The organism is Pseudomonas sp. NPDC098740 (genome assembly GCF_044760065.1).
GTDB classification, from domain to species: Bacteria; Pseudomonadota; Gammaproteobacteria; order Pseudomonadales; family Pseudomonadaceae; genus Aquipseudomonas; species Aquipseudomonas rossensis.
Map to the genome: position 1 here is coordinate 397,112 of NZ_JBIWAM010000001.1, position 56,523 is coordinate 453,634.

Genomic DNA, 56,523 nt, shown 5'->3' on the forward strand with positions numbered 1-56,523 from the left:
AACTGATCGCAATGCCGAACTGACCGGTTTCGGGGCAACGGGCGGCGATGGAGAAGGTCATGGTTTTTGCTCCTTGGTTTGCCTTGGCAAATGAGGTGTCTGTGCGGGCCTCATCGCGGGCAAGCCCGCTCCCACAAGGGATCTTCAGTGGCCACAGTTTTGTGTACGACGCAGATCAAATGTGGGAGCTGGCTTGCCTGCGATGGCCGCGACTCGGTCTTACCTGCTTACTCAGGAATCACCGCAATCACATCAATCTCCATCAACCACTGCGGCTGCCCCAGCGCTGAAACCACCAACCCGGTCGAAATCGGAAACACCCCTTTGAGCCACTTGCCCACTTCCTGATACACCGGCTCGCGGTAACGCGGATCGATCAGGTAAGTGGTGGTTTTCACGATGTGGTTGAGGTCGCTGCCGGCCTCTTCCAGCAACTGTTTGACGTTGCGCATGGCTTGCTCGGTTTGCGCTCGCGGGTCACCGAGGCCCACCAGGTTGCCTTCGAAGTCAGTGCCGACCTGACCGCGAACATAAACGGTGTTGCCGGCCCGGACCGCTTGGCACAAGTCATTGTCCAGGCTCTGGTTCGGGTAGGTTTCCTTGGTGTTGAACATGCGAATACGGGTATGAGTTGGCGTGGACATTTGAGGCTCCTAAAGAAAAATGGCTCAAGCGCTGACAGTTGCTTTATGGGCGACCGGGACAGTTTCAGCCTCGCGTTGCGCCGCATCGTGGTAGTCGAGGTAGGAACGCTGGATGGCGATGTGATCAGCCACGTATTTGGCGTCATGCCAAACGCCCCAGATGAACGAAGACCCGCGACGGGACTGCCACGGCAGGCCGAGGAAATACACGCCCGGCTCGCTCGACACGCCGCGCTGATGCGCCGGTTTGCCGTTGTCGTCGAAGGCATCAACCTTGAGCCAGCTGTAATCCGTGGCAAAACCGGTGGCCCAAATGATCGAGGTCACGCCGGCCTTGGTCAGGTCGAGCTCAAGAATAGGGTGAGTCACGCACTCCGGATCCGCGAAGGTGTGGCGGGCTTCAGGCTCTTCCGGCAGGTCCAGGCCATTGCGTTCGATATAGGCGTCAGCGGCATTGAGCAGCGCCAGATAATTCTCATCGCCGCGTGCCAGGTTGTCGGCAAGGTTCGGTTGAAAAGTCGCTACGCCGTCATTGAACGATTGGGTCAAACCCACGAGTGTCATGCCGCGATGGGCCAGCCCACGGAAGTCCACCGTCCGACCGCCATGCGCACCGCTGACAGCGATGGTGACGTGTTCCCGGCCGGGTTTCATGGCCGCCTGATCCCATTCGCCCAGCACACCCAGCCACCAGCAGAAGTCACGGTTGCGATAGGCGCGAGGAGGACGATCGTGGGCGCCGACCGAGAGGTAAACCTTCTTGCCGGCACGCTGCAGTTCATCAGCGATTTGCACGCCCGACGAACCGGCGCCGACGACCAGAACAGCGCCCTCGGGGAGTTGCGCCGGGTTGCGGTACTCGGCCGAGTGGATCTGCAGAAATTGTTCATCTTTCGGCGCGATCGGCGGGATAACCGGACGCTGGAAAGGCCCAGTGGCAGCCACCACGCGATTGGCCTCAATCACGCCTTCAGAGGTTTCAATGGTGAAGCCCGGGCGACCGACATTGCGCTCAACCTTCAGCACGTCCACGCCGGTGCGGATCGGGGCGTTGAATTTCTTGGCGTAGGCTTCGAAATAGGCGGCGACGCGTTCTTTCGGGGCAAAGTCGTCGGGGCTGAGGTCGTCGAAATCGAGACCGGGAAAACGGTCATGCCAGGCCGGACCGTTGGCCACCAGCGAATCCCAGCGCCCGGTGCGCCAGCGTTCGGCGATACGGTTGCGCTCCAGCACCAGGTGCGGCACCCCGAGTTTGCTCAGGTGTTCACTCATGGCCACGCCAGCCTGACCGGCGCCAACAATCAGCGTATCTGTTTTTATTTTGTCAGTGGTCATCTCTATACCCTTCGAAGTTGGATTTAGGTCGGTAACGGCCTGCCATTTCTTGGGGTCAAGACTAGGGATCACCCTGGTATCGGTAAAATATTATTAAGCTGGCATTTGAGTATAAATAACTGATGCAGAGGCTCAGGGAAGGTCGAGTCTGCCCGCAAGGCTAGAGAGATTGTCTTCTGCAGCGTCTTTTCAGCCATCGGTGATGCTCCAGGACTTGCCTAAACATCGAAGGTTGATGGTCGTTCCGGGTTATGCATATGCAGGCCACGGCACCGGTGCGTAGTGACGAGCTTTATTTATACGCAAGATCGGGATGGAATGAGAAAGACTAAATTTGTATCAACTATGTCAATACCAGCCTGTGAAAGCAGCGTAGTAACCTGGCCACGGTGATGGGTTTGATGGTTAAAAAATGCATGACCAGGCTGTAAAAATCCTTATCGGACAGCGACGAGACATGTGGTGAATGTTTAAAGGCGATCAAGCCGCACTCGCCTAACTTTTGCAAGTTGGGGCTGGACGTTCAGACAGGTCGAATGCTGCCGGTGCTGAAGCTAAGCGCTGGACTGGACTGGAACGGTAGCCGGCAGCGGGGAGATAAGCCCGGGAAGACATATGGTCACTCACCCTTCAGCAACTGCAGCCGATAGCTTGAGATGCAGCCGAATGCCTCAACGTCCAGCGGGAATATATGTCGAACAATCTCCCTTCTATCGCCCGCACATCGATCGATCGTTCCAGCGTATCGCTGGCACGCGCTTCTCTGTTCATGTTTGCGGGTCTATTGGCGGGCGTTTTTTTCCTTGCCAGCTATTCACTTGTTTATCTTGCGCATGATTTAGACCGAACGGAGGAGGTCGAAAGTGCTTTCTACACGAAGAAGGCCATGCAATCGCTGGAAAAATCGCTGCGGTCGACCGTCAAGGATTACGCATTTTGGGGCGATGCTTACAAGCACCTGCATGTTGAAATGGACGCTGACTGGGCGTACGTACGACAAAACGTCGGGACAACGCTTTACACGGATTTTGGATTTCCGGGCGTGTTTGTCGTCAACGACGTCAATCGCACTGTTTACTCTGTGGTCAAGGGTGAATTGAAGTCGGTTGAAGTCTCGGAATGGCTCGAGCAGTCCATTGACGCAACTCTCGAAACGGCTCGTGAAGGCGCGGAAACAGAGACGCCGACAACCGCCTTCATTGTCGTTGGAGGCGTACCCGCCTTGGTCGCGGCCGCGGCGATTACGCCGGGAACTGACCCGACCGTGGTGCCTGATGACAGGTCGCCGTCGGTGTTGATGTTCGTCGACATTCTGGACAGTGCCAAACTCGAGACGATAGGCCGGGATTACGGGGTGAATGGCCTGCGCGTCGCCACTTCCGACGAAATCGGCAAAACGTCTGTCTTTCCATTGGGCGAGGACGGTACTGCCGGCAGTTTGCACTGGAGTCCGTCCAGGCCAGGTCTGCGGTTATTGGGGCTAGGATTGCCATTGATCGGCATCGCCGCGCTTTTGGTGTGCCTGATGACCTGGGCCATCTTGCGTCGCACGACCGCGGGTGCGCAGGCGCTTGACGCCAGCTACACATCACTGCAAAGCAGTCAGGCTGCCCTCGCCACCAGCGAAGCGCGCTTTCGCGATGTCGTTGAAGCCAGCTCGGACTGGGTATGGGAAATAGACGCTGATTGGCATTTCACCTATCTATCCGAGCGATTTGAGGATGTAACAGGGCTCTTCAGGGACGCTTGGATTGGTGCAGCGATGGATGATCTGCTGAACACCGAATCAGGCACGTTATCTCAGTGGCTCAGCATCCCGAACCGTCGCCCGAATATCAGTGTTCAGTGCCGCTACGTCGATACTAGAGGCCAAGAGAGAATCACGCGTCTTTCGGCGCGAGAAATGGCCGGTGGAGGATTCCGGGGTACTGCAACTGATGTCACCGAGGAAGTCGAAGCCCGTCGAAGAATCGAATTTCTCTCACAGCATGACGCGCTTACCGGGTTGCCTAACAGGACACGGCTTCAGGAGTTTCTTGATGGTAAACTCAAGGCTTTGCCAACGGTAAAACAACCTCTGGTCATGCTCAGTCTGGACCTGGATCGATTCAAGCCGGTGAATGACCTGTTGGGGCATGCGGCAGGTGATCGGGTACTTAACGAAGTATCGAGCCGCCTGGCTGACTGCGTGCGCCACGGGGACCTTGTCGCCCGGGTCGGGGGTGATGAGTTTGTACTGATCCTGATCGATGTGAGCTCCCAGGAAGAAGTCGAGGCGCTATGTCGCCGCCTGATCGAGTCCATCGAGCGACCTATAGAGATCGATGAGCAGGAAGTGTTCGTCAGCGCCAGTATTGGCATCGCAATGGCGCCAAATGACGCGCGTGAGGCTACTGAGCTGCTTCGTTATGCGGATATCGCGTTGTACGAAGCCAAGGCCGGAGGACGTAATACCTGGCGCTTTTACGCGGGCGATATGAACGCGAAGATCATTGAGCGCCGCCGTTTGGAAAGTGACCTGCGTTTTGCGATCAAACACGGAGAGCTGCGGCTGCATTTCCAACCGCGCTATCGCATCGTTGACGGTCAGATGGTCGGTGCCGAGGCGTTGGTACGGTGGCAACATCCTGAGCTTGGCTTGATATCACCCGACACGTTCATCCCCATTGCCGAAGAAAGCGGGCTGATTCTTTCATTGAGCAACTGGGTCATCGATACCGCCTGCAGGTACGCCGCGCGGTGGCCGGAAAGTCTGTTCGTATCGATTAACCTTTCGCCCATCGAATTCAAGCGAGGCAATTTGGTAGAGCGCCTGCAGAAAATACTCTTCGACTCTGGCATCGATCCTGCCCGAGTAGAGCTGGAAATTACCGAAAACGTCATGCTCGAAGATGCTGAAGGTGCGCTTGAGATAATGCGTACGCTCAAACGCCTTGGCGTGCGCATATCCATGGACGACTTCGGAACGGGATATTCTTCGCTGAGCTACCTGCGCGCCTTCCCATTCGATGGCCTGAAAATAGACCGCAGCTTTTTAAACAGGCTGGGTGAAAGCGAGGGTGACAAGTCGATCATCCAGGCCATCGTGGGCTTGGGCCGCGCGTTGTCGCTCACCGTTACCGCAGAGGGCATTGAAACAGCCGAGCATCTGAAGTTACTGAAAGCGGTGTCGTGTGACGAAGGTCAAGGCTATTTCTTGAGCCGGCCGCTCGATACGTGCGCGTTCAACGCTTTGGTGGGGAGCTTAAATGATCGCTTGGTGTTTTCTACCTCCGCTTCAAATTTGACAAGCCAGCCCTCCACCAACACTATCTGCCCATGACCTACACACCCCGCACGCACATGATGCATTTCTCCATGCCCGCTTCTGGCGGGCCATGAGGTCATGCGTGCTTAGAATCTGACGTATTACCCAAGGCCCCGCCAGAAATGGACGGGGCTTTTTAGTTCTCCGTCCGCCACTGGCTAACGGAGATTGAAATGTTAGAGATTAAACGAGCCCGTCACGGCGATTGCCGGACGGCATTCGACATTCGCCTTCAAGCGATACGGTATCAATGCATCGGCGCCTATACCCCACAGCAACTGGACGTCTGGACGTCAGGGGCAGCCGAGGACGGATATTGCGGCCTGATGGAAAAACACTTTTATCTGGGGTGTATTCAGGGAGAACCGGTGGCGACAGGAATGCTTGATCTGGAGAGGCGCGAAATCGGCGCGATCTTTGTCCTGCCTGGCTTTATGCAGCGAGGCATTGGCAAGCGCATTCTGGATTACCTTGAGTGCCTGGCACGGGATTTGGGGCTGGAGGAAGTTCAACTGGACGCCACGTCGAACGCCGCTCACTTCTACCGGCGATGCGGTTTCGTCGGTGAGCAGACGGCTATTTACCAGTCGCCCTCCGGCCTGCAACTCGCTTGCATTCCGATGGTGAAGAGGCTGTTACGGACTTGAACAGCTACTTCGCTTTCCAGTGTCCACCGCCCGACTCGCAATCAATCTTCGCCTGACTCAAATGCTCAGCGCCGTAGTAATACGTAGTGACCTGAGCATTGTTCGGAATACTCAGCGACGTGCTGTTCTTGTCCTTGCTGGTGGCGTGAGGATTGGCCAGCGATTCTTGCGTCAACGTGGCGATGCAAGTGGCCTGAGAATGATCGGCGCACTGTTCGACTTTTTTCTTGGTGCTGGTCAGCATCTCCTTGCTCTCGTTGCTGCATGACCAATCGATGGCGTTCACCGGCATGCCTTCGTACTCATAGCAACTATGCGTTTCGACCACCGGAACGGATGGGCTTTGGGAGCGGGTCAGCACGTCACAGCCTTCAGCCATGACCAGGGCGGGACTCAGGCTGGCAAGCAAAAACAGCAGTCTACTGTTCATCGGGATTTCCTCTCCAATGGCGCCTTGTTTGATCAAAGATCAGCGCTGATAGGGTTTCGAAAGCGCGATGAGGCGCGGGGTTCCATTGTTTTTTAGATCCGCTGTGGGAGGGGGCGCAATAAGCGCAGGCCCGATGGTATGCTCGCCGCGCCACGCGCTGGCAATCCAGGGAACACTCTTTAAGGAAGGGGATGGCGGATGATCGATTTCAACAACAAAGGCTTTTTCAAACTCAAGCAAAACAACGAGTACGCGGAGCGAGTCACCGCGCTGCTGCTGGACGGTGAGCAGGTCATTGATGCCTATAAATCCATGCGCGACGGCGTGGTGTTTACCAACAAACGAATCATCGCGGTGAACGTGCAAGGCATCACCGGCAGCAAAAAAGACTTCACTTCGTTGCCCTACAAAAACATCGTCGCTTACTCCGTGGAAACCTCGGGCACCTTCGACCTGGATTCTGAGCTGGAAATCTACTTCTCGGCGCTGGGCAGAGTGAAGTTTGAATTCACTGGGAGGACGTCGATGGTCGAGATTTCCAAACTCATCTCACAGCATCTGCTGGGCTGAGTTTTCAGGCTTCGTGACAGTTTTTCAGAGGTAACAATGGACGCATGGACACTGCATTGGCTGGAAGCCTCGGGGAGCCTTGCCGAACTTCGCTCCGATTTGACCGGCGAATTTGACGCTGCTTACAAGACGATCTCCCGTTTGATGACGCCTGCGCGACTTGATGTGTTGATCCAGCGGCTCCCTGGCGAGACCATTCCTGAAATGGGCCTCTTGGGGCGGGCTTATCGAAGCACCATGTTCACGATGACCATCGACCCGGACAACCCGAATTTGTTGCCCAGCCTGCGCACGGGCACGCTGCATCGACAAATCGTCCATGAGGTTCATCATTGCTTGCGCATGGCGGGGCCTGGCTACGGTTGGACGTTAGGTGAAGCCTTGGTCAGCGAAGGACTTGCCGGACAGTTTGTCCGGCACTTGCTCGGCAACGATCCAGAGCCTTGGGAGTGTGCCGTTACCGACGCTGATCTGCTTCGCTCACCGGTCGACCGGAATACCCTTGAGTCCACGCACTACAATCACAGCGAGTGGTTTTTCGGATTGGGTGCTCACCCGAAATGGCTTGGCTATACGCTCGGTTATCAGATGGTTGGGCGCTGGCTTGCGTCAGTGGGCGAAATCGATGCTGCAACCTGGATCAACGCGCCTGCTCAAGATGTTGTCGCCTCAGCGCTTGAGGAAGGCATTGTGGTGCTCTGACCCAACGACCATCGTGGGAAGACCTGGAACGCGTTGAAAAATACCGGCGGGCGATTGGCGTGTTGCGTTCCTGACGAGCCGAACAAACAGATCAATTGCGCCCCGAACCGGGTAGCAGCAGGCTCCGCCAGCTGCTACACAGTACAAGTTGCATTCGACCGGGATGTCCTGAATTCGAAAGGCAGCAGGGAATGGCGTCACCCCGGCCTGCGCCGGGATGGCGAGCGCTAGCAGCATAAAAGCGCTTAACAGGATGCGGATCATGACGGTGCCCTCCATCAGTGCGCGGGGAAGGAACCCCGACGCAATGTGGATGAGCGTAGACCGTTTGATCGTCTCTGGATTGCCCTCTCCCTGGCAGGAGAGGGCGGGTGCCAGCCTTATGTGTGATGAATTTCCCGATCCTTGGTTTCCGGCAGGAAGAACGTGCCAAGAATAGCCGTCATCACGGCGATGACGATGGGGTACCAAAGCCCGTAGTAGATATCACCCGTGGCCGCGACCATGGCAAACGCTACCGTGGGCAGAAAGCCGCCGAACCAGCCGTTGCCGATGTGGTAGGGCAGCGACATCGAGGTGTAGCGGATGCGCGCCGGGAACAGTTCCACCAGCCAGGCGGCGATCGGGCCGTAGACCATGGTCACGTAGATCACCAGGATGGTCAGGAGCAGCAGCACCATTGGGTAGTTGGTCTTGGCCGGGTCGGCTTTCTCGGGGTAGCCGGCGTCCTTGAGCGCGGTGCCGAGGGTGGCGGCGAAGGCGTCGTTCTTGGCCTTGAAGTCGGCGCCCGGCATGCCGGTGCCCTCGAAGCTCTGGATCACCTTGTCACCGATGCGGACCTGCGCGACGGCGCCCGGTTCGGCCTTCTCGTTCTTGTAGGGTATGGCCCTCTTCGCCAGCACAGTCTTGGCGAGGTCGCAGGAGCTGGTGAATTTGGCCTTGCCTACCGGGTCGAACTGGAACGAGCACTGGTCGGGATCGGCGACCACAGTGACCGGGTTCTTCTCCTGCGCGATGAACACGTCGGGGTTACCGTATTGGGTCAACGCATGGAAGATCGGGAAGTAGGTCAGCGCCGCGAGGATGCAGCCGGCCATGATGATCCCTTTGCGGCCGATGCGGTCGGACAGGCTGCCGAATATGACGAAGAACGGCGTGCCGATCAGCAAAGAGCCGGCAATCAGCAAGTTGGCGGTCTGCGGTTCGATCTTCAGCGTCTGCAGCAGGAAGAACAGCGCGTAGAACTGCCCGGTGTACCAGACGACGGCCTGGCCGGCAGTGCCGCCGAGCAGGGCCATGATCACGATTTTGAGGTTGTCCCAGCGGGCGAAGGATTCGGTCAGCGGCGCCTTGGAGGACTTGCCTTCGGCTTTCATCTTCAAGAACACCGGCGACTCGCTGAGTTGCAGGCGGATATACACCGAGATGATCAGCAGCAGGATCGACAGCAGGAACGGAATCCGCCAGCCCCAGGCCTCGAAGGCTTCTGTGCCGAGGACCGTGCGGCAGGCGAGGATCACCAGCAGCGAGAGAAACAGCCCAAGGGTTGCAGTGGTTTGAATCCACGAGGTGAAGTAGCCGCGTTTGCCTTTCGGTGCATGCTCGGCGACGTAGGTCGCCGCGCCGCCGTACTCACCGCCCAGGGCCAGGCCTTGCAGCAGGCGCAGGGTGATCAGGATGATCGGCGCTGCCACGCCGATGGTCGCGTAGCCGGGCAAAAAACCCACGACGGCGGTAGAGATACCCATGATCACGATGGTGATGAGAAAGGTGTGTTTGCGCCCGATCATGTCGCCCAGGCGGCCGAACACGATGGCGCCGAAGGGGCGTACCGCGAAGCCCGCGGCGAACGCGAGCAGCGCGAAGATGAAGGATGTTGTCTCATTGACGCCGGCGAAGAAGTGCTTGGCAATGATCGCGGCGAGAGACCCATAAAGGTAGAAGTCGTACCACTCGAACACGGTGCCCAGGGACGAGGCGAAAATGACCTTGCGCTCCTCCTTGGTCATCCCGTGGTGGGGCGCGCTGCCCGTGGATGTGTTGTCGATTGCGGCCATGAGTCTTCTCCGTCGTTCTTGTTATAGGCCGGAGTACCTCACTTTCATTTGCCGCACCCAGGCCCTGGGGCTGATGTCGTCGGATTACTGATTGCGCGAAGCATGCACACAGGCTGACGGCCTCGCATCGCTGCAAGGTTTCCTGAAGCATAATCGGCTTCGCGCAGATATCCACTCGCCATCACGCTCAACCTCGGGCTGATTCCCCAATGTGAGCTGCATAGCGACCCGTCGCATCAATGGTTTCGGGCGTTTAATGTGGGGGCGGTGTGAAGACTCAAGCCTTGATCACGTACCCATAGGCTCGAATGCGACCACCTTCCTGTTTCAAGTACACGCCCTGGAGTTCCGGCGTGAAGCCAGGCAGTGAGTTGATACCTTCCTCCAGCGCCAGGAAGTATTTGAGCACCGCACCGCCCCATATTTCCCCGGGCACCAGGCAGAGCACGCCGGGTGGATAGGGAAGCGCACCTTCGGCAGCGATGCGACCCTCCGCGTCAGCCAGCGCCACCAGTTCGACGTTGCCACGGATGAATTCGAACTGCGCTGCTTGCGGGTTCATGGCTTTTTTCGGGAAGTGTTCCTTGCGGAACATCGCCTTCTGCAGCTGCTGGACGTTGTGGGTGCGGTAGAGGTCGTGCATCTCCTGGCAGAGTTGGCGAATGGTGTAGTTGCGATAGCGCTCCTGGTGCTGCGCATAGATGGCCGGCAACACCCGGCTCATCGGCGCGTCATCACTGATGAAGCGTTCAAAACGCGCGATCTGTGCGGCGAGATGAGTCATCTTCGCCCAGTCTTCGGCAGGGGTGAGCAGGAACAGAATCGAGTTCAGGTCGCACTTTTCCGGAACGATGCCATTCTCCCGCAGGAAGTTGGCAAGGATGCCGGCATGGATACCGAAGTCGGTGTAACTGCCATCGACGGGATCGATACCGGGCGTTGTGAACAGCAACTTGCAGGGGTCGATGAAGTATTGCTTGTCGGCGTAACCGCTGAAGGCATGCCAGCGATCCTTCGGATGGAATTCGAAAAACCGGATGTCGTTGGCGATGTCCTCAGTCGGATGGTCCTGCCAGGGGCGACCGTCAATGGTGTCCGGCACGAAAGGGCGAACCATGGTGCACGCTTCCAGAATCAATTTGCGCGCGTCGATGCCGAACTTCACACAGTCTTCCCACAGGCGCAGGCCACTGCGGCCGGAATGGATGCGCGCGTTCACATCCAGTGAGGCGAACAGCGGGTAAAACGGGCTGGTAGAGGCTTGGGCCATGAAGGCGTTGTTCAGCCGTGCATGGTTGCAATAACGGGCCTGGCCTTTGATATGGCGATCTTTCTTGTGGATCTGCGACGCCTGGGAAAACCCCGCCTGCTGTTTGTGCACCGATTGAGTGACAAAGATACCGGGGTCGTTCTCGTGCAGGTCGAGCAGCAGCGGCGAGCATTCCTTCATCATCGGGATGAACTGTTCGTAGCCCACCCACGCCGAGTCAAACAGGATGTAGTCGCACAGTTTGCCGATGCGATCGACGACTTGTCTGGCGTTGTAAATGGTGCCGTCATAGGTGCCCAGCTGAATGATCGCCAGGCGAAACGGCCGTGGCAGTTGGGCCTTGTCCGGTGCGACTTCGCTGATGAGTTCGCGCAGGTAATTTTCTTCGAAACAATGGGCGTCAATCCCGCCGATGAACCCATAAGGGTTGCGCGCGGTTTCCAGGTAAACCGGGGTCGCCCCCGCCTGGATCAACGCACCTTGATGATTGGATTTGTGGTTGTTTCGATCAAACAGCACCAGATCGCCAGGCGTGAGCAACGCGTTGGTGACCACCTTGTTTGAGGCCGATGTGCCATTGAGTACGAAGTAGGTCTTGTCGGCGTTGAACACCTGCGCCGCGTGTTTTTGCGCCAGAAGTGCCGGGCCTTCGTGGATCAGCAAATCGCCGAGTTTGACGTCGGCGTTGCACATGTCGGCGCGAAACAGGGTCTCGCCGAAGAAGTCGAAGAACTGCCGGCCAGCCGGGTGTTTGCGGAAAAACTGGCCGCCCTGGTGGCCAGGGCAGGCGAACGTAGCGTTGGCCGATTCGGTGTAGTGCTTGAGCGCGTCGAAGAACGGCGGCAGGAGACTTTCTTCATAGGCTTTTGCCGCTGTTTCCAGTTGGTTGCCATGGTATTCGGCGTTGTTGCGCGAGGGGTCAAAAATGCCATTCACCTGAAGCAGAACATCTTGCAGGTGCTTGTAGACGTCCCGGACGCGGTTGCCGGAACCAGGGGAGGCGACGAGAAAAATGGGGATATCGAAACCGGTACGCTGCAGGGCGTCCAGGGCGCCCGCCATCACATCCTCCACAGAGAACACCGCAACCGCGACGTCGGTGTAGTCGGTTTGATTGAGCGCAATCACTTCTCGGGAGGTCTGGAAACAATCGAACGCGGAATCACTGGCGGCTATTTTCAGGGCTTTCATGCGAGGAATCTCCTAGCGGACAGTCACTTGTCGGCTGTTTTTCAAGAGATCAATTTAGCGAGGGAGCCTTCAAGGTTCCCTGATCCAAATCATGTCGCCACTGGTTATAGACCATGCTGGGAAGGGTTACGGCTTTTCTACCGGCTTTTCCCAAGGACTGCCGACAGGCGCTCGACCACTTCTGCTTCGGCAACCCCTTCGTTGGCGCCTTCATGAAAGACAGCGCAACTCGCCGTGTCGTCCCCATCAACGCAGCGATAGACCGCCACTACGCTGCCTGGACCGGCGCCAGTGTGTCCGCTCAACGTCAGATCACCCATGACCAAACCCTGCATCAGGCCGAGAGCGTAGCCCGGGGAAGTCCACGGGCGACCGGGAATCGGGCCGCCGAGGACGCGTGCCGCTTGCATCGCTTGCAGCAGCGGGTTTGGCAGAAGGTGCCCGGCCAGCAGGCCGTCCAGACAAAGCGCGGCTTCCTCTAACGGGCCGACAAGTAAACCGTGATAGACCCAGCCGGGGTCGTAGGTTGGCGCGCTTCCCATGTTCACGCCCTCTAGATCGGCTCGCGTTTTGGCGAGGTGTACGCGGGATAAACCGAGGGGGGCGAACACACGCTCCGTGAGCGCTGCTTCAAGCGTGCGCCCAGTCACGCGTTCAATCAGTCGCACGACAAACAGATAGCCGACGTTCGAATAGCGCCAACCGTCCCCGGGTGCGTAGCGCAACCGGCTGGCATCAAGGCGTTGCAGCATGTCATCGGCCGACCAGGGCGTCTCATGGCGAGCCACGGCGTTGTGGTAGTCGGCGAGCTCGCCATAATCCGCCAGTCCGGCCTCGTGCCGCAGCAGTTGGCGCAGCGTGAAGGGGCCTTCAGCAACGGTGTCGTCCAGGTTGATCAACCCGTCACGCACCAGTGACAGCGCGGCAGCAGCGAGCACGGTTTTGGTAAAGCTCCACCAGGGCACCGTTGTATCCGGCATTTCAGGCGTGACGAGAGCGCCGTTCGATACAAGGGAACACAGCATGAGTCGACTCTGGATGGAGGAGGGAGCGAATGGCCCTTGGCTTCTGCTGATCAGGCATGACCCAACGCAATCGCGAACGAGACCACGATCATGCAGGCAAAGGCAAAATTTAGATTCATGAAGTTTTCATCCAAAACATTTGTGATGGCGCCATCTTGAATAGGTCACAAACAAATAAAAAATTCGGCTTCATGATTTGAATCATCGAAAGAATTGATGTCCGGGTGGTTTGTGTTTATCCCGCGCTTTGGCTAGTCTCGCACAAACACGCAATTACGCGCAAAAACGGGCGAAAGCATGCACGACTCACACTCAGCCGCCGAGCTCCCTTATCTGCGCCGGCAAAAAATACTATTGATTCTCGAACGTGACGGCAAGGTCATGGCTAGTGAGCTTAGCCAGCATTTCGCGGTGTCCGAAGATACCGTTCGCCGGGATCTGACGGAGCTGGCCACCGCCGGGCTGGTGCAGCGGGTGCACGGCGGGGCGCTGCCGCGGCCCAAGGACACCGGCAAGGATTTTTTCACCCGCGTCAGCGAAACCGATGAGGTGAAAACACACCTGGCGCAACTCGCCGCACGCCAGGTACACAACGGCCAGATTGTGATTTTCGATTCGGGGAGCACGACGCTGCAGATCGCCCGTTCTCTACCGTCGGACATTGCCATTACGGCCGTCACCGCCTCGCCGATGATCGCGATCACCCTGGCCGAATACAAAGGCATCACGGTGATTCTGGCCGGCGGACAACTCAATCCCGCGACCCTGTCGGCCAGCGGACATGAAACCCTGCGGCTGATCGAGGGCATCAAGGCTGATCTGCTGTTCACCGGCGTCTGTGCGATTCACCCGGAAGTCGGCATCAGCTCCCTGCATTTCGACGAGGTGCCGGTCAAACAGGCGATGCTCGCCAGCGCCTCCCACGTCGTTGCCGTCACCACCGCCGACAAACTGGGGGCGGTGGAGCCGTTCGTTGTCGCGCCGTGTCAGCGCATTCATACCCTGATCACCGAGCGCCACGTGGCGTCGGGCAATGTCGAGGATTATCAGAAGCTCGGGATTGAGGTGGTGCAGGTGGAGGCGTGAAGCGCGTTGGGCGTCGATCAGTCGGCCGATGTCGGACCGTCATGCTTCAGCCCCCGGTCACCGGCGGAAAAAAGGTGATCTCGTCAAAGTCCTCGATCGCCTGATCCGGGTGGCACAGCCCCTGGTTCAGGGGCATGCGCACCCAGGCTTGTGCCTGGGCCTCACGCTGGGTCGAAGTTTTTTCACCCACATCGACCATGTTCGCGAGGCCCTGGCTGTCGAGGTGGGTCAAGCGGTTGGGGGCGGTATTCACGTTTTCCGGTATGAGCAACCACTGACGGTCGCTGAAAAAAAGAAACCCGGAGCCCCATGACAGGGCTCCGGTTTTTTTTCTATCGGTCGTCCCGAACTCACTGCGCCCCGAACATCGCCGTCCAGTAAATCCCCGAATCACTCTTCGGATCTACCGCATACGCCGCGCCCAACTCCTGGTACTTTGGGTTCATCAGGTTCGCGCAGTGACCGGCGCTGGACACCCAGCCATCGACCACCTTGCGCACGGTGTCTTGTCCGGCAGCGATGGTCTCGCCGATCTGCCCGCCGCCATAACCTGCCAATTCAGCCCGGTCACCCGGCATGCGGCCATCGCGGTCCTTGTGGTCGAAGTAATTGTTGTTGGCCATCGACCGGGCGTGTTCCTCGGCCGCCGTCGCCAGCGTGGCGTTCCAGGCCAGTGGCGAGGTGGCGGCAAAGGATTGCGTGCCGCACTGGCGCGGCTGGCTGCGTGCGATGTTGAGCTCGGCCAGCAACTTCTGACCTTCCGCCTGCCAGTCGCCCAGGCGAGCGCTCAACAGTGGACGCGCCAGCACGATGCGCCACTCGCGGTCTTGGTGGCTGACGCCGACATCGACGAATTGCGGGTCCAGCACGATCTGGCAAAAACTCTCCTGAATCGCTTTCATCGCCGATGGCGCATCGCGCGGCCCGGACAGGCTGATCGCCTGTACGTTCTTCATCGGATAACCCGCGCTGGCCATCGCCTGCTGCAGATTGCCGATGTTGGTGGCGTCTAGCGCCAGCCGTGGATCGCCTGCCAGCGGCGGCAGTTCCTGCGATACCTGACCTGCGCAGCGCTGCACCTGGCTGCGGTAGAGGTTGATCGAATCAATCAGTTGTTTCTCGTCGGCCGCCAACGCATTCACGGCGACCAACATCCCCAGTGACAACGTGGCAAGACGCATAGCAGATGATTTGAAGCGCATGGAAATCCCCTTGAGCTGACTGCGCCCATGATGCGCGATTTCACCCCCGCGAGCGCAATGACTTTTCACGCCCCACGACAGTTTTTTTGTCCGTCTGTTGGAATGAATTTTGGCAACTACAATCAAGCAAAGTCGCCAGTGCGGCGTGCTTCCGGTTCCGTCCGAAGGGTCGATCATGCGAGTTATCTGGATAGCCACCGGCTTGGCAATAACTCTTCTCACCGACCATGCCATCGCGTCTGAGCAGGAGCAAAAAAAGGAAGTCGCCGAGGACAAGGCCGAGGTCCTTGAGCATAAAGCTGCGGAGAAGGGCGCCGATGTACCGGTGCCCAGGTCAGAAGCCATCACCACCTCCGAAGTTCAGGCAGTCGATCCCGTCGGTGCGTCGCCGCTGGACGATGCAATCACCTGTCTGGCCCGCTCCACGTATTGGGAATCCAAAGGCAAATCGTCCGCCGACATGGAAGCCGTCGCCAGCGTCGTCATGAACCGCCTGGGCCATGAGGGCTTTCCGGACACGGTATGCGCCGTGGTCAAGCAGGGTTCTAAAACCAAAAATTGTCAGTTCTCGTGGTGGTGTGACGGACGCTCGGATCAGGTCCAGGAAGAAACCCAATACGCGATTGCCAAGGAAATCGCGCGCAAGGCGCTCAACAAGCAACTGAAAGACCGAACCCACGGCGCGATGTATTTCCACGACAGAAAGGTGAAACCCGCTTGGGCCAGGAAATACATCAAGACCACCGAGACCTCGATGTTTCTTTTTTATAAGCCGCGTGGTGGGTCGTCGAAGTAGGGATTTCGCATGAGCGAGGTCCACGCCATCCTCAAAGCCTATGGCTTCAAACTCGGTCGACTGGGGGGGGAGTTACATCGACACCGATCTTTCCAAGTGCGAGTGCGTGAGCTATTACGGTTACACCGATGTTTGCACGGCGACCGTGGTGGCTTGCGAGTGATCCGCAAGGTCGGTTCCTTTCGGGAAGTACTGCCTTAACAACCTGTTGGTGTTCTCATTCGTTCCCCGTTCCCCGTTCCCCGTTGCCAAGGACGATGAGGATCACAAAGCCATACCCAACGGTCGCATTCGACCGATGCTGTTGAAAAAGTCGACCCGGCCAAGTGGGGGATTGATGGAATCCAGGCGTATATTGATAGTGTCGATCCAGATAGTTGAGGCGATAGTAAATCGTCGGTGGTGTGACAGGCGAGAGCGCTGGGGGGGAGCTAGATATCCCGGAACGTTTGGAGGTGTTACATGAGCCAATATCAACGACTCTTTCTGATAGCCGGTCCAGGCATGCGTCATACCCCGGCGTTGGAGCGAGCTGTCGCCATTGCCGAAGCCACTGGCGCAGCGCTGCACATCACGGTGTTTATCGAAGACTCCAACCTCTTGGGTTTGAAGAGCGCTGGTGCACGTTTTCGTGAGGCCTGTCAGCAAGAGAACGAAAAATGGTTGAAGGATGAGGCCGATCTAATACGCGCGCGCGGGGTCATGGTGAGTACCGAAGTGCTTGTCACGCGAACCGCGCTGCAAGAAATACTTCGGCATGTGGCAGAAATGCAGCCGGATCTGGTTATCAAGGACGTGCAACACGAGTCAGCGCTCAAACGCGTTTTCATTACGCCTCTGGATTGGCACCTGTTGCGCGAATGTCCGGTGGCGGTGCATCTGGTCAGCGAAATCAGGTGTCCACTTCCGCGGGTGGTAGTGGCGGCAGTCGATCCGTCACAACCTGAGACTCAGATCACTGGCATCAACGATCGCATCATCCAGGCGGCGAACGGATTGTCAATGCAATGCAGCGCGGAACTGCATCTGCTGCATGCCTACGATCTATCGCGGACACATATATCTGACGCAGGCGCTGGTGCAGTGACGATGCCAGGTTTCAGCAGCGAGGTGCGCAAGTCTCTGCAAAAGACATTTATCGCATTGGCCGACCACTATGGTGTGCCCACTGAGCGACAACACTTCGTTGAAGGGCCACCTGGCAAAGCGCTGGCGGACTTTGCAGCGCATCACCGGGCCGATGTGATCGTCATGGGAAATGCGCATCGCAAGGGACTGGGCAAATGGGTGGGCAGTACGACGGAGCATGTTCTGTATCAAGTACCCTGCAACATTTTCGCCGTAACGGGGTCTGCGGATCAGTGAATGGATTCGCTATTAAAAGACTCGCAAAGAGCGCCTCAGCGACTGGGGCGGGATTGTTTGAGGGCGCGTGTTGAGATATCCCGGTAGGTATCACCATTGGTTGCCGCGAAAAGCTCAAATCAAACAGCGTACGCCGACATGCCAGCAGCATGTCCGCTGGTCGCTCCTCGCCGACTCCGGCCATCCGCGACCAGTTGCAATCGACCCTTTGCAGACGCTCGCTAAGTTGCAGGATGTCTAAGGATTTTAGCGACCAATCCAACCCACCGCCGGAAGCGGGGAGACTGCAGCTAGGCATGAGCGAGTACGCGAAGCTTTAGGCGATCGGGTGCAGCATCTTATGGGCTGCGTTGTTACGCCGTGGTGCATTGCCGTTCGACGTAACGGGCGAAGCGGTCAAGGACGATTTGCCATTCTGTGCGCTGCTGATCTTCTGGTTGCGTTGATTCGGCGTCGAAGGTCTGACGAATAGTGACGCCCTTGTCAGTTTCGACAAAATCCAATCGAACCACGCGGCCCTCGTCGTCCCGAAACTCAATCAGTCTATTTAGCTCTATCTGCATGTAGGTGGCAGCGAAGTCGAATCCCATGCCGCCGTCATTGGCTTTAATGCGCAACAACAGCTTCCCGCCAACCTTCAGATCATTCGATGCCCTGGTGGTGTGCCAATCGTCAGAGGCGTCCCATTGCACGATGTCGTCGGGATTATTGAAAGCTCGCCAAGTGTCAGCGATGGGAGCGGCAATACTCGTTTCGATGTTGATCTTCATAATGTAATGACCATTTTCTAGTTCAGCGAATGGAAGCACTGAATGACGATTTAATCCATCGGTGAAGCACAACATCGGCGCTTTGCCGGTGTTGGGTTAGTACTGTACGGTGGTAGATCGCTCTTCCCGAAATGGCGGCAATTGGCCGATTGCTGCCTGTCGCGATGGGCAACAATCGATCAACACCCCTTGCCTAACGCCCAATGCTGTGGCGCAAAGCTGGGTATCGGTGCCGACGCTTTCACAGCGATTGGAGGCTGGTTTTGATGGTAGTGACCACACGGTTACGGCCTTCGTGTTTAGCGTGATACAGGCGTTGATCGGCTGTACGCAGAATGGCCTCGATGGTGTCGCCGTCGCGGCCAGATTGCGATACACCGATGCTCACGGTGACCACGGTTAACCGCTGCAGGCCATGAAAAGAATTATTTGCAACGGTGCTTCGCAGACGCTCAGCGATTACGTGCGCGCCTTCAAGTGAAGTCTGAGGTAGCAGTATCATGAATTCTTCCCCGCCCACTCGGGCTACGCCGTCATACGGCCGGATCGAATCGAGGCATTTCTCCACGAAGCTCTTCAGGATGTCATCGCCAACCTGATGCCCGAAGCGATCGTTGATGGACTTGAAATTATCCAGATCGAGTGCCAACACGGAGAACGGCTCACCGCCGCGCTTCGTCCGGCCAATTTCGACTTCGACCCGCTCCATGAACCGACGCCGATTATCAGCGCCAGTCAGTGGATCGGTCGCCGCAAGATGCCCGAGTTCTTGATTGGTGCGCTGGAGTTCCTGCAGGGCGCTCTCGGTATACGCCATCGCTTCGGCAAGACGCACCATCAACTCCTCTTGGCTGTAAATCTTCGAGAACGACCGCGTGGTGAGGAACGCTTGCACGACCCCATAGCTCAACATGAAGAATCCACCGGCGAAGATCGCATGAGCGAGCCACCACATGTGGTTCCACGGACGTGCAAGGATGAAGGCAAGCGATGACAGCGCGAACGCGGTGACCGAGATGACAAAAATCATCATCAGCGGCGAACGGATACGGCGCAGCAGGAGTATTGCCACGGTCAATGCGGAAAGAATGAGCGCACCACCTTCCATCGAGAGGCGCACCGCGAGATTGCCGGCGATCGATGAATTCGCGACGTACGCCACTGCCACATCAACCAGCAGGAACAGTCCTATCCAAGTCAACCACGGGCGGGCCTTCATTCGTTGGTCCGCAGCATCAGGTGGGCGGTGGTACGACAGCATTCCGACTAACAGCAGAATCGACATGACCAGTCGAGAGGCCGGTCCATAAAGCAGGAAGAGCCAGATATTGTGGTGTGCTTGCCCGGTGAACGCACCATGCAACGCGTAGATCAGTACAAAACCGAGAAAACCAAGCGTCATCCATCGCAGCAGCGGATCTCCCGATGACTGATAGCAGCGCCAGGTTACGTAAGTAACAAACAGGCCCGCCAATGTGGCTGCCGTGATCGCAATGATATGGAACAGGTGGTGTTCGAAAATAAGGGTGGGGTCTTGAAAGACGTATAAGTAGCCAATCAGATAGGCCGGAACAAACGCAAATCCTGCGAGCAGCAAGTAGGCATAAACCTTGACCATGAGGCGGACGGCTTCAGGTGGCTCGCCGCTGGCGATGAGATTGCTCATGGTTCCCTCCAAGTTGAAATCTATTTAGCCAACACCGGTCCGGTGTTGGCTCCAAAGCCGCCTACATGCCAACGGTCCCTCGCATCATTACGCAGATAGGGGATGGACCGACCTATGGCATTTCAATATTAGACTCCTTGCCGATTTCTGCTGCACAAGCAGGTAAAAATGTTCACGCGAACGCAAGGGGCGCGCTAATTGATCTGCACAATGACCGGGCCTTCCGTTACGACCGGCGGGGTCGCGTGGATGTGCGAGGCGTTTTTCTGAATCCAGTCGCGAGCGACTTTCATGCTCTCATCGGTGCCGGCCTTGTCCGTGCAAACAGTCACCGACATACCGCCATCACCGAGAGGTAGCAGTGTGTAGCTTGCGAGGCCAGCCACTTTTCTGAGGGCAGCTTCGACGTCGGCCTTTTGCTTTTCTAAAACATCGAAAAGCTGCTTTGCACCAGGACCTGAGTAGGTTCTTATGACCGCATACATAGTCGTCTCCCCACTTGAGTTTCAGTTCGTACCGATTTGTTGAGCTTAGTCAAACGCCGGTGACAAGCGAAATGCAACGACCACCGGCAGCTCCTGGCCGATTGCTGCCTATCGCTCTTGGCTGCTACTAGCCAAGAGCTGCCGCGCGCACATATCTACTAAAGCGGGGGATTCGCGGGAAAGGTGGTCTGTCGCTGCCTGCGATATCTTGGTGACGCTGAGTTCGGGACTACGCTAAAGCTTTGCGGGTCATTGATCAATTGTGACCCACTGTTTGCGCTGCATCCGTCCCTGGATCGCTTGTTCACCCTATTCTTATGCGGGGTTGGCGGGAGCAGTATCCGCTCGCTGACAGGTTTAAGGGACAGCCGGTATTGCCGCCGGCAATCAATTCGAACGCATCACTCGTCCTGACGACGGGTGTAATGCAACAGCCGATCGGTTTCGGTCTTGACCACCTGGTAGCACTCGCAGCTGAGCCGTTCCAGGCGCGCTCTATCCAGTACCGTGATCTGGCCTCGGCTGTACTCGATGACGCCTTGACGCTGCAGTTTGCCGGCCGCTTCCGTGACGCCTTCGCGGCGCACGCCCAGCATGTTGGCGATCAGCTCCTGGGTCATGTTCAGGCGATTGCCGTGCAGGCGATCCAGCGACAACAGCAGCCATCGACACAATTGCTGATCGATCGAATGATGGCGATTGCACAGGGCGGTCTGTGACATCTGCGTGATCAGCGCCTGGGTGTAACGGAGCATCAGCAGGAGCAGATCGCCATGACGGTTGAACTCTTTCTTGAGCTTTTGCCCAGGCAGGCGAAATGCACCACCGGCACTTTGCACCACCGCCCGACTGGATGTGCTTTCGCCGCCCATGAACAGCGCTATGCCGATCAAACCCTCGTTTCCGACCACGGCGATTTCGGCTGACGAGCCGTTTTCCGTGACATGAAGCAGGGAAACGATGGCGTCGGTCGGAAAGTAAACGTGCCGCAAGGTGTCCCCCGGTTCATACAGCACATCGCCCAGCGCCAGACTGACCTGCTCCAGATGCGGAACAAGGCGCTGGAGGTCGACGGCCGGTAGCGCCGCAAGTAGATGATTGTGGCTTGGATTGGGGGAGGCATGCATGACAGAGTATCCGTGGCGGAACAGGGACGTGCCCACTCAGGGTACTCCCATGCACGCCATGGCTGGTGATCAATGTCTATTCATCGGCGGCATGCTCGTATTCCAGCGCCTGAGGCCTGGGTGACCGGGCGCGACAATCTACCCGAACCCAATGCTCCAGAACGCCGTCATCCAGTGTCAGCGCAGAGTCACTCAATGGCTGGCCATCGAGGGTAATGGAGGTGATGTTCGAACTGCCCTGACGCACATCAAAGTGGTAGAGGGTTCTGCCGAAGCGGTAGTGCAAGATGAAGCCCGGCCAGTCGACGGGTATCAGCGGTTCGATTCTGAGCGTGCGGCCGCTGCGTTGAACGCCCAACAATGACTCGACAATCAGCCGGTACATCCAGCCGGCAGAACCGGTATACCAGGTCCAGCCCCCTCGCCCGGCATGGGGCGCGGCGCCGTAGACATCCGCGGCCATGACATAGGGTTCGACCTTATAAGTATCGATTTGAGCGTTGTTGGCAGGGGCAGCGGGGTTGATCAGATTCAGCAGTTCCCATGCTTTGCCGGCTTCACCCAACTGCGCAAACGCCATGCCCGCCCAAACGGCAGCATGCGTGTACTGACCTCCGTTCTCGCGCACGCCAGGCACGTAGCCCTTGATGTAGCCGGGGTCCAGGGCGCCCTTGTCAAATGGTGGGTCAAGCAGCAACACGGCGCGGATGTCACGTTTGATCAGATGCTCATCCAATGACTGCATGGCCTTAATCTGGCGGACGGCAGAGCCGGCCCCTGACAGCACTGACCAGCTTTGAGCAATAGAATCGATACGACATTCCTCATTGCTCGCCGAGCCGAGCATTTGTCCGTCATCGAACCAGGCACGGCGATACCAGGCGCCGTCCCAGGCAGCTTGATCGAGGTTGCGTTGCAGTGTCACCGCGCTGTCGCTGCAGCGTTTGGCAAATGCGTGATCACCGTGCAGGCGAGCGGTCACCGCAAATTGCTCCAGCACCTGATAGCTGAAGAAGCCCAGCCAGACACTTTCACCTGCACCCAGATGGCCGACGCGATTCATGCCGTCGTTCCAGTCACCAGAGCCCATCAGCGGCAACCCGTGATGACCGCGGCGCAGGCTGTGTTCGATGGCGCGCACGCAGTGTTGATACAGGGACTCTCGCAGGGGCGATACCCCGGGGAGGTCATAGTAGGACTCTTCGCCGGTCCCCAGTTCTCGTCCTTCCAGGTACCCGGCGGCCTCTTCCAGTACACCCACGTCTGCGGTCATTTCGACATAGCGGTTGGTGGCGGCCACCAGCCACAAAAAGTCATCGGAGCAGGTGGTGCGAACCCCTCGATTCATCGGCGGGTGCCACCAGTGTTGCACGTCGCCTTCCACATACTGATGGCCGGCGCACAGCAACAGGTGCGCTCGCACGGCTGCCGGATCGGCATGGATCATCGCCATGCTGTCCTGCAGCTGATCGCGAAAACCGATGGCGCCACCTGACTGGTAGTAGCCGCTTCGGGCCAGGAAACGGCACGCGATGACCTGATACATCAACCAGCCATTCACCATGACGTCGACCGCAGGCGCGCCTGTTTCGATACGAATGGCCCCGAGCAATGAGCGCCAGTGTTCCCGTACTTTCTGCAACTCCTCGGCGGCCACCAGGCTGCCCCGATAACGTTGCACCAGCTGGGTGGCGGCGTTACTGGAAGACGCCGCCCCCAGGCGCAGAATGACTTCCCTGGTATCACCATCGCCGAGTTCGATCGACACTTGCAGGGCGGCACAAGGGTCCAGACCGCCCCCCATGCGCCCGGACAGACCGGCGTGCTGCATCGCTGCCGGTGAGGCCAGGGTGCCACTGCGGCCAATGAATTCAGTACGGTCACCGCTGACACCGTGATCGATCGTGTCGGTGTCAAAGAACGCCACCCGCTCGGAAAACTCCACCGAATAGGCGTTGCGGGCGAAGAAGGCCCCGCTGGCGGGATCCGATTGGGTGACCACATGCATCGCCGATTTGCTGCGCAGGTCGCCCAGCACCCATTCCACATACCCTGTGACCGACAATGACCGTTGGCGTCCCGAGCGGTTGCTCAACAATAGCCGCGAGAATTTGATCGGCTCATCCAGCGCCACATAGATCCATAGCTCGCTGTAAATGCCGTCTTCTTCATGTTCGAACACGCTGTAACCGAAACCGTGACGGGTCTGGTACGGGCCTTGTCCGGGGCAGGGTTGAGGCGCCGCAGACCAGAAGTGCCCGGTCTCTTCATCGCGCAGGTAAATGGCTTCGCCGCTGCGATCGGTGACCGGGTCGTTGTGCCAGGGCGTCAGGCGAAATTCATGGGCGTTTTCGGCCCAGGTATAGGCACTGCCGGCTTCCGAGACCACCGTGCCGAGTTGTGCATTGGCGATCACGTTAACCCAGGGTGCGGGTGTCGGATTGGGCGCGAGCCCGGTGATGATGTACTCACCGCCATCGGCGCTGAAGCCGCCATATTCGTTGCTCAAAAGCAGGAAGGGACGGTTCGGTCGTACCGATGCCGGCCGAGCTCGAAAATGCCTGGTCGCCACAAACGACGCGTGCACCGGTGATACTTTGCGGCGATGAATCTGTTCGGCCAGGCTGCCCAGACCTTCGCTCAGCACCAGCCGGGCAACCGAGAGGAACAGCACGCGATCTTCATTCGACATCTGCTGCGCGGGGCGCACAAAAATCCCGCCCGGACGATCCAGCAGAGTGGCTTCACTGCCTGAGGTGATAAGGCCCAGGATCGCGTCCTGCAGTTGCTGACGATAACCCGCCTGATCTTCGTTCCAGATCAACAGATCGACCACCAACCCTTTTTGCCGCCAGTAGGCGTGGGCCTGAATCAATTGCTGCACCAGGGCGATATTGTCAAGGCTTTGGATTTGCAGCAAAACGATGGGCAGGTCGCCGGAGATGGCCTGACCCCAGAGTCCCGGCTGATTGCGGCGATTGGCGATCAGCACCGCATGGTTGGCGCGCATCGAGGCGTTCGCATAAAGCAGCGACGAGGCCATCTGCTCGAACAGACGGGCGTCGGACAACGAGGCGTTGAGCTGACGCAGAAGCACCTGGCTATGGGTCCAGGACAGGTCGAACACCCGGTCGGCGAGGTGGCGGTCGCGGTATTTGTTGATGAGATAAAGGCAGTCATCACGGCTGTCGGCGACACCGGTTACCAAGTCGATGGTGGCCTGTTGGCCGGGTTGCAAGGTAATCCTGCAGCGAATCGCGATCACCGGATCGAGCACCGGGCCTGCACTGCCTGACAAGCGCTGGCAATTGGCATCAAGGGCGGCAGGTGACACAAGGCTGCGTCCTCGGCCGATGAATCGGGCGCGATCGGTTTCGTACGAGATCGCATCGATGTCCACCCCGTGTGCCGCCAGCAAATGGCACATCCACGGCGTCGGCTCATCGCTGGCCCGGGGTCGGCGGCTGCAGATAATGGCCTGAAGCGCAGTCAGTAATTCGGTCTGCACGAACAGCTTGCTGAACGCCGGGTGCATCGCGTCGTTGACCGGGGTTGTCAGCACGACTTCGGCGTAGGTGGTGATCTCCAGTGTCTTGGCCGATGACGCTCGGTTGGTGACATGCAGGCGGCGCAGTTCGATGTCGTCTTCAGGTGAGACAACAATCTCCAGGTGCGTGTCGAATTCCAGGTTGCGCGCACGGAACTCTGCACGGGAATCGCAGAAGATCGCCTCGTGGCTCTCGGGTTGATGCATAGTCGGTTGATGCGCAGCCGACCAGACCGTGTTGGTCTGGACATCGCGCAGGTAGCAGAACATCCCCCAATTGTCCTGTGAGGTGTCCTCCTGCCAACGAGTGATCGCCATCTCATTGCGGCGGCTGTAACCACCGCCGCCGCTGGTCAGCATGACATGGTAGCGACCGTTGGAAAGCAATTGCACGGCCGGACGCTTGCGTCCTGGATCAGAGAACACCCGAAGCCCCGCATCCTGACCTTGGCCAACATCGCCGAGTACGGGCGACTGTGTGGTTTGCAGGTACGGCGCGGTGGATTTCGGCACCCGCTCCTGTAGCAGCAGCAGGGCTGATCGCAGCGCCGGGTCGGCCTCGAATCGCCCTTGCATGGGTTGATCGAGCAGTCGGCTGGTCAAGGCCAGCAAGCTCATGCCCTGGTGGTGAGCCATGAACGACCGGACCACGACGAAGTGTTGGCCACGCGGTAAGCGGGCCTCGGTGTAATCCACTGCTTCATACAGACCGAAACGTCCAGCAGAGCCTTGCAGGGCGAGGCGTTGCAGGTTTTTACAGGCTGCATCGGCATCGACCATCAACGCCAGGGCGCTGGCATAGGGCGCTATCACAACGTCATTGCTCAGCCCGCGCTGGAGCCCCAGGGCCTGAACGCCGAAGGCGCGGTATTGATAATTGAAGTGCGCGTCGACGGTGGAGTAACCCGATTCCGAAACGCCCCAGGGAATGCCCAGCCTGTTGCCCTGTTCGATCTGTACCGACACGGCGGCGCGGCAAGTCTGGTCCAGCAGGCTGCCCTCGAAGTTGGGCATCACCAGCATTGGCATCAGGTATTCGAACATCGAGCCCGACCAGGACAGCAACGTCGGTACGCCAGCGTTTTCACTCAGCAGCCTTCCCAGGGTGAACCAGGCGCGTTGGGGGATTTGTCCTTGAGCGATGGCCACGTAATTGGTCAGCCGCACCTCGGACGCCAACAGGTCGTAGTAACCGGTGTCGAGCCTGCGCTCCTCGGCGTTGTAACCGATGACAAACAGGTCACGCTGGTTGTCGTAAAGCAACGAGAAATCCATCTGCGCCAGCGATGCCGCTGACAACGCCAGACGCTTCACGGTTTCCAGACGCTGCTCGGCGTCACTGCGGACCCGCTCGATTTCAGGGTGGTGGTCGGCGGCCCAGTCGGCGGGGTTCAGATCTGCCAGTTGACGCAAGGTGCGAGGCGATTCAATCGTAACCAAGGGGGCAGGGAGGCGATAACGCTGCAGTTCTTCTGTCCAGTCGATGCATTGACGCGTAAACGCTTCTCGCCAGTAGAGGCTTTCCTCGTCGGTGTCCGCTTGCTTGTCTGTGACCATGATGCGAACCGTGTGCAGCAGGTCTGCCAGCGCCTCAGGGGTCGCAGCTTGCGAGACCGGTTCAAGGCCTTTTCTCAGTTGCAGGGCGAATTCATCCGACCCCGAGGCGCGCTGGGAATCTGCAAGGATATCCAGGGTATCGCGCAGGCCCTTGATCACGGCAGGGCCGAACATCGGGGCGTCTGCAAGCTGCGCAATGCCGGTGCTCAAGGTCAACAGCAGGCCCGCCAGGTTACCGCTGTCGACGGTGGAGACGTAATGCGGACGCAGCGGCTCGAGGGTCTGCGTGTCGTACCAGTTATAGAAGTGCTGCCGATAACGCTCCAGACTGTCCATGCTGTCCAGCGACGCCGCAAGCCTGGACAGCAGCCGTTCGGTGCTCAAGTAACCGAAATCGTGAGCGGCCAGGTGGGCGAGCAGCGACATGCCCATATTGGTCGGCGAGGTGCGATGGGCAATGGCCGGCCTGGGTTCTTCCTGCACGTTGTCCGGTGGCAGCCAGTGATCCTGAGGCCCGAGGTATTGATCGAAGAACGCCCAGGTTCTGCGCGCCAGCAACCGCAGGAAGCGCAAGTCATCCGTAGACGGTGCGAACACCGACTGCTTGGGTGCGGAACTGAGCCACCAAGCGATCCAGGGGCCCGCTAACCACGACAGCAGCAGGGGACCGGCGATGGCCAGCGTCTGCGGATCCCTCGCCAGCAGGGCCAGTGAGATCAGGGCCGACACCGGCGCGATCCACATCTGGCGATAGAGGCCGGACAGCCGGTTTTCGGTGGTGCGCTCCACCTCGCGCGAAGGCTGCCATTGCAAAAGCCGGCGTCTGCTGAAGCCGATTCGCCAGAGCGAGCGCAGGATGGCGTCGGCGCTGTAGAACATCTCGAAGGGCAGCCAGGCGAGCGTCAGACCAGTCCGGGCGAGGTCTTGTACCAGATCACCCAGCAGCGCCCTGAGGTATTGTCCATAGGGCACATCGACGGGGGGCTGCATCAGATCGGTCACCGCTCGGAGCAACGGTTGAATCACCATCAACCCGATGACTGTCAGGGTCCAGTTCATTGGCTGACTGCTGGCAAACCAACCCCATGCAAACATCAGCAATAGCGCCAGCGGTTCCAGGCTGCGTCGCAGATTGTCCAGAATCTTCCAGCGTGCCATGACGCTCAGCCTGTTGCGCACCCACTTGCCGTCGGCGTTGCGCGCCCAGGGCAATGTCCACGGCAGCAGTTGCCAGTCGCCGCGAACCCAGCGATGCCGTCGTTTGACATCGGCACCGTAGCGCGAGGGGTATTGCTCGTAGACTTGCACGTCGCTGAGCAGGCCGGATCGTGCATAACACCCTTCGATCAGGTCGTGGCTGAGAATCTGGTTATCCGGCAAGCAACCTTCCAGGGCGCAGGTGAACGCGTCCACGTCGTAGATGCCCTTGCCGATGAAGGAGCCTTGCTGGAACAGGTCCTGGTAAACGTCCGATACCGACCGAGTGTAGGGATCGACGCCGGCATCACTGCCAAACAGCCGGGCGTAAATAGAGCGCGTGGCGCTGGTCAGGCTGATGCCCACTCGCGGTTGCAACACCGCGTAGCCGGAAATGATCTGCTCGCCGCCACTGTCGAACAACGGACGATTCAGCGGGTGCATCATGGCCGCCACGCATTGGCGGGCGACATCGCGCGGCAGCAGGGTGTCGGTGTCCAGCGTGATCACGTAACGCACCCCGCGCAATGGCGTGATGTCGCCGACGATGGCGTTGAAGCGTTCCAGTCCATGGCCACGCAAAAGGGCGTTGAGTTCAATCAGCTTGCCGCGTTTGCGCTCGTGGCCCATCCACACACGTTCGCTCGCGTTCCAGCGACGCGGCCGATGCAGCAGAAAGAATCGGTCGCTGAGTCCGTCCGCGTATTTTCGGTTGAGCAGGGTGATTGCACGGGAGGTCTGTGTGAGCAGCTCGGCGTCTTGCGGCTGAGTCTCTTCAGGTGCATCCAGAAAATCGCTGAGCAACGCGAAATACAGGTTGTTGTCGCGGTTTGCGAGAAACCGCACTTCAAGACCTTCCACCAGTTCATCCACATCTGCCGGGCTGGCGATCAGCGTCGGGATCACCACCAGGCTTCGCGCGCCATCGGGTATACCGTTGGCAAAATCCATCTTTGGCAGCGTCATTGGCAACAGACTGAACGTCACCAACCAGTTGATCAGGCTGATCGCCAGTCGGCTGGTCATGATCAGACAGGGAATCGCCATCATCAGAAGCGCCGCATCGGGCATCCCGTCGCGTTGCGCAGAGGCCAGTAAAGGCCAGGCGAAGATGAGCGTCAGAAAAGCCACCGGCGCCAGATAAAACATCAGCGGCGACTGCTGCAACAACCGTTTCCAGCGCTCATGAAGCGGCACCCGGGCGTTGAGTCGTCGCTCTAGCGTCGGCAGCCCAGCGCTGATCAGGTAATACCCGACATGCCGGGCCAGCAGTTCGCAGGGGACTGAGGCGGTTCCGGCTGCGGCGAGATTGATCGCGGCGCGGGCGACCTGGATTTCCGAGTGCTGGGGGCTTCTTCGGGCAAGGCGTTCTATGACATGCCGGTAGCTGTCACGGGTACTGAAATCCATCGCCCGGTAAATTTCTGCGGGGTCTTCATAGAGAATCTGCTCGACATGACTCATCGACTCGACGAACTCGCGCCAGTCCGTGGCGGACAAGAGGCGCAAGCTGCCGATGCTGTTGCCAATGGACACCTGATCCGCTGCCTGTTGTTGCGCATCGAGCTGCACCTGGCGTTCGATGCTGGAGCCTGTCTCACTCAGCATCTGCTCCATCCAGTTCAGCGCCAGGGCCAGTGCTGCGCTTTGGCCCTGCAGGCGGCGGGTGAATTCGGCGACAAAGGCGGCGGTCATCGGCGGTGCGGAGCGGGCCATGTCGGCAACAGTCAGCACCACGCTTTTGATGTCTCGTTCTGAGGTTTCGATCAGGTGTTCGGCCCAGTCATCGGCCAGATTGCGCTCGTCGGCGTTTGCCATGACCCTCGAGGCCACTCGCCGCAGGTTTTCGATCAACGCCAGACGTAGCATGATCGGTATCGCCCACAGTTCGCCCAGCGCAAGTGGCATCACTGTCTGATAGGAAAAAATGAAGCGGCTCAGACTTTCCTCATCGACTCGACCGTCACCATGGGAGATGGTCTCCAGAGCGATGTCATAGACTCGAGGCAGCCCCGCGGACGGGCCGTTGATCAGGCGTGGCAACTCACGGCTATAGCCTTTGGGCAGGTGCGTTCTGGCGGTGCGAATGTTTTCCTCGACCAGATAGTAATTGTCCAGCAGCCATTCCGCTGCCGGAGTCACTCGTCGGCTGGACACTTGCGCGTTGGCCAGCGCCGTGCAGCTGCGTTTGAGCAACTCCTCGTTATCATCGAGCCTGTGCAGCATCGAATCCCGTGCGGACAGCGTTGTCAGGCGATGCTGCCCGGCCAGGGTGATGCCGTGACTGGCCATCTGATCGGCGCTGAAAAGCTCCGAGCGCAAAATGGGCTCGTATTTGAATCGGGGTGGGGGAAACAGACGGGTTCGCCATAAGCCGGACGAGCGGGAAAATACCTTCTGTAGGCGTGTCCATATGCTGTTCATAAGGTCCTGAGCCTGAAACGCATCGTACAATTACGTACATTTTTCTAGGTGCGCCAACGCATTGCTCCAGCACCGAGCAGCGCTGGATGGACGTAGCTTTTCAGCTTGAGTGTGGTGACTTGGAGGGCTGTTCGTCTGTTCGCTGGCGAACATAGCCCGCGTTCTTTGGATGTTTGTAGCAATGTCAGGAGTGACTGCTTTTGGCCGAAAGCAGCTGTTCGCGACCGACCGCTCCGACCCAGAGCGCTCATCCCTGGCCAACCGATCTGACAGATTGCACGGGTGCTGAAACTGCTCCAGCGTTTTTTTGTTGAGCTGCGGCAGGTCTCGTACCACGATTCTACAAACTGTCTTCTTTGTTGATAGATGACTGAAGAAACTCTGCTATCAGCGACGTAATCTGCTGTTGAATCACCCTACGCGGGCGAGCGCTGTCGCCATCCCGGCAAATGATGCCATCGCCTGGTACTTCTTCTTCGAGCAATACCTCCGCGCCAGGTTTGCACAACGACAAGAAACTGAAATGGCTTGCGTCGCGGATTTCGACGTAACGGCTTGACGCCGGAGGCAGGCGTTTGGCCAGGTTGGCAGACTCCAACTCAGCGGGAAGCTCGCGCGACGGTACGCCGGCAGCGATCACCAGCGCTGGTACCGGTAGCGCGGCCAGGCTTTCATCGGTCATGCCCCGTGAAAGGCCCAGGTCCAAGGTAACCACAGCAGTGACGCGTTTATCGCGCAAATCGGCGGCCAACGCGGCCTTTGATTCTGAGGTGCTTGCGGGGTTTATCTTTCCATAGACGGTGCAACTTGTTAACTGCGGGTGGGCTTTGCAGTCATGGGCGAAGCGGTCTGGATCGAAACGAGCACCGGCGATCTCCAGGGCGGTCCAGCCGCCGAGTGAATGGCCCACCACTGCAATTCGGTCATTGGCGACCAAGCCGAATTTTTCAGGTTGAGTCGTGACCCTATCAATGGCTCGGCGTAAATCAACGGGCCGCTGCCATAACTGCGCCGCTGCTTGAGGGCTACGGTCATGAGTGGTGGTGCCAGGGTGATTGATTGCGGCGACGATGTAACCCCTATGGGCCAGAGCACTGGCAAGCCAGATCTGGTTGCTCCAGTTACCTCTGTACCCGTGGGAGAGCACCAACAATGGATGCTTGCCAGTAGCGGGTGGCGCGTCACGAACGGCAGAAGCCCCGACAAACACCGCATCATCGCCAATCATTTGCGTGGCTGCGGTAGTTGCACTAGGGTACCAGACGACCATCTCCAGTGCGCGGTCATTGTGCGCGTCCGCCAGTGTGGAAGAGTGGAAGCCGACAGGGTTCTCGTCAGCGAGTGCGATAGTAGTCAACCAGCTCAACAACAGGGCGCCAAAAGCTATTTTCAATGTCGTTTCTTCCTTGATTAGACAAGTGCATGGCAGCCTGAACCCGCCGTCAGGCGCATCCATCTTCGTAGGGAGTCGAAGCCAATCTGGCTGCATGTAAGCACGGACATTAAAGCCCACATTCGAACCGCCGAGCATAATTTTCATCGTTAACTCTGTCCTCCAAGGGATCTGCCGGTGTCACCGGCTCGGGATTCATCATTCTGGCGGCGACGTTATCGTCCCTTGGCACCATTCCAGGTGTGAGGCGCTGAACAGTGTGATGTTCAGCGCCTGCTTTGCTCATAGTTTGTAGCCGATCTGCCGCAACAGGTTCTTGCGCCACAGGATGTCTTCCTCGCCTTCAATGCCACGGGCACAGAAGCCATCCACCATGCCCAGAATCGCTCGCCCTTGGTCCGTCTCGGCGAGAATCACCTCAGTCGGGTTGGCCGTTGCACAAAATATGCGGCACACCTCTGGAACCATTTTGACGGCGTTCAACACGTTTACGGGATAGAAGCCATCGTCGAGGAAAATGATGAAGCTATGGCCTGCACCGATGGCTTGGGCATTGCTCCGGGCCAGTTCGATCATGGCGGTATCGGTGCCCGACCAGCGCACCAGGCATTTTCCGGAGGCTTCGCAAAAGGCCACGCCAAAACGGATACCTGGCACGGCATTGACCAACGCTTCGTGGATGTCCTCGACGGACTTGATGAAATGGGTCTGACCCAAAATGAAATTCGTTGCTTGCGGCTTGTCGATTTTCAACGTGATGAGTTGCATCTCGAACGCCTCCTTTCACGATGTCGTTATTCTTTAGCCTAGCGTGAGAACGAGCCGGGCGTTGCGCATCGCCGCGTTTGATACTTGAACATACAAAGCACCCCGGTGATGACACATTGCAGATACATCAGTGCGGTTTGATGGGCCAGTCCCACACTCACAGAGAGATTGGCCATGTACCGCAAACTGCAGCAGGTCGCCAGGTTCTTCAGTCAGGGCGCGCGTTTAATGGTAGGCGTGCCCGATTACGATAACTACGTTGCGCAAATGGCGCTCAATCATCCCGGCGAGCCGGTCATGAGCTATTCGGCGTTTTTTCGTGAGCGTCAGGAGGCCCGCTTTGGCCGTGGAAAATGCAATACCCGTTGCTGCTAGAACTTCGCATAGTTCAACGCGTCGACAATGGCCGAGCCGCCGATACCGGTCAGCGACAGCAGCAGCGCCCGGATCAGCGGGTCTTCCGCGTAGCGTGAGAACGAGCCGGTATTGAACGTCGCGGTCCGCTCGCGGATCATCTTGAACTTGGTGTAGCAAGGCGTCGTTTCGGGTGTTTGCAGCAGATAGGCGTCGAGCCGTTGCAAGGCAACGGTGCGGGCCTTTTCCGCTGCGCGTCGCAACGACAGCGCGGAAACCAGCAGTACCAACGCCGTCAGCAGGTAGGAAATGATCAGGCCGGGCGGTGTCGGCCAGTTATCCCCCAGAAGCGAGCAATGACGATCATCTTGCGCCCGTCCGTGCAAGCGGCCTGGGCCGGTGTGCAGGACTTTGACCATTCGTCGCTGGCGGTCAGCAACGGGAAGAAAATCTTCAGCAGGCAGTGCCCCAGTTCGTTGCACCATCGACGCAATGTCCAGCCTTTACCCCGGCGAATCAAGCGTCGAACCTGTCCCCACAACGTCATCTCGTATTTACGCATGTGCAGGCGTAAATGGTACGTGGCTTCGATCTCGGTCCGATTGATGCGCAGGTTGCGCCAGGCCCCTGCCAGTGCCGAGAGGGAGATCAGCACGGCCAGCAGCCGCGGTGCCACGGTGGGCCAGGCGCTGATGCCTTCGAACAGGAACATCGGCTCACCCAGTCCGTTGTCCGTCAATGTGCTGCGCATCTGGTACGCCAACATCAGTACGAACGTGAACCAGAGAAACTCCGCATGCCAGAACCGCGTGTCGATGAATGCACAGGCCGCCGCCACCATAAACAGCGTCATCGGCACGCCACGCACCCAGGCCAGCCGTGCGTCATGGTCATCTTTCGGGCCCTCGATGCGCCACCAGACGATGAACCCGGCGAGTATCAGCAGGGTGATGGTCAGTGGCCCGGCCCAGAAAAATGATTGGGCTTGCTTGAAGCGCTCGCGAATTGATTTGGAGGGTTCAGGGTAGGGCGGCGGTGAGGGGGCCTGAAGGCAGCGCAGCGCCATCAGGTCGTGCGGACGTACGCCTCGATCGGACTGCGATTGTGTCGGTGCTTCGCAATTAGCGGGGCGTGACGCGGTCAGCCGGCTCGCCAGAGGAATGAAGCCGCTGATCCCCACGTTCTTGAACCCTGCCAGCAGCGCATAACGAATGCGCCGGCGCCGTTCGACTTCGTCGGCGTATGGGCCGCCTTCGACCAGCGCCACCATGATGTCCGGCGTCTGGGCTCGATCTGCACCGGCGCTATTGCGCTGGCCGAGGCCGGTTTGCTTGATGGCCGGCGCGCGACCACTCACTGGTGCCATGCACCGGCGCTGCAGAAGGCGTACCCGAAGGTGAAGGTCGAGGAAGACCGGATCTTCATCAACGACGGCAACATCTGGACGGCCGCGGGCATGCGCGCCTGCGTCGATCTGGCGCTGGCGCTGGTGGAAAAGGATCTGGGTGCGGAAGTCGCGCGGCAATTGGTGGTGTACCACCGACGCGCGGGAGGGTTCAGCCGTGTGTTCCATGCCGAAACCGGGCAATCACCGGCCAAGGCTATCGAAAACCTGCGGGTGGAAGCGGCGCGTCTGATGATGGAAACCGGTCGGCACCCCATCGACGTGGTGGCAACCGATACCGGTTTTGGCGATCGGGAGCGAATGCGTCGCGCGTTTATCCGTGCATTTGGCCAGCCGTCGCAAGTGATTCAGCGCGCGAATCGTGGCTGATGCCAGTCAGTCCAGCCGTCGCCGTACAAATCAGCCCCGTTCTTTACAGCCGTGAATGCACCGTCGACAAAGTGGTGCAGAAGATTCTCGAGCTCGGCGAGCAGGGCGTGCAGTTCGCCGTGTTCCCGGAAACCATCGTGCCTTACTACCCGTACTTCTCGTTCGTTCAGTCGCCTTTCGAAAGGGGACCGAAGGCGAAGGCGAGGTGATCGTCGACCTCGACATGGGCCTGATCGACAAGCGCAAACGCATGATGGATTCGCGCGGTCACTACGGCCGTCCAGAACTGTTGAGCCTGCTGATCGACCGCACACCGGCGGCTCATGTGCATGAGCGCAGTGTTCGTCCGAAACTGGCGGTTACCGATACAGAGGAAGAACTCAGTCGTTAAACGGCAGACACAAAAAGGGGACTTTGGAAGTCCCCTGTTGCTCGTCTGGCCTTACAGTTCCTGACCCAAAAAGATCAACGTATTGCCATGGGCCTCAGCCGCTGCGCGCTGGTTGTAGCTGTCGCGATGCGAGCAGTTGAAGCCGTGTTCGGCCTCCGGGTACACGACAATTTCGACGTTATCGTTGTTCTCGAAACGCTCGGCGATTTTCTCCACGGCTTCCAGCGGGATGTGGCTGTCCTGTTCACCGAAGTGCATCAGCAGCGGCACTTCGATTTCATCGGCCCGGTCCAGCTGATTCTGGATTCCGCCGCCGTAATAGGCGATTGCCACGTCCACCAGCCCATTGGCGGCGGTGTGGTACGAGAGCAAACCGCCGAAGCAGTAACCAATCGAGGCGATCCCGCCGTCCAGACCCGGCTGGGCTTTCAATGCGTCAATGGCCAGTTCGATGTCGGTCTGTGCCTTGCCAACATCGGTGGCGTTCATCAACTCGACGGCGCGTTTCCAGCCGGCCTCGTCGTAGGTCAGTTCGATGCGGTGGCCGCTGCGCCAGAACAGGTCCGGTGCAATCACCAGGTAACCGTCGGCAGCGTATTGTTCGGCGACCGAGCGGATGTGTTCATTCACGCCAAAGATTTCCTGGATCAATAAGATCCCCGGGCCTTTGCGGGTGTGCGGAATGGCCAGGTAAGCGCCGAATTTACCGTCGGCGCTGTCGATCTCGATCCATTGGGTGGTCACGCTCATGGTGGCTCCTGTCTTCGCAAGTGAGTGGGGTGAAGCTTGTTGGGGCTGTAAGTCGTCGATGCTGGGTTCTTGACGTTATCGAGTCCCTGGCGTTTCAGCGGTTATCGCGACGCCAGAAGACTCGAGCCAGAAGCGCATCGAGGCTGAGCTTGCCGGCACCCGAGAGCAACAGCGGCATAAAGGCCGCGAGGTAGATCAGCGGCAGTTTGAAGTTGCCGTGACCCTTGTTGCTGATGGCGTAACCCTGGGCAAGCTCACTCAATGTAGACCAATCGGCCGGCCAGTGAACGGCGGCGGTCGCGACGACCGTGACCACGATCAAAATGATTGCCGAGATCCGCGTTCCCAGGCCGACCATTATGGCCAGGGCGCAGATCAGTTCGGCCCACATCGACAGTTCCCAGTTCAGCGTGGCCGGAAGGTGGTTGAAGGGGAACGGGAAGCTGTCCTGAATATCGGCGAACCAGTTTTCGCCATTGAATTTTTCCAGGCCTGACTCGAAGAATTCCCAGGCGAGGAACACCCGCAGGGTCAGCGGCGCGATCCAGCTACCGGCACGGTCAAGGTTCAGGTGCAGGCCTTTCACGGCCGATGAGAGTGAGGTGGTCATGGGCTTGATCTCCGTTCAGTCAGGGAGGTGGGGCACCGCGGTGCCCCACGCATTGGGTTACTCGCCGGCGCCGCACTTGCCTTCGCCGCATTTACCTTCCGCCGGTTTTTCCGCCGTGTCGGCCTGGACCTGGCTGTAGCCGTGGGCCAGTTGTTTCATGCTGAACGCCTCGGACTCAGAGGCTGAAGCCACGTTGGACAGGGCCAGGCCGCCAGCGATGATCAGGCCGAGGGTCAAAGAAGAAGTCGAGAGCTTGAACATGGTGATACTCCGTAGCATTGAGGGAGTTGAGCGCTTTGATCGGCGTGGCCAATCGACAGGCACAGTTCATCAAGCAGGTGTATCTGCGATGTGTCTTTGGCGTGGGGTTCTAGGGGCGGGGTGTGTCGGGAGGGGCGCTGTACACACTGTGATACGTAACCCCTAAAATCCTCAGCCAAACCACAGCCCTGTAATTGGATGGACTCGCCCAAGCCGAGGCTGCGTTCGGCTGCGAAGCAGTCGTAAACCCTGTGCACGCGATTCACCTGGACTACCGAGCTGCTTGGTTTCACGACTACTGCGCAGCCGAACGCAGCCTCGCTGGGGCTCGACAGCTGCTACAGAGAGCCGGTGGCATGTGATCCGGCCTCGACCGACGACGTCTAGCGTCTGTGTCCCCGCAATCCCATGGGGCGAGACTTCGGAACCCGGCATGCAAGCGCTGTTGAACGAGATCCTTGACGCAGTACGTCCCCTGATCGGCCAGGGCAAGGTGGCTGACTACATACCCGCCCTCGGTACGGTGCCGGCCGATCAGCTGGGCATCGCGGTGTATGGCAATGACGGCGAACTGTATTGCGCCGGCGATGCCCATTCGCTGTTCTCGGTGCAGAGTATTTCCAAGGTGTTCGGCCTGGTGCAGGCCATCGAACACTCCGGCGAAGCCATTTGGAAACGCCTGGGTCACGAGCCTTCCGGCCAGCCGTTCAATTCGCTGGTGCAACTGGAATTCGAGCGCGGACGCCCGCGCAACCCCTTCATCAATGCCGGTGCGCTGGTGATCTGTGACATCAACCAGTCACGCTTTGCCGCGCCGGCACTGTCGATGCGCGACTTCGTGCGTCGGCTGTCCGGCAACCCGCAAGTCATGGTGGACGGCAAGGTCGCCGAGTCCGAATACCAGCATCGCGCGCGCAACGCTGCGATGGCTTATCTGATGCAGTCTTTCGGCAATTTCCACAACGACGTCGAAGCGGTACTGCGCAGTTACTTCAGCCATTGCGCGCTGCGCATGAGCTGCGTGGATCTGGCGCGGGCGTTCTGTTTTCTGGCCAATGACGGTTTCTGCAAGCACAGCGGCGAACAGATTCTAACCGCCCGCCAGACCCAGCAAGTCAACTCGATCATGGCCACAAGCGGCCTCTACGATGAAGCCGGCAACTTTGCCTATCGCGTCGGTCTGCCCGGCAAGAGCGGCGTGGGCGGAGGGATTGTTGCGGTGGTGCCGGGGCAATTCACGGTGTGCGTCTGGTCGCCGGAGTTGAACACCGCCGGCAACTCCCTCGCGGGCATGGCCGCGCTGGAGTTGCTGAGTCAGCGGATTGGCTGGTCGGTGTTCTAGACACGGTGGTACCGGGTCACAGTGGTCTTTTAGCGTAGGGGGTGACGGGCCGCCGGGTTTTCGATTCCTGTCAGGCGTGCGGTTAATGACGCTCCAGGGATTTTCCTATACATTTTCCGGCCGCCCACTGCATGGTGAAACCGCTTCATGTCTCTTGCGCTCGAACGTCTAGTCGCTGGCACGCCTATCCCTTTCGCCGGGAATCGTGTCTCTGTGGTCAGCCCCGAATTAGCCGCGCGCTTTCAGCCCGGGGACCATCTGCTGGTGGAGCAGGTCAGCGGCGAATTGTTGCTGATTCCGGTGGCTGACCAGCAAGCGGCGGCCATTGCAATCGGGCGTGCCGAAGCGGCGTTCAGCGCAATGTCCGCGGTCTCGGATCAAGCCATCAGCGAGTTCTTTGATCGCTTCGCCCAACGCCTGGAAGACCCTGACTGCTGGGCTTTGATCGAAGCCGCCAACCTGGCCGACATCAAGCGGGCCAAGGCCCGCGGACGCTCCACCACGCGGCTTCTGGCGGATGAACGCATGCGTCGCGACATGATCGCCGGCCTCAGGGCCTGGCGAGATGCGTCGGCCACGCGCGGCAAAGTGGTCAGTTGCATCGAGCATGACGGCTGGAAAGTCGAGCAAGTGGTCTCGCCGCTCGGCATCGTCGCGTTCGTCTTCGAAGGCCGGCCAAACGTCTTCGCCGACGCCGCCGGTGTGTTGCGTACGGGTAATACGGCGGTGTTGCGCATTGGCAGCGATGCATTGGGCACGGCGCAAGCCATCGTCACCCACGCGTTGAATCCGGCACTGAGTGACGCCGGGTTGCCGACCGGAGCGGTGTCGCTGGTGGAAAGCGTCAATCACGCGGCCGGTTGGGCGATGTTCGCCGACCGGCGCCTGTCGCTGGCGGTGGCCCGTGGTTCGGGTCGTGCCGTCAGTCAATTGGGCAGCATCGCCCAACAGGCCGGCACCGCCGTCAGCCTGCACGGCACCGGTGGTGCCTGGCTGATCGCCGACAAGGACACCGACGCCAAACGCTTTGCCGCTGTAGTGCGCAACTCGCTGGATCGCAAAGTCTGCAACACGATGAACGTCTGCCTGATTCACCGTGACCGTGTCGCGGAACTGTTGCCGCTGTTCCTCGACGCGCTGCAACAAGCCGGCATCGCACGCGGGCAGGGCTGCAAATTGCACATCGTCGAAGGCAGCGAGCCGTATTTGCCGACCGATTGGCAGACCGCCAGCGTTGAGGTGTACCGCGCCGAAGGCTATCAAACCGAAGCGTTGGCCGAACCGCTGCCCGAGGATCAGTTGGGCCGTGAGTGGGAATGGGAAGAAACCCCGGAAGTCAGCCTGAAGATTGTCGATGACCTGGACAGCGCCCTCGCGTTGTTCAATCGCCATAGCCCGCAGTTCACCGTGTCATTGATCAGTGAAGATGCCGAGGCTCAGGAACGCTTCTACAACGCGGTCAACGCACCCTTTGTCGGTAACGGGATTACCCGTTGGGTCGACGGACAGTACGCACTGAACAAGCCGGAACTGGGTCTTTCGAACTGGGAGAGCGGTCGCCTGTTTGCTCGCAGCGCGATTCTCTCGGGAGATGGGGTGTTCACGATCCGCAGTCGCATGACCCAGACGGATCTGTCGGTCAAACGCTGATCCAGCACCACGACCCCAGTCAACGGCCGCACTATACTTAATGTGCGTCCGTATGGGCGTGGCGAGCGCTCCAAAACGAATCAGATGTCCATAACGCTCGCCTGAGAGTCAGAAGGCTGCACAGCCAATGGACGGGTAGTGCATCTGATGACGTGAGAGAGGGTTACACCATGAAACTTCATTCCTTTCAACAATACTCTCATGATCTGGAAAGGGGCGTTCACGACACGTGGATTACCGCCAGGGTGAAGTCAGCCCTCGCGATGGCCGAACCCAGCCTTGGCCTGCAAATCCATGTCAAAACCCACGGGGGCACGGTGGCATTGAGCGGTCGCGTCAACACCCATAAACAGTGTGAGCAGGCTGTTGCTCTGACCCGTTCGGTTCAGGGGGTCGTCGAAGTCGATGCCAAAGACTTGCTGACTCACGTGTTCACGCCCGGCAGTATTCCAGAACCACCCAACGCTGAAGAGGCCCCTGAGAGTCGGCCACAATCGTCAACAAAGATCGACGATAAATAACCCGGTCGATCGTGTCAGTGCAGCGCTCCCGTGAGCCGGGAGCGCTGCGTCGATCGTCTATCTGCCAATGGATACGTACTTCAGGCGGCTGCTTCTATGGATCGGGCTTGAAGGGCGCAGGTGTCCGGATACTCGGCGAGCGCCACAAAACGGTGGCTGTTGGCATCCAGTGCGTCAACCGAACCGGTCTCGATGTCGTAAACCCAACCATGCAAATTCAACAGGCCTTTCTCCTGAGCCAGGCGCACGCTCGGATGCGTCTGGATATTGGCCAGTTGCGCGATGACATTCTCCCGAACCATTGAGCTCACCTTCGCCGCATCATTGGCGTGAGGGCGGGATTCGTTGATGACTTTCGCTGACTCGGCGTGTTGCAACCAGCCGCTGACGGCGGGCAGGTGGTCCATGCATTTGCACTTGGCGACGGCGGTCATGGCGCCGCAGTCCGAGTGCCCGCAGATCACAATATCGGTGACGCCGAGTACTGCGACCGCATATTCGACCGTGGCCGACACACCGCCGGGGTGAGGGCTGTAGGAGGGCACGATGTTGCCGGCATTGCGGATCACAAACAGTTCACCGGGTTCCTGTTGGGTCAGCAGTTCCGGCACGACACGGCTGTCGGAACAGGTGATGAACAGCGTACCCGGATGCTGGGTGGTGGCCAGGTGCTTGAACAGGTCGGTTCGTTGCGGAAAGGCGTCTTTCTGGAACTTCAAAAAACCTTCGATGAGCGCCTTCATGGCGATGTCCTCATACGTGAATCGAATGATTATTTTGTAGCAGCTGCCGAGCCCGCGAGGCTGCGTTCGGCTGCGCAGCAGTCGCCTGGATCTGGCGAGGACTACGTCCTCGAACGCAGCCTCGCGGGCTCGGCAGCTGCTACGGATATAGCGTGATGCGGGCCGGCATCCGCTTAGAAAGGACGCAGTGGCAGGAATTTGCCGTCGAGGGTGATCACCGCGCGGGAGCCGCCTTCCGGGTCTTCGACTTTCTTCATGTCGAGCTTGAAGTTGATCGCACTGATGATGCCGTCGCCGAATTGCTCATGAACCAGGGCTTTCAAGGTGGTGCCGTAAATCTGGATCATTTCGTAAAAGCGGTAGATGGTCGGGTCGGTCGGGACACCCGAGAGGCTGCCGCGCAACGGGATGATCTGCAGGCGGGCCACGGTGTCGGCGTCCAGGTCCAGTTTTTCGCCAATCACTTTGGCGGCGCTTTCCGACAGCGGGTGCTGACCGAGCAGGGCGGCAGTGACGTAGGCCAGACCGAGGCCGGTGCCGTCGGTCAGGTCCTGCCAGGACAGGTTTTTGCTCGCTTTTGCATCGAGGATCGACGTAGTCAGGGCCAGACTTGGGTCGTTGTAAGCGTGGGACTGTTGCATGGTATTTCTCCTGTCGGGAGTGATGTTGCTTGGGTGTGGAGCAATCTTCTGCTGATCAATCCATAGCGTCCAAGACCGATATACAATGCAGCGCATAAGCACAGCCTATAGATGGTGATTCCCCATGCTGCTCCGACATTTGCGCTATTTGCTGGCGGTCGCCGACCACGGCGGTTTCACTCGCGCCGCCGAGGCGCTTCACGTTTCGCAGCCGACCCTGTCCCAACAGATCCGGCAACTGGAAGAAAACCTGGGCGTGAGCCTGTTCGACCGAACCTCGCGCACGGTGAAACCCACCGATGCGGGAGAGGCCTACATCGAATGTGCTCGTCGGGTGCTGGTGGAACTGGAGGCAGGCAAACGTGCGCTGCATGACGTAAAGGACTTGTCCCGCGGCACCCTGCGACTGGCCATGACCCCAACGTTCATGGCGTACCTGGTGGGGCCGCTGGTGCGCGATTACGTGGCGCGGTATCCGAACATCCATCTACAGATTTTCGAGCTGTCGATGGATGACATCGAGGCCGGGCTGGTGGATGACTCACTGGACATCGCCATCGCGTTTACCCAGGTCAGAAATGCCGACATCGAGTCGATCCCGGCGTTTACCGAGACGATGGGCGTCATGGTAGGGCGCGATCACCCGTTATACGGAAGCCAGGTCGCGTTGTCCGCGCAAGAGGTCGCGCAACTGGAATTTGCGCTGCTGGCCCCGGACTTCGTTACCCGCACCCGCATCGATGAGTACTTTGCTCAGGAGCAAATCACGCCGAAGGTGGTGATCGAGGTCAACTCGGTGAGTACCTTGCTGGAAGTCATTCGGCACACGGCCATCGCCACCATCCTTCCTGAGCCCATTGCCACCGAGGACCGCGCGTTGCGTAAAATCCCGTTGTTGGGGGAGTCGCCCAAACGAGGGGCCGCGCTGCTTCGACGCAAAAACAACTATCACAGCGCTGCGTCGGTGGCTTTTATGGAGCTGGTGTTGGGTACGGCTGCAGGTGTGTCGACTGCATCAGTCTTCTATTAATTGGCATACACCATTGGGTGCCTTGCCAGTAGAGGACACCGTGACCGAGTCGTCATCGGAGAGGAGGATCGAGATGATGACGCCAGAACCCTTGGCTTCGAAACGGCGATCGTCAATGGCTTTGGTCTCGGCTTCCTTGCTGTTGATCAACACCGGTCCGTCCTGGTCCGCGTGGACGATGATTTTGCCGGGGCAGTCCGCATCGAACAACGGAACGCCGGTGATGCTGTTTGCATGGGCAGCACTGGCCATTACGAGCAACAGCAAGCCTGTCAGTTGTATGTTCATCACAAACCTCCAATGATCCAGTGCACACGGTTAACGATAGCGTTGTTTGGTGCGCACGAGACAAACAAAAAGGCCCCGCTCGATGTGATGAGCGGGGCCTTTTTTGATGGGGGTGGAATAAAACCCCTGGGAGGTATCAGGAGAACCGGTCAATCACCCGAACTTCGTTCTGGTTCTGCATCGAGGTCCATGCCTGTTTCAGCGTTTGCAGAACATTACCGATGAAGTCCTTGTCAGCCGCGGCTTTCTTGCCGACATAGCCTTGGCCGCGACGGTACATCTTCAGTCGGGCGAGCAGGTTCTGGTTGTTCTTGTCGAACTCCGCTTCATGGGCGTGAGGCGACAGGCAGTCGATATGCACCTGGCCCGCCTTGCTGATCCACAGAATATGGCTGTCATGGCTGTCTTTTTGCGCAGCGAACAGATGAGCCAGTTCATCGATAGTGGGTTGATTGTTCAGATTCATAGTAAGCCCCTTGACCATTTGGTGATCTTTCAAAGTTGATTCGCTAATACAGGTAGCCCATCGGTTAGTTGATCCCTGGCACCGAAACCAGGACGTCAGCGGTCAGCCGCCAAATGGGCGGGGTCCCGCGTCTGTTGCATGTAGTCGTGTTGAATAACTGCTACGCAATAGCGTCACAACGAGGAGAAGCGGCGAAAACCTTCTGGCCACTGCCGACATTTTCAGGGTCGGCCACAAGCTTCATGAGGATTGATCGCCAGCGCTTCTCGTCTTTGTACTGGACGTTCAGGCCAGGTCAGCTTCTTCAATCTGCCTTGTGGGCAGCGTGTATCCGGGAAAAACAGCTCGGCGGTCAGACGAGCTTGCTCAAACATGTTGCCTGTACTCCCGATCGGGGAGACGTCTGCATCATGCAAGGGCAAATCGGAGGCGTCAACGGTTTTGTAGTGATTATTTTTAGTCACTACATATTGTCGGACAAAGTCGTTTGGAATTAAAAAGCGGAATGGGAAAGCGCCAGTCAGGACGCTGGCAGCGATGCCTGGAATCGGTAAACGGTGCAGGGATAACCGTCTACCGGCAGCTGATGCAGGGTGAACTCGCCATGGGTGAGATCGGCCAAGACCCGGGCCCAGAAACGCTGCGCAGGCTGATTCACGTCGAGGTGGAAAATTTGCCATTGACCGGGGAACCGGCTCAAGAGGGTGGAAACGACAAACTTCGCGACGCCTTGGCCACGAAAGCGTCGACTGACAAAAAAGTAGCCGATGTTGTACTCGGCGCCGTGAAGATGGGTTTCATCATCCATCGTCACGAAGCCGGCCAATTCTCCATCAACCTTGATCAGAAACGGCCTGGTTGCGGGGTTGCGCCAGTAACCCGGTTTGGGCTGAGCGTTGAAAAAGCCATGCTCACCGAGCTTCAGCGGCAGCCACTCGCTGAAGTCATACATGTAGAACTGCATCAGGTTTTCAATCGTTTCCAGTTCGTCGCGCTGGGCGGCGTGCAGTTCTATCAAGGGCATGCTCGTTGGCTCCTGAGGCGCACTCAGTGGGGGGCGAAATCGTATTTCCCACCTTTTTTCAGTGCGGCTTGATAGGCCGGGCGAGCCTGAAAGCGTTCAATCCAGGCCGCTATATGAGGATAGTTGCCGAGCTTGCCTTGGGCTCTGGCGATCTCACCGATAAAACTCATCTGGATGTCGGCGGCGCTGAACTCATCGCCCAGCAGGTAATCGGACTGGCTCAGAGCCGTGTCGAGGTAGCTGAGGTAGTTGGCCACTTCCGAATTGATCCGCGGATGCAACGGCGCGCCGGCCTCACCGAGACGCCCCACGTACAGGTTCAACATCAGCGGCAACATTGCCGAGCCTTCGGCGAAATGCAGCCACTGCACGTATTCGTCATAGGCAGGGGTGGACGGATCGGGTTGCAGGCGACCGTCGCCATGACGGCGAATCAGGTAGTCGATGATCGCGGAGGACTCGAGCAGCTTCTGCGCGCCGTCTTCGATGACCGGTGATTTACCCAGGGCATTGATCGCTTTCAATTCGGGCGGTGCCAGGTTGGTCTTCGGGTCGCGCTGATAGCATTTCAGCTCGTAAGGGATGGCCAGTTCTTCCAGCAGCCAGAGAATCCGCTGGGAACGGGAGTTGTTCAGGTGATGCACGATAATCATGGTCGATGCCTTATCAGAAAAATGGGGTTGTCGTTGGGCTTGAAGAACACTAGACCTTTTTGGCTCATTCGAAGTGCCCTCAAGCCTTGCTCGCCGGTTTTGCTGTGCGCTTGGTGCCCGCCGAGGGCTTGCGTTTGGCGGGCTTGCGTTTGTTTTTCCACGGTGTGGCACCGCGCCCGGCGGGGCTTGCCGGGCCGCTGATGGTCAGGCTCAGGCCGGCGCAACGGGCGACCTGTTTGCTCATCCACGCGGCCTGTTTGGTGACGAACTCTTCCAGGCTCATCTCGCCGCTCTGCACCATGTCCAGCGCCTGCTCCCAGATCGCCGTGGTTCCGGGGTCGGCGATGGCACGTGGCACGGCATCGATCAGGCTGAACGCGGCCGAGGTGGCGGCCAGAGCCTTGCCGTTCTTGATCAGATAACCACGGTCGAGCAGGCCCTGGATGATCGAGGCGCGGGTCGCTTCAGTGCCGATGCCGGTGGTGTCCTTGAGTTTCTGCTTGAGCAGGGGATCTTCCACCAGTTTGGCGACGTTCTTCATCGCTTTGATCAGATCGCCTTCGGTAAACGGTTTGGGCGGTTGCGTCCAGAGGTCCTTGAGCTTCACGTCGGCCACTGCGCAGTCACGTCCTTCGGCCAATGCCGGCAGCGTTTGCGGCGCCGGTGCTTCGCGGCCCTTGGCTGGGGCGAGGGCTTCGGGCAGGGCGCGCTTCCAGCCGGGTTCGACGATCTGCTTGCCGACGGCACGCAAGGCTTCACCGGCGCAGTCGAAGTCGGCCTGGGTCCGGTCGTACTCATGGTTGGGCAGAAACTGCGCCAGGTAACGCGCGCGGATCAGGGTATAGACCGCCCGCTGCTTGCCCGCCAGTCGCTCGAGGTTTTTCGCTGCAGCGGTGGGGATGATGCCGTGGTGAGCGCTGACCTTGGCGTCGTTCCAGGCCCGTGAGCGGCGCTGAGGCTCCAGGAAATCGTTCAAGGCGTTCAGCGCCGGATCAGCCTGCCTCAGCGCAGCAAGAATGCCCGGTGCTTCGCTGTGCTGACTCACGGGCAGATAACCGCAGTCGCTGCGTGGATAGGTGATGACCTTGTGGGTTTCGTACAGGGCCTGGGCGATGTCGAGAGTTTCCTGGGCGCCGAGCCCGAGCTTCTTCGAGCAGACTTCCTGCAAGGTGCCCAGATCGAAGGGCAGGGGTGCCACTTCGCGCATCCGCTCGGTGCGCAGTTTGATCACCCGGGCACTCGCCGCACTGCCAATTGCCGTCGCTGCATTTTGCGCCAACACCTGATTCAGGCAGCGATCCTGATCGTCGCAAACCTCGGAGGCCGCACGCCACTGGGCGGTGAACGTGGTGCCGTCGTGCAGCAGTTGCACATCGATGGCCCAATAGGCGACCGGCACGAAATCGGCGATGCTGCGGTCGCGATCCACCACCAGGCGCAGGGTCGGCGTTTGCACCCGACCGACCGGCAATACGCCCTGATAACCGGACTGACGCCCCAACAGCGTGAACAGCCGACTCATGTTCATCCCGATCAACCAGTCGGCCCGCGAGCGCCCGAGTGCCGAATGGTAAAGGCTAAAGGTCTCGGCCCCCGGCTTCAGGGCTGCCAACGCCTTGCGGATCGACGCATCGTCCAGCGCCGACAGCCATAGCCGCTGGATCGGCCCGCGATAACGGCAATGCTCCACCAGTTCCCGGGCGATCATCTCGCCCTCACGGTCGGCGTCGGTGGCGATCACCAGTTCGCTGGCCTCGCCGAGCAGCCGTTTGACCGCTTTGTACTGGCTGGCCGTGCGTGGTTTGACGGTCATCTTCCACTTCTCTGGAATGATCGGCAGATCCGCCAGCACCCAACGCTTGTAGCGCGCGTCATAGGCGTCCGGCGGCGCGGTTTCCAGCAGATGGCCGATGCACCAGGTCACCGTGACGTCCGTTCCCAGCCAGCAGCCGTCGCCACGACGCCTGGCGCCGAGGACGGCCGCAATGTCTTTGGCCTGGGAAGGTTTTTCACAGAGGTACAGCCGCATAACCACCATCGTTCAGTCGGTTTGAAGAGGTGAACAGAATGCGCAGGGAATGAGATTGGAGCAACCTTTATCTGTATGGATATACAGATAACCAGTTCAATCTGCTCTGGCCCTCCGGGCGGCAGGTGCCGCCGAAGCTGCGGGTGTTTATTGAGTTTGTGGTGGCGCACATGCCGCTGACGCGTTCCCCCGGGGCCATGGTTTAACTCCCGCTGATGGCTTTTGTGGCGAGGGGCTTGCCTCCGTTCGGCTGCGAAGCAGTCGCGGTACGGAAACATGAGGTATACCTATTGAATCGCGGTCGCAGGTTTTGGGGCTGCTTCGCAGCCCAACGGGGCGGTGCGGCGTTCCGACAAGCCCCCTCGCCACAGGAGCGTGGGCGCTCCCGATAACCCAGGAGAATCCGATGAAAAGCACCGGTCCTAGTCCTGTCATCACCATCGCAGAGCAGCCGGGCTGCCTGCTTGTAAAGTTTCACGGTATTCAGGTGGCCGCGTCCGCACGGGCGCTGGTGTTGCTCGAGGCCAACTATCCTCCGGTGTATTACGTACCGCGGGAGGACATCGATGAAAAGTACTTTGCCCGCACCGATCACACGAGTTATTGCCCCTACAAGGGCGATGCCAGCTATTTCAGTCTGCAAATCCCGGGACATGAGGGCGCTAACGCGGTGTGGAGCTATGAAGACCCCAAAGTGTCGGTCGATCAGATTCGCGGCTACATGGCGTTTTATCCCGATCAAGTGATCTTTGAGGTTCTCAAAGACGTCGAGTGAGGGTCGCTTTCCAGGCATCAACGAAAACGCCGCGCATGGGCGTGGCGTTTTATGGTCAGGTGTTCAGCTCATCGAACAGCATCCACCAGCGTGGATTCATCAATCTGACTAATCGAGGTCACCCCGGTCAAGGTCATGGCGACGCGCATTTCCTTGGCGAAGATATCCAGCATATTTTCCACCCCGCGTTGACCATCGGCGGCCAGTGCATAGGCCATGGAGCGCCCCAGCAATACGCCTTTTGCGCCCAGAGCCAACATCCGTACAACGTCAAGCCCCGAGCGGATGCCCGAGTCGACCAGTACCGTCAGATCATTACCGATGGCTTGCATGATGGGCGGCAATGCTTTGGTGGTAGAAAGCACGCCGTCCAGTTGTCTCCCGCCGTGGTTCGACACGACAATGCCATCCGCGCCAAAGCTGACCGCGTCTCTGGCATCCTGAGGATCGAGAATGCCTTTGATGATCATCGGGCCTTTCCAGAACTCACGAATCCACTCCAGATCACTCCAGCTAATCGAAGGGTCGAAGTTGTTGGCCAACCAGCCCATGTAGTCTTCGAGCGTGACGGCTTTGCCAAGGTACTTCGAGATATTGCCCAAGTCGTGTGGACGCCCCATGACGCCGACGTTGAATGCCCAGTCGGGTTTGGTCATGGCCTGAAGCATTCGCCGCGATGCTGCAAAAGGACCTGACATGCCCGAGTGTGCGTCCCTGTATCGTGCGCCGGGCGTGGGCATGTCCACGGTAAACACCAAGTTTTTCACACCGGCGGCCTTCGCCCGTTCCAGCGCATTTTTCATGAAGCCTCTGTCCTTCAACACATACAGTTGAAACCAGATGGATTGCTGGCTTTGTGCCGAGACTTCCTCGATCGAGCACACCGAAACCGTCGACAGGCACAGTGGAATGCCTTTATTTTCCGCCGCTTTAACCGCCTGCACTTCACCACGGCGGGCGAACATGCCCGTCAGGCCGACCGGTGCCAATATGATCGGCATTGAAAGTGGTTGGTCGAAGAGGGTGGTTTCAAGGCTCAGGGTTTCGACGTTTTTCAGAATGCGCTGACGAAGGCTGATGCCCGTCAGATCCGAGCTATTGGCCCTCAGCGTGTGCTCTGCATAAGCCCCGCCATCAATGTAATCAAACAAAAAACGCGGGAGTTTGCGACGTGCTGCCTCGCGATAGTCAGATGCGGATGAAATGATCATGGTGCCTCGGTCTGGTGAGTGGCGGGGCGTGGTTGCGTCGAGCGTCGGGTCAGATTAACGAAAACGCCCTGCGTTTGCGGTAATTCTGTTTACTTTAGAAATGGATAGTGATCCAGCCTTGCGGATGTTCCCGGAACCCTTGTGGGAGCGAGCCTGCTCGCGAAGGCTTTGTATCAGGCGACCATCTTTTTGATGGTGTACATATCCGTTGCTTCTGTAACGGCGGCTTAGGGTTCCGCCCTTACGGCGGGTCACTTGGAAATACGGAATGCCGCCCAACCCCAAGTAACCAAACGCTCTTGCCCCTGACGTACGGTGCCTCGCCCAGGCTCGGCATGCCCGCGCTCCGGTCCTGCTCCGTGGGCCCGCCGCCATCGGCCACCCATGGCCGGGGGCCGCTACCGCGGCATCCATGCCGGGTTGCCCACTGCGCAGAACCTCCACTCGGCCTTCCGACGGGGCAGATCAAAAGCCAAAGCCAAAGCCAAAGCCAAAGCCAAAGCCAAAGCAAGATCAAAAGATCGCAGCCTCGCTTCGCTCGACAGGTCCTACAGGGAAATGCGTTTACTTGAAGCCAGGCCGGCCGGTAGGCCGCCTCGCTTTTGCTTTTGCGGTACACGCCCCCTCGAGAGGCCGAGTGGAGGTTCTGCGCAGTGGGCAACCCGGCATGGATGCCGGGTTAGCCGCCCCCGGCCATGGATGGCCGATGGCGGCGGGCCCACGGAGCAGGACCGGAGCGAGGGCATGGCGAGCCTAGGCGAGGGACCGAACGAAAGGGGCAAGAGCCCTTGGTTACTTGGGGTTGGGCGGCATTCCGTATTTCCAAGTGACCCGCCGTAAGGGCGGAACCCTAAGGCGCCTTTACCGCAGCAACGGATATATACCCAATCGCTCGACCACCAAAACGTCAGTTGGTATCCAGGTCCACGTTCTTGGTCTCACGCAAACAGATCATCCCGACGACCAGGCTCACCCCGGTAATCACCACCGGGTACCACAGCCCGTAGAAGATGTCCCCGGTGTACACCACCAAGGCAAACGACACCGTTGGCAGGAAACCGCCGAACCAGCCGTTGCCGATGTGGTACGGCAGGGACATCGAGGTGTAGCGGATGCGGGTCGGGAACAGTTCGACCATCAGCGCTGCCAGCGGGCCGTAGCACATGGCCGAAATGATGATCAGCGCCACCATCAGCGCCACGATCATGGACTTGTTGACCTGTTGCGTATCCGCTTGGGACGGATATCCGGCCAGGGTCACGGCGCCTCGCAGGGCCGCTTCATCGTAGCCATCGAGTTTCACTTCACCGACGCTCACCTGCACGGCGCTGCCGGCAGGTAGAGCTTCGCTGTTGTAGGGAAGGCCCTGTTTCACCAGGAAGGTTTTGACCTTGTCGCAAGGGCTATCAAATTTCGCCTTGCCCACCGGGTCGAACTGGAAGGTGCAGGTGGCCGGGTCCGCCAGTACGGTGATCGGTGCCTGACGGCTGGCCAGGTCGATGGCCGGGTTGGCGTAGTGGGCGATGGACTTGAAGATCGGGAAGTACAGCGCGGTGGCCAGCAGCAGGCCGATCATCAGCACCGGTTTGCGCCCGACTTTATCCGACAGCCAGCCGAAGAAAATGAAGAACGGTGCGCCGATGATCACGCTGACGATCAACAGACTGTTGGCCAGCGCCGGGTCCATTTTCAGGAACTGGGTGAGGAAGAACAGCACGTAGAACTGCGCCGCGTAGAAGGTCACGGCTTGCCCGGCATTGATGCTGAACAGGGCGATCAGTACGACTTTCAGGTTTTCCCATTTGCCGAAGGAATCGCGCAGCGGCGACTTGCAGAGCTTGCCTTCCTCTTTCATTTTCACGAACGCCGGCGACTCGTGCAGGCTCATGCGAATCCAGGTCGAGATGCCCAGCAGAATGATCGAAAACAGGAACGGAATCCGCCAGCCCCAGACCTCGAACTGGTCACCGGTGAAGTAACGGCAACCGAGCACCACCAGCAGCGACAGCAGCAAGCCGAGGGTTGCGGTGGACTGAATCCAGCTGGTGTGGAAACCGCGTTTACCCATCGGCGCGTGTTCCGCGACATACGTGGCAGCGCCACCGTATTCACCGCCCAGGGCCAGGCCCTGAAGCATGCGCAGCACCACAAGAATGATCGGCGCGGCAATGCCGATACTCGAATAGGTCGGCAGCAGCCCGACGCAGAAGGTCGCCACGCCCATGAGGATGATGGTCGCCAGGAAGGTGTATTTACGCCCGATCATGTCCCCCAACCGGCCGAATACCAAAGCGCCGAACGGCCGCACGATGAAGCCGGCGGCGAACGCCATCAGCGCAAAGATGAACGCGGTGGTGTCGTTGACCCCGGCGAAGAACTGTTTGCTGATCACCGCCGCGAGGGCGCCATAGAGGAAAAAGTCGTACCACTCGAAGACCGTCCCGAGCGACGAGGCGAAGATGACTTTCTGGGTTTCCTTGCTGGTGCCCGCGCTGCGCACGGCTTCCAGAGGCTGAACATGTTCTGACATATCGGTATCCCTCACAGTGATTGTTTTTTTTGTTCCACTGGTGTTGCGTGTTCCTTAAAGGGGGTAATGCCCAACGTCCGCGAATTAAGTACAACCCCTGTGGGAGCGAGCTTGCTCGCGATAGCGGTGTATCAGTCAACATTGATGCTGGAAGTCATACCGTCATCGCGAGCAAGCTCGCTCCCACAGGGGACTGTCGGCAGTAGCGGCAAGCATCAACTGTGCGGCCTTTTCGGCAATCATCAGCGTAGGCGAACAGGTGTTGCCCGAGGTGATGCGCGGCATGATCGAGGCGTCGGCGATGCGCAGACCGGGGATTCCGTGGACTTTGAGCTGCGCATCGACCACGGCGTACGCGTCGTTACCCATGCGGCAGGTGCCGACCGGATGGAAGATGGTGGTGCCGATGCGGGCGGCGGCTTCGTGCAACTCTTCTTCACTCTGCAAGCTGTCGCCGGGCAAGTACTCGACCGGTTTGAACGCTTGCAGGGCCGGTGCGGCGACGATGCGGCGGGTCAGGCGAATGGCATCTGCTGCCACCCGCAAGTCCTCCGGATGGCTCAAGTAATTGGGCTGAATCAGCGGCGCCTCCTGCGGATCGGTGGAGCGAATCTCGACGCGGCCACGGCTTTGCGGGCGCAGATCGCACACCGACGCCGTGAAGGCAGGGAAGGCATGCAATGGCTCACCGAAACGCTCCAGCGAGAGCGGCTGAACGTGGTACTCGAGATTCGCCGACGTCTGCTCCGGTCCCGAAAGGGCGAAGGCCCCGAGTTGGCTCGGCGCCATGGACAGCGGGCCGCTGCGGTCATACAGGTAACGCAGGCCCATGCCCATCTTGCCCCACAGGCTGCCGGCGATCTGGTTAAGGGTGCGGGCGTTTTCCAGTTTGTAGATCAGCCGAAGTTGCAGGTGATCCTGCAGATTGCCACCCACGCCGGGCAGTTCATGGGCAACGCCGATCCCCAGTTTTTGCAGCAGCGGGCGAGGGCCGATCCCGGAACGTTGCAGGATGCTCGGTGAGCCGACGGAACCGGCGCACAGCACGATTTCCTTGCGCGCCTTGAAGGTTATCGCCTGACCCTGGCAACGCGCGCTGACCGCTGACGCTCGGCCGTTTTCCAGCAGCACACGATCGACTTCGACGTCGGTCAGCACGGTGAGATTAGGGCGGTTGCGGATGGGTTTGAGAAACGCCTTGGCCGCGTTCCAGCGAATCCCGGCCTTCTGGTTGACCTGGAAGTAGCTGCAGCCTTCGTTGTCGCCCTTGTTGAAGTCATCGATGCTGGCGATGCCGCTTTGCTCGGCGGCGCTTTGGAAGGCATCGAGAATCGGCCATGACAGCCGCTGACGCTCGATCCGCCATTCACCGGCGGCACCGTGGAATTCCGAGTCGCCGGCAAAATGGTTTTCGCTCTTTTTGAACAACGGCAGCACGTCTTGCCAACTCCAGCCGGGATTGCCCTGAGCCGCCCAGCCGTCGTAGTCGCCGGCCTGGCCGCGCATGTAGATCATGCCGTTGATCGAGGAACAGCCGCCGAGCACTTTGCCTCGCGGATAACTCAGGGCGCGGCCTTGCAGGCCGGGTTGCGCTTCGGTTTTGAAGCACCAGTCGGTGCGCGGGTTGCCGATGCAGAACAGGTAACCCACGGGGATGTGAATCCACGCATAGTTATCGCGGCCGCCGGCTTCGAGCAGCAACACGCGATTCTGCGGGTCGGCCGACAACCGATTGGCCAGCAAACAACCGGCCGGGCCGGCCCCGACCACGATGTAGTCGTATTCATCCAGGGAAGTCTGCATCCGTGACCTCAACTTGTTGTTCTTGTTGTCGGTCATCCTAGTTGTTAGCTTTCGTCAGAAGAATGTTAGTTTTTGCGCAGCCGCTGTGCGTTTTTAAACAGCCTTATCTCAAGGACGGTTCATGTTCGACTGGAATGACCTGCGGTTTTTTCTCGAATTGCAGCGCAGCGGGCGTCTGCTCACCGCCGCCCGCCGTTTGAACACCACCCACGCCACCGTGGCCCGGCACATCGAGGCCATCGAAAAGAGCCTCGGTACCGCGTTGTTTGTTCAGCACGCCCAGGGTTATGAGCTGACCCCGGCGGGCGAAGCGTTGCTCAAACATGCCGAAGCCATGGAAAACGTCGCGTTGCTGGCGCAGGAAGAAATCACCCAGTCCACGGCGCCGCTGGGCAAGATCCGTGTCGGCGTAACCGAAGGGCTGGGCATCATGTTCCTCGCCAGCCGCATGAACGGCCTGTTCGAACGTTATCCGGGGCTGGAAGTGGAACTGGTGGCGGTGCCGCGCTTTGTCAGCATTCTCAATCGCGAGGCCGAAATCAGCATCCACCTCGAACGCCCGGCGGCCGACATGCTGGTCACCCGCAAACTGACTGACTACCGATTGGCGCTGTACGCCAGCCAGGAGTATCTCGACCGTTCGCCACCGCTGCGCAGCCGCGAAGACCTCGGTCGCCACGCCTGGATCGGCTATGTCGATGACCTGTTGTTCAGCCAGGAGTTGATGTTCCTCAACAGCTTCTGCCGCAATCCGCAGGTGGTGTTTCACAGCACCAGCGTCATCGCCCAGCAACAGGCCGCGCGTTCCGGGTTGGGGATCGCCGTGCTGCCGTGCTACATGGCCAGCGCCGATCCCGGCCTGGTGCCGTTGTTGCCGGATGAGAGTATTCAGCGCAGCTACTGGATCAGCACGCGGCGTGAGCTGCACAAATCCGTGCGGTTGCGGGTGTTGTGGGATTACGTGGTGGAGTTGTGTGAGCGCGAGCAGGCGTTGTTGCTGGGATAACAAACATCAAAAGATCGTCCGGACGGGGCCCGATCTTTTGATCTTGGGAGAGTGTCAGATTCACTTTCCCTTATGTTCACTCACGCCTCAGAACGTGCCGATACTCTTTGTGCGGAAAACCAACTTCACCGTGTTGTTTTTGGCGAGCTGCCACTTCACGTCGGTCGGGTCGATCTCTTTGCGCACGATACACTTCCATTCCACATCTTTGCCGTCGTCCGTGCCTGGGAAAAGTACCTTGCCGGTCCATGTAGAGTTGTCAGGGGCGGGTTTAGGGTCGAGCTTTACGGCCTTGGCCGGATCCCAATTCCCTAACTCCGGATGGTTGCCGACAACATACACGCTGTAGCCCGGCACCGTGTTGCCGTTATCGCATTGAAATTCCACTTCGTCTTTTAAGGGCACCCACGTGGCACCTAGGGCATCGCGGAACACGGGCAGTATTGCCCACAAGCAAACGCCCAGCGGCAATAGGTAATGATTGCGAGACATGATGAACACCTCAATTCATTCCAGTGGGCGCAGCTTAGCCCCGGCGAAACTGAAAGTGACCTGTTAGAAATGACAGTTCTTTAGAGCGCTTCGCGATAGCTTCAATCGTTGCTTATTAACTGCGAGCTTGTTTGCGCTGGACGGCGCAGCCGTCCTGGCCTTCAATTCACGGGATGAAGACAAGGAGCGTCCACCGACACTCCGCCGCGAAAGGGAGCTTGCAGCATGACCGAAGATACAAAAGTGAAAGGCCCAGCGTCGTACTTCCCGTCAATCGAGAAAAAGTACGGGCAGCCAATCAGTCACTGGCTGGATCTGCTGGGAACAGTGAGTGCAAAGAAGCATATGGAAATGGTGGCTTGGCTGAAGACTGAGCATGGTATGGGGCATGGCCATGCGAATGCTTTGGTTGCGTATTATTTGGCGAGTTCACCCACCTAGAGATTGACGCCATCGCGAGCAAGCTTTTGCTCCTACAAGGGTTCGTGTTTCAAGGGAGAATTTCGAATGAGGTGCTGGCCAGGCGCTCTCCATTCACCAGCACGTGTACGGCGTGTTTGCCCACGTAGTGTTTGCGGGTGGTGAGTTCCTTGATCTGCTGGCTACGGGCGATGGTCTCGGTCGCCTTGCCGGGAAGCGTCAGCGCCTTGAGCTTGAACACCTTCGCTGACGTGCTGCCGTTGGCTTTGACGTAATCGATCGCGTAGTCGATCACCAGTCGCTGACTGTCCTGGACCGTGGATTTCACGGCGAAGGACAGGGTGATTTTTTCACCCAGACGAATCACCGCCGGTTCCACCTTCACATCGATGATCTCGACCTCAGGCTTGCCGCCCGCGCCAATGATCGCCAATGCGCGTTGGTTGCCCTGTTTGATCAGGCTGCGCAGGGCGTGTTTGGCGATCCATGCGGTGTGTTTGTTGTCCAGCGACCAGCCTTCGATCAAGTCCAGCACCCATTCTGGATGATCCTTGGTGATGTCGTTGAGGTGGTTGGCCACGGACTTGCGCACGTAGAGGCTGTCGTCGGCCTTGAGGTTGTCGAGGATCGCGGCCGCCAATGTCGGGTCAGCCTGAATCTGTTCCAGTCGAAACGACCACGGCAGACGCGGTCGGCTGCCTTCGCTGGCCAGGCGGCGGACGTGTTCGTTTTCGTCCAGGGACCACTCGTGCATGACCGCCAGGGAGCGTTCGATGTTGCTGCGCAGGAAATAGCGGATCGCGAACTCCGAGGAGCCGAAGGCGGTGAAGTATTTCAGCGCCTCCATGGACTGCTCGAAGGCATGTCCGCCGTACGTCGCGACGTAATGCGGCAATGAGATGCTGACGAAGCCGCTGTTCAAGCGCGGAGCGAGGGCGCGCAGCACCTCGAGCGTCTCTTCATAGCTCAACGGCAGGACCACGTGCAGGCACTCGCTGACCCGGGCCATGCGCTGCATGATCGATAACTCTGCAAGCCCGTCGTTGGCCATTTTCAGGAAGGCTTTGGCGTTGAACGCGGGGTAGACGGAGGTCATCTCGGTGGCGATGTGCTTGAGGCGGTCGGCGTTGAAGATTTCTTTCAGGGCGGGGTAGCTTTGCTCAGCCATAGTAGGTTCCTATTCCTAAATCAATCGTCG

Annotated in this window: 49 protein-coding genes and 4 pseudogenes (1 of these 53 running past the window's edge); 18 read left to right on the forward strand and 35 right to left on the reverse strand. The window is 58.9% G+C overall.

Annotated features, from left to right (window positions below):
• From ACIQU2_RS01995 to ACIQU2_RS02010, 4 genes and pseudogenes are all read right to left on the reverse strand, one after another.
• On the reverse strand, positions 1–61 hold the 5' end (the start) of the coding sequence (locus tag ACIQU2_RS01995) for a DUF1028 domain-containing protein (RefSeq protein WP_403138081.1). It extends 617 nt beyond the left edge of the window; 61 of the gene's 678 nt are visible here — the first part of the coding sequence; its start codon is at positions 59–61; its stop codon lies beyond the left edge, outside the window.
• A gap of 166 nt (positions 62–227) precedes the next feature.
• Positions 228–644: a RidA family protein gene (locus ACIQU2_RS02000; protein WP_347804276.1), complete on the reverse strand. Its 417-nt coding sequence runs from the start codon at positions 642–644 to the stop codon at positions 228–230.
• A 24-nt stretch (positions 645–668) separates the two neighbouring features.
• Positions 669–1,979 carry a flavin-containing monooxygenase gene (locus ACIQU2_RS02005; RefSeq protein WP_403138083.1) on the reverse strand — a complete coding sequence of 437 codons (1,311 nt, stop codon included), beginning with the start codon at positions 1,977–1,979 and terminating at the stop codon, positions 669–671.
• A 296-nt stretch (positions 1,980–2,275) separates the two neighbouring features.
• Positions 2,276–2,424: pseudogene (locus tag ACIQU2_RS02010) on the reverse strand (DinB family protein); the annotation flags it as partial.
• 246 nt (positions 2,425–2,670) lie between these two features.
• On the opposite strand from ACIQU2_RS02010, the gene ACIQU2_RS02015 reads away from it, so the two are divergent.
• Together ACIQU2_RS02015 and ACIQU2_RS02020 are read left to right on the forward strand one after the other, a co-directional pair.
• Entirely contained in the window at positions 2,671–5,301 is a 2,631-nt protein-coding gene (locus tag ACIQU2_RS02015; protein WP_403138085.1) for an EAL domain-containing protein, read from the forward strand.
• A gap of 158 nt (positions 5,302–5,459) precedes the next feature.
• Positions 5,460–5,933: a GNAT family N-acetyltransferase gene (locus tag ACIQU2_RS02020; protein ID WP_403138088.1), complete on the forward strand. Its 474-nt coding sequence runs from the start codon at positions 5,460–5,462 to the stop codon at positions 5,931–5,933.
• A gap of 4 nt (positions 5,934–5,937) precedes the next feature.
• Here the strand turns inward: ACIQU2_RS02020 and ACIQU2_RS02025 are convergent, their stop codons facing one another.
• Entirely contained in the window at positions 5,938–6,363 is a 426-nt protein-coding gene (locus ACIQU2_RS02025; RefSeq protein WP_347804280.1) for a hypothetical protein, read from the reverse strand.
• A 198-nt stretch (positions 6,364–6,561) separates the two neighbouring features.
• Here ACIQU2_RS02025 and ACIQU2_RS02030 point away from each other — a divergent pair, with 198 nt between their 5' ends.
• The gene (locus ACIQU2_RS02030) at positions 6,562–6,933 is read left to right on the forward strand and encodes a PH domain-containing protein (RefSeq protein ID WP_046049313.1); all 372 of its coding nucleotides are present in this window, start codon (positions 6,562–6,564) and stop codon (positions 6,931–6,933) included.
• A gap of 36 nt (positions 6,934–6,969) precedes the next feature.
• Entirely contained in the window at positions 6,970–7,635 is a 666-nt protein-coding gene (locus tag ACIQU2_RS02035) for a DUF2268 domain-containing putative Zn-dependent protease (RefSeq protein WP_347804282.1), read from the forward strand.
• On the opposite strand, the gene ACIQU2_RS02040 is transcribed toward ACIQU2_RS02035, so the two are convergent.
• The 4 genes from ACIQU2_RS02040 to ACIQU2_RS02055 form a co-directional block, all read right to left on the reverse strand.
• Positions 7,603–7,899, reverse strand: coding sequence for a hypothetical protein (locus ACIQU2_RS02040; RefSeq protein WP_403138092.1), 297 nt, complete (start codon positions 7,897–7,899; stop codon positions 7,603–7,605). The two genes, ACIQU2_RS02035 and ACIQU2_RS02040, sit on opposite strands and share 33 nt — an antisense overlap.
• A 116-nt stretch (positions 7,900–8,015) precedes the next feature.
• The gene (locus ACIQU2_RS02045) at positions 8,016–9,692 is read right to left on the reverse strand and encodes an MFS transporter (RefSeq protein ID WP_403138095.1); all 1,677 of its coding nucleotides are present in this window, start codon (positions 9,690–9,692) and stop codon (positions 8,016–8,018) included.
• A 277-nt stretch (positions 9,693–9,969) separates the two neighbouring features.
• Positions 9,970–12,153 carry an ornithine decarboxylase SpeF gene (speF, locus tag ACIQU2_RS02050; RefSeq protein WP_403138098.1) on the reverse strand — a complete coding sequence of 728 codons (2,184 nt, stop codon included), beginning with the start codon at positions 12,151–12,153 and terminating at the stop codon, positions 9,970–9,972.
• Between the two features lie 137 nt (positions 12,154–12,290).
• Entirely contained in the window at positions 12,291–13,178 is an 888-nt protein-coding gene (locus tag ACIQU2_RS02055) for a serine hydrolase domain-containing protein (protein ID WP_403138100.1), read from the reverse strand.
• Positions 13,179–13,475: 297 nt separating this feature from the next.
• On the opposite strand from ACIQU2_RS02055, the gene ACIQU2_RS02060 reads away from it, so the two are divergent.
• On the forward strand, positions 13,476–14,264 hold the full coding sequence (locus ACIQU2_RS02060; protein WP_403138103.1) for a DeoR/GlpR family DNA-binding transcription regulator: 789 nt from the start codon (positions 13,476–13,478) through the stop codon (positions 14,262–14,264).
• A 46-nt stretch (positions 14,265–14,310) separates the two neighbouring features.
• Here ACIQU2_RS02060 and ACIQU2_RS02065 read toward each other — a convergent pair whose 3' ends face one another.
• On the reverse strand, positions 14,311–14,463 hold the full coding sequence (locus ACIQU2_RS02065; RefSeq protein WP_403138310.1) for a MoaD/ThiS family protein: 153 nt from the start codon (positions 14,461–14,463) through the stop codon (positions 14,311–14,313).
• 151 nt (positions 14,464–14,614) lie between these two features.
• Positions 14,615–15,466 carry a CAP domain-containing protein gene (locus ACIQU2_RS02070; protein ID WP_403138106.1) on the reverse strand — a complete coding sequence of 284 codons (852 nt, stop codon included), beginning with the start codon at positions 15,464–15,466 and terminating at the stop codon, positions 14,615–14,617.
• A gap of 175 nt (positions 15,467–15,641) precedes the next feature.
• Between ACIQU2_RS02070 and ACIQU2_RS02075 the strand changes: the two genes are divergently transcribed.
• Together ACIQU2_RS02075 and ACIQU2_RS02080 are read left to right on the forward strand one after the other, a co-directional pair.
• Positions 15,642–16,262, forward strand: a complete 621-nt coding sequence (locus tag ACIQU2_RS02075) for a cell wall hydrolase (RefSeq protein WP_403138109.1) — start codon at positions 15,642–15,644, stop codon at positions 16,260–16,262.
• A 462-nt stretch (positions 16,263–16,724) separates the two neighbouring features.
• Positions 16,725–17,627, forward strand: a complete 903-nt coding sequence (locus ACIQU2_RS02080) for a universal stress protein (RefSeq protein WP_403138111.1) — start codon at positions 16,725–16,727, stop codon at positions 17,625–17,627.
• Between the two features lie 353 nt (positions 17,628–17,980).
• On the opposite strand, the gene ACIQU2_RS02085 is transcribed toward ACIQU2_RS02080, so the two are convergent.
• The 6 genes from ACIQU2_RS02085 to ACIQU2_RS02110 all read right to left on the reverse strand — a co-directional run bounded on the left by ACIQU2_RS02085 (position 17,981) and on the right by ACIQU2_RS02110 (position 31,793).
• Positions 17,981–18,397: an SRPBCC domain-containing protein gene (locus tag ACIQU2_RS02085; protein WP_403138113.1), complete on the reverse strand. Its 417-nt coding sequence runs from the start codon at positions 18,395–18,397 to the stop codon at positions 17,981–17,983.
• A gap of 241 nt (positions 18,398–18,638) precedes the next feature.
• Positions 18,639–20,063: a diguanylate cyclase gene (locus ACIQU2_RS02090; RefSeq protein WP_403138115.1), complete on the reverse strand. Its 1,425-nt coding sequence runs from the start codon at positions 20,061–20,063 to the stop codon at positions 18,639–18,641.
• A 194-nt stretch (positions 20,064–20,257) separates the two neighbouring features.
• Positions 20,258–20,548 carry a hypothetical protein gene (locus tag ACIQU2_RS02095; RefSeq protein ID WP_347804947.1) on the reverse strand — a complete coding sequence of 97 codons (291 nt, stop codon included), beginning with the start codon at positions 20,546–20,548 and terminating at the stop codon, positions 20,258–20,260.
• Between the two features lie 401 nt (positions 20,549–20,949).
• Complete coding sequence (locus ACIQU2_RS02100; RefSeq protein WP_347804946.1) at positions 20,950–21,675, reverse strand: Crp/Fnr family transcriptional regulator; 726 nt, start codon at positions 21,673–21,675, stop codon at positions 20,950–20,952.
• A 76-nt stretch (positions 21,676–21,751) separates the two neighbouring features.
• On the reverse strand, positions 21,752–30,400 hold the full coding sequence (locus tag ACIQU2_RS02105) for a GH36-type glycosyl hydrolase domain-containing protein (RefSeq protein WP_403138117.1): 8,649 nt from the start codon (positions 30,398–30,400) through the stop codon (positions 21,752–21,754).
• Positions 30,401–30,740: 340 nt separating this feature from the next.
• Positions 30,741–31,793 (reverse strand): alpha/beta hydrolase family protein, encoded by a 1,053-nt coding sequence (locus tag ACIQU2_RS02110; RefSeq protein WP_403138313.1) that lies wholly within the window; start codon positions 31,791–31,793, stop codon positions 30,741–30,743.
• Between the two features lie 149 nt (positions 31,794–31,942).
• Here ACIQU2_RS02110 and ACIQU2_RS02115 point away from each other — a divergent pair.
• Positions 31,943–32,032, forward strand: a pseudogene (locus tag ACIQU2_RS02115) (hypothetical protein); the annotation flags it as partial.
• A 43-nt stretch (positions 32,033–32,075) separates the two neighbouring features.
• Here ACIQU2_RS02115 and ACIQU2_RS02120 read toward each other — a convergent pair.
• Entirely contained in the window at positions 32,076–32,561 is a 486-nt protein-coding gene (locus ACIQU2_RS02120) for an adenosine-specific kinase (RefSeq protein ID WP_403138119.1), read from the reverse strand.
• 174 nt (positions 32,562–32,735) lie between these two features.
• Between ACIQU2_RS02120 and ACIQU2_RS02125 the strand changes: the two genes are divergently transcribed.
• Entirely contained in the window at positions 32,736–32,936 is a 201-nt protein-coding gene (locus ACIQU2_RS02125; protein ID WP_403138122.1) for a YbdD/YjiX family protein, read from the forward strand.
• On the opposite strand, the gene ACIQU2_RS02130 is transcribed toward ACIQU2_RS02125, so the two are convergent.
• Together ACIQU2_RS02130 and ACIQU2_RS02135 are read right to left on the reverse strand one after the other, a co-directional pair.
• On the reverse strand, positions 32,933–33,301 hold the full coding sequence (locus tag ACIQU2_RS02130) for a hypothetical protein (RefSeq protein ID WP_403138125.1): 369 nt from the start codon (positions 33,299–33,301) through the stop codon (positions 32,933–32,935). The genes ACIQU2_RS02125 and ACIQU2_RS02130 overlap by 4 nt on opposite strands.
• Positions 33,229–34,281: a hypothetical protein gene (locus tag ACIQU2_RS02135; RefSeq protein ID WP_403138128.1), complete on the reverse strand. Its 1,053-nt coding sequence runs from the start codon at positions 34,279–34,281 to the stop codon at positions 33,229–33,231. Before ACIQU2_RS02135 ends, ACIQU2_RS02130 begins: the two co-directional genes overlap by 73 nt.
• Between ACIQU2_RS02135 and ACIQU2_RS02140 the strand changes: the two are divergent.
• Together ACIQU2_RS02140 and ACIQU2_RS02145 are read left to right on the forward strand one after the other, a co-directional pair.
• Positions 34,192–34,689, forward strand: a pseudogene (locus ACIQU2_RS02140) (GlxA family transcriptional regulator); the annotation flags it as partial. The gene ACIQU2_RS02135 and the pseudogene ACIQU2_RS02140 sit on opposite strands and share 90 nt — an antisense overlap.
• Positions 34,689–35,080: pseudogene (locus ACIQU2_RS02145) on the forward strand (nitrilase-related carbon-nitrogen hydrolase). The pseudogenes ACIQU2_RS02140 and ACIQU2_RS02145, both read left to right, overlap by 1 nt.
• Before the next feature lie 51 nt (positions 35,081–35,131).
• On the opposite strand, the gene ACIQU2_RS02150 reads toward ACIQU2_RS02145, so the two are convergent.
• From ACIQU2_RS02150 to ACIQU2_RS02160, 3 genes are all read right to left on the reverse strand, one after another.
• Entirely contained in the window at positions 35,132–35,830 is a 699-nt protein-coding gene (locus ACIQU2_RS02150; protein WP_403138131.1) for a dienelactone hydrolase family protein, read from the reverse strand.
• A gap of 94 nt (positions 35,831–35,924) precedes the next feature.
• The gene (locus tag ACIQU2_RS02155; RefSeq protein ID WP_347806120.1) at positions 35,925–36,440 is read right to left on the reverse strand and encodes a DoxX family protein; all 516 of its coding nucleotides are present in this window, start codon (positions 36,438–36,440) and stop codon (positions 35,925–35,927) included.
• 57 nt (positions 36,441–36,497) lie between these two features.
• Entirely contained in the window at positions 36,498–36,701 is a 204-nt protein-coding gene (locus ACIQU2_RS02160; protein WP_059405530.1) for a hypothetical protein, read from the reverse strand.
• A gap of 433 nt (positions 36,702–37,134) precedes the next feature.
• On the opposite strand from ACIQU2_RS02160, the gene glsB reads away from it, so the two are divergent.
• The 3 genes from glsB to ACIQU2_RS02175 all read left to right on the forward strand — a co-directional run bounded on the left by glsB (position 37,135) and on the right by ACIQU2_RS02175 (position 40,214).
• Positions 37,135–38,043: a glutaminase B gene (gene glsB, locus ACIQU2_RS02165; RefSeq protein WP_347806122.1), complete on the forward strand. Its 909-nt coding sequence runs from the start codon at positions 37,135–37,137 to the stop codon at positions 38,041–38,043.
• A gap of 147 nt (positions 38,044–38,190) precedes the next feature.
• Entirely contained in the window at positions 38,191–39,693 is a 1,503-nt protein-coding gene (locus ACIQU2_RS02170) for an aldehyde dehydrogenase family protein (protein WP_403138134.1), read from the forward strand.
• A gap of 170 nt (positions 39,694–39,863) precedes the next feature.
• A complete protein-coding gene (locus tag ACIQU2_RS02175) occupies positions 39,864–40,214 on the forward strand; it encodes a BON domain-containing protein (RefSeq protein WP_403138137.1) in 351 nt (116 codons plus the stop codon).
• Positions 40,215–40,294: 80 nt separating this feature from the next.
• Here ACIQU2_RS02175 and ACIQU2_RS02180 read toward each other — a convergent pair whose 3' ends face one another.
• On the reverse strand, positions 40,295–40,957 hold the full coding sequence (locus ACIQU2_RS02180; RefSeq protein ID WP_347806124.1) for a carbonic anhydrase: 663 nt from the start codon (positions 40,955–40,957) through the stop codon (positions 40,295–40,297).
• A 173-nt stretch (positions 40,958–41,130) separates the two neighbouring features.
• Positions 41,131–41,598 (reverse strand): cyanase, encoded by a 468-nt coding sequence (cynS, locus tag ACIQU2_RS02185; protein ID WP_403138139.1) that lies wholly within the window; start codon positions 41,596–41,598, stop codon positions 41,131–41,133.
• A 124-nt stretch (positions 41,599–41,722) separates the two neighbouring features.
• Here cynS and cynR point away from each other — a divergent pair, with 124 nt between their 5' ends.
• A complete protein-coding gene (cynR, locus tag ACIQU2_RS02190) occupies positions 41,723–42,628 on the forward strand; it encodes a transcriptional regulator CynR (RefSeq protein WP_403138141.1) in 906 nt (301 codons plus the stop codon).
• Here cynR and ACIQU2_RS02195 read toward each other — a convergent pair.
• The 5 genes from ACIQU2_RS02195 to ACIQU2_RS02215 form a co-directional block, all read right to left on the reverse strand.
• The gene (locus tag ACIQU2_RS02195; RefSeq protein WP_347806127.1) at positions 42,614–42,916 is read right to left on the reverse strand and encodes a hypothetical protein; all 303 of its coding nucleotides are present in this window, start codon (positions 42,914–42,916) and stop codon (positions 42,614–42,616) included. The genes cynR and ACIQU2_RS02195 overlap by 15 nt on opposite strands.
• Before the next feature lie 136 nt (positions 42,917–43,052).
• Positions 43,053–43,382 carry a hypothetical protein gene (locus ACIQU2_RS02200; protein WP_403138144.1) on the reverse strand — a complete coding sequence of 110 codons (330 nt, stop codon included), beginning with the start codon at positions 43,380–43,382 and terminating at the stop codon, positions 43,053–43,055.
• Positions 43,383–43,902: 520 nt separating this feature from the next.
• Positions 43,903–44,406 carry a GNAT family N-acetyltransferase gene (locus ACIQU2_RS02205; protein WP_403138147.1) on the reverse strand — a complete coding sequence of 168 codons (504 nt, stop codon included), beginning with the start codon at positions 44,404–44,406 and terminating at the stop codon, positions 43,903–43,905.
• 23 nt (positions 44,407–44,429) lie between these two features.
• Complete coding sequence (locus ACIQU2_RS02210; RefSeq protein ID WP_403138149.1) at positions 44,430–45,059, reverse strand: glutathione S-transferase family protein; 630 nt, start codon at positions 45,057–45,059, stop codon at positions 44,430–44,432.
• A 79-nt stretch (positions 45,060–45,138) separates the two neighbouring features.
• Complete coding sequence (locus ACIQU2_RS02215) at positions 45,139–47,088, reverse strand: DNA topoisomerase III (protein ID WP_403138152.1); 1,950 nt, start codon at positions 47,086–47,088, stop codon at positions 45,139–45,141.
• Positions 47,089–47,494: 406 nt separating this feature from the next.
• Here ACIQU2_RS02215 and ACIQU2_RS02220 point away from each other — a divergent pair, with 406 nt between their 5' ends.
• Positions 47,495–47,863, forward strand: a complete 369-nt coding sequence (locus tag ACIQU2_RS02220; RefSeq protein ID WP_403138153.1) for a DUF427 domain-containing protein — start codon at positions 47,495–47,497, stop codon at positions 47,861–47,863.
• 68 nt (positions 47,864–47,931) lie between these two features.
• On the opposite strand, the gene lldD is transcribed toward ACIQU2_RS02220, so the two are convergent.
• The 3 genes from lldD to ACIQU2_RS02235 all read right to left on the reverse strand — a co-directional run bounded on the left by lldD (position 47,932) and on the right by ACIQU2_RS02235 (position 53,407).
• Positions 47,932–49,074 carry an FMN-dependent L-lactate dehydrogenase LldD gene (lldD, locus tag ACIQU2_RS02225; protein ID WP_403138155.1) on the reverse strand — a complete coding sequence of 381 codons (1,143 nt, stop codon included), beginning with the start codon at positions 49,072–49,074 and terminating at the stop codon, positions 47,932–47,934.
• A gap of 907 nt (positions 49,075–49,981) precedes the next feature.
• Positions 49,982–51,604: an MFS transporter gene (locus ACIQU2_RS02230; protein ID WP_403138158.1), complete on the reverse strand. Its 1,623-nt coding sequence runs from the start codon at positions 51,602–51,604 to the stop codon at positions 49,982–49,984.
• Between the two features lie 162 nt (positions 51,605–51,766).
• On the reverse strand, positions 51,767–53,407 hold the full coding sequence (locus ACIQU2_RS02235; protein ID WP_403138160.1) for a GMC family oxidoreductase: 1,641 nt from the start codon (positions 53,405–53,407) through the stop codon (positions 51,767–51,769).
• Between the two features lie 121 nt (positions 53,408–53,528).
• Here ACIQU2_RS02235 and ACIQU2_RS02240 point away from each other — a divergent pair, with 121 nt between their 5' ends.
• Positions 53,529–54,413, forward strand: a complete 885-nt coding sequence (locus ACIQU2_RS02240) for a LysR family transcriptional regulator (RefSeq protein ID WP_403138161.1) — start codon at positions 53,529–53,531, stop codon at positions 54,411–54,413.
• Between the two features lie 87 nt (positions 54,414–54,500).
• Here ACIQU2_RS02240 and ACIQU2_RS02245 read toward each other — a convergent pair whose 3' ends face one another.
• Positions 54,501–54,905, reverse strand: a complete 405-nt coding sequence (locus ACIQU2_RS02245) for a carbohydrate-binding module family 20 domain-containing protein (protein WP_403138162.1) — start codon at positions 54,903–54,905, stop codon at positions 54,501–54,503.
• 225 nt (positions 54,906–55,130) lie between these two features.
• Here ACIQU2_RS02245 and ACIQU2_RS02250 point away from each other — a divergent pair, with 225 nt between their 5' ends.
• Positions 55,131–55,346 (forward strand): DUF4287 domain-containing protein, encoded by a 216-nt coding sequence (locus tag ACIQU2_RS02250; RefSeq protein WP_347805949.1) that lies wholly within the window; start codon positions 55,131–55,133, stop codon positions 55,344–55,346.
• A 49-nt stretch (positions 55,347–55,395) separates the two neighbouring features.
• On the opposite strand, the gene ACIQU2_RS02255 is transcribed toward ACIQU2_RS02250, so the two are convergent.
• Positions 55,396–56,493 (reverse strand): DNA alkylation repair protein, encoded by a 1,098-nt coding sequence (locus ACIQU2_RS02255; RefSeq protein ID WP_403138166.1) that lies wholly within the window; start codon positions 56,491–56,493, stop codon positions 55,396–55,398.
• Positions 56,494–56,523 lie beyond the last annotated feature (30 nt).

Excerpts from the sequence above, each read along its gene's own strand:
- ACIQU2_RS02000 (WP_347804276.1), bottom strand. The coding sequence starts at position 644 with ATGTCCACGCCAACTCATACCCGTATTCGCATGTTCAACACCAAGGAA.
- ACIQU2_RS02005 (WP_403138083.1), bottom strand. The coding sequence starts at position 1,979 with ATGACCACTGACAAAATAAAAACAGATACGCTGATTGTTGGCGCCGGT.
- ACIQU2_RS02015 (WP_403138085.1), top strand. The coding sequence starts at position 2,671 with ATGTCGAACAATCTCCCTTCTATCGCCCGCACATCGATCGATCGTTCC.
- ACIQU2_RS02020 (WP_403138088.1), top strand. The coding sequence starts at position 5,460 with ATGTTAGAGATTAAACGAGCCCGTCACGGCGATTGCCGGACGGCATTC.
- ACIQU2_RS02025 (WP_347804280.1), bottom strand. The coding sequence starts at position 6,363 with ATGAACAGTAGACTGCTGTTTTTGCTTGCCAGCCTGAGTCCCGCCCTG.
- ACIQU2_RS02030 (WP_046049313.1), top strand. The coding sequence starts at position 6,562 with ATGATCGATTTCAACAACAAAGGCTTTTTCAAACTCAAGCAAAACAAC.
- ACIQU2_RS02035 (WP_347804282.1), top strand. The coding sequence starts at position 6,970 with ATGGACGCATGGACACTGCATTGGCTGGAAGCCTCGGGGAGCCTTGCC.
- ACIQU2_RS02040 (WP_403138092.1), bottom strand. The coding sequence starts at position 7,899 with ATGATCCGCATCCTGTTAAGCGCTTTTATGCTGCTAGCGCTCGCCATC.
- ACIQU2_RS02045 (WP_403138095.1), bottom strand. The coding sequence starts at position 9,692 with ATGGCCGCAATCGACAACACATCCACGGGCAGCGCGCCCCACCACGGG.
- speF (WP_403138098.1), bottom strand. The coding sequence starts at position 12,153 with ATGAAAGCCCTGAAAATAGCCGCCAGTGATTCCGCGTTCGATTGTTTC.
- ACIQU2_RS02055 (WP_403138100.1), bottom strand. The coding sequence starts at position 13,178 with ATGCTGTGTTCCCTTGTATCGAACGGCGCTCTCGTCACGCCTGAAATG.
- ACIQU2_RS02060 (WP_403138103.1), top strand. The coding sequence starts at position 13,476 with ATGCACGACTCACACTCAGCCGCCGAGCTCCCTTATCTGCGCCGGCAA.
- ACIQU2_RS02065 (WP_403138310.1), bottom strand. The coding sequence starts at position 14,463 with ATGGTCGATGTGGGTGAAAAAACTTCGACCCAGCGTGAGGCCCAGGCA.
- ACIQU2_RS02070 (WP_403138106.1), bottom strand. The coding sequence starts at position 15,466 with ATGCGCTTCAAATCATCTGCTATGCGTCTTGCCACGTTGTCACTGGGG.
- ACIQU2_RS02075 (WP_403138109.1), top strand. The coding sequence starts at position 15,642 with ATGCGAGTTATCTGGATAGCCACCGGCTTGGCAATAACTCTTCTCACC.
- ACIQU2_RS02080 (WP_403138111.1), top strand. The coding sequence starts at position 16,725 with ATGAGCCAATATCAACGACTCTTTCTGATAGCCGGTCCAGGCATGCGT.
- ACIQU2_RS02085 (WP_403138113.1), bottom strand. The coding sequence starts at position 18,397 with ATGAAGATCAACATCGAAACGAGTATTGCCGCTCCCATCGCTGACACT.
- ACIQU2_RS02090 (WP_403138115.1), bottom strand. The coding sequence starts at position 20,063 with ATGAGCAATCTCATCGCCAGCGGCGAGCCACCTGAAGCCGTCCGCCTC.
- ACIQU2_RS02095 (WP_347804947.1), bottom strand. The coding sequence starts at position 20,548 with ATGTATGCGGTCATAAGAACCTACTCAGGTCCTGGTGCAAAGCAGCTT.
- ACIQU2_RS02100 (WP_347804946.1), bottom strand. The coding sequence starts at position 21,675 with ATGCATGCCTCCCCCAATCCAAGCCACAATCATCTACTTGCGGCGCTA.
- ACIQU2_RS02105 (WP_403138117.1), bottom strand. The coding sequence starts at position 30,400 with ATGAACAGCATATGGACACGCCTACAGAAGGTATTTTCCCGCTCGTCC.
- ACIQU2_RS02120 (WP_403138119.1), bottom strand. The coding sequence starts at position 32,561 with ATGCAACTCATCACGTTGAAAATCGACAAGCCGCAAGCAACGAATTTC.
- ACIQU2_RS02125 (WP_403138122.1), top strand. The coding sequence starts at position 32,736 with ATGTACCGCAAACTGCAGCAGGTCGCCAGGTTCTTCAGTCAGGGCGCG.
- ACIQU2_RS02135 (WP_403138128.1), bottom strand. The coding sequence starts at position 34,281 with ATGGCACCAGTGAGTGGTCGCGCGCCGGCCATCAAGCAAACCGGCCTC.
- ACIQU2_RS02150 (WP_403138131.1), bottom strand. The coding sequence starts at position 35,830 with ATGAGCGTGACCACCCAATGGATCGAGATCGACAGCGCCGACGGTAAA.
- ACIQU2_RS02155 (WP_347806120.1), bottom strand. The coding sequence starts at position 36,440 with ATGACCACCTCACTCTCATCGGCCGTGAAAGGCCTGCACCTGAACCTT.
- ACIQU2_RS02160 (WP_059405530.1), bottom strand. The coding sequence starts at position 36,701 with ATGTTCAAGCTCTCGACTTCTTCTTTGACCCTCGGCCTGATCATCGCT.
- glsB (WP_347806122.1), top strand. The coding sequence starts at position 37,135 with ATGCAAGCGCTGTTGAACGAGATCCTTGACGCAGTACGTCCCCTGATC.
- ACIQU2_RS02170 (WP_403138134.1), top strand. The coding sequence starts at position 38,191 with ATGTCTCTTGCGCTCGAACGTCTAGTCGCTGGCACGCCTATCCCTTTC.
- ACIQU2_RS02175 (WP_403138137.1), top strand. The coding sequence starts at position 39,864 with ATGAAACTTCATTCCTTTCAACAATACTCTCATGATCTGGAAAGGGGC.
- ACIQU2_RS02180 (WP_347806124.1), bottom strand. The coding sequence starts at position 40,957 with ATGAAGGCGCTCATCGAAGGTTTTTTGAAGTTCCAGAAAGACGCCTTT.
- cynS (WP_403138139.1), bottom strand. The coding sequence starts at position 41,598 with ATGCAACAGTCCCACGCTTACAACGACCCAAGTCTGGCCCTGACTACG.
- cynR (WP_403138141.1), top strand. The coding sequence starts at position 41,723 with ATGCTGCTCCGACATTTGCGCTATTTGCTGGCGGTCGCCGACCACGGC.
- ACIQU2_RS02195 (WP_347806127.1), bottom strand. The coding sequence starts at position 42,916 with ATGAACATACAACTGACAGGCTTGCTGTTGCTCGTAATGGCCAGTGCT.
- ACIQU2_RS02200 (WP_403138144.1), bottom strand. The coding sequence starts at position 43,382 with ATGAATCTGAACAATCAACCCACTATCGATGAACTGGCTCATCTGTTC.
- ACIQU2_RS02205 (WP_403138147.1), bottom strand. The coding sequence starts at position 44,406 with ATGCCCTTGATAGAACTGCACGCCGCCCAGCGCGACGAACTGGAAACG.
- ACIQU2_RS02210 (WP_403138149.1), bottom strand. The coding sequence starts at position 45,059 with ATGATTATCGTGCATCACCTGAACAACTCCCGTTCCCAGCGGATTCTC.
- ACIQU2_RS02215 (WP_403138152.1), bottom strand. The coding sequence starts at position 47,088 with ATGCGGCTGTACCTCTGTGAAAAACCTTCCCAGGCCAAAGACATTGCG.
- ACIQU2_RS02220 (WP_403138153.1), top strand. The coding sequence starts at position 47,495 with ATGAAAAGCACCGGTCCTAGTCCTGTCATCACCATCGCAGAGCAGCCG.
- lldD (WP_403138155.1), bottom strand. The coding sequence starts at position 49,074 with ATGATCATTTCATCCGCATCTGACTATCGCGAGGCAGCACGTCGCAAA.
- ACIQU2_RS02230 (WP_403138158.1), bottom strand. The coding sequence starts at position 51,604 with ATGTCAGAACATGTTCAGCCTCTGGAAGCCGTGCGCAGCGCGGGCACC.
- ACIQU2_RS02235 (WP_403138160.1), bottom strand. The coding sequence starts at position 53,407 with ATGCAGACTTCCCTGGATGAATACGACTACATCGTGGTCGGGGCCGGC.
- ACIQU2_RS02240 (WP_403138161.1), top strand. The coding sequence starts at position 53,529 with ATGTTCGACTGGAATGACCTGCGGTTTTTTCTCGAATTGCAGCGCAGC.
- ACIQU2_RS02245 (WP_403138162.1), bottom strand. The coding sequence starts at position 54,905 with ATGTCTCGCAATCATTACCTATTGCCGCTGGGCGTTTGCTTGTGGGCA.
- ACIQU2_RS02250 (WP_347805949.1), top strand. The coding sequence starts at position 55,131 with ATGACCGAAGATACAAAAGTGAAAGGCCCAGCGTCGTACTTCCCGTCA.
- ACIQU2_RS02255 (WP_403138166.1), bottom strand. The coding sequence starts at position 56,493 with ATGGCTGAGCAAAGCTACCCCGCCCTGAAAGAAATCTTCAACGCCGAC.